At 64.8% G+C, this 57,025-nt stretch carries 49 protein-coding genes and 1 tRNA gene (1 of these 50 cut by a window edge); 32 read left to right on the top strand and 18 right to left on the bottom strand.

Annotated features, from left to right (window positions below):
- Positions 1-566: maleylacetoacetate isomerase (gene maiA, locus Cte04_RS17580; RefSeq protein WP_066481406.1), on the top strand; the 566-nt coding region annotated here is incomplete at its 5' end.
- 11 nt (positions 567-577) lie between these two features.
- Entirely contained in the window at positions 578-1,489 is a 912-nt protein-coding gene (locus tag Cte04_RS17585; protein WP_245633424.1) for a purine nucleoside phosphorylase YfiH/LACC1 family protein, read from the top strand.
- Here the strand turns inward: Cte04_RS17585 and Cte04_RS17590 are convergent.
- Positions 1,403-1,717, bottom strand: a complete 315-nt coding sequence (locus Cte04_RS17590) for a hypothetical protein (RefSeq protein ID WP_066481412.1) — start codon at positions 1,715-1,717, stop codon at positions 1,403-1,405. The two genes, Cte04_RS17585 and Cte04_RS17590, sit on opposite strands and share 87 nt — an antisense overlap.
- Positions 1,718-1,916: 199 nt before the next feature.
- On the opposite strand from Cte04_RS17590, the gene Cte04_RS17595 reads away from it, so the two are divergent.
- From Cte04_RS17595 to phbB, 3 genes are all read left to right on the top strand, one after another.
- Positions 1,917-3,809: a PHA/PHB synthase family protein gene (locus Cte04_RS17595; protein WP_066481413.1), complete on the top strand. Its 1,893-nt coding sequence runs from the start codon at positions 1,917-1,919 to the stop codon at positions 3,807-3,809.
- A gap of 139 nt (positions 3,810-3,948) precedes the next feature.
- On the top strand, positions 3,949-5,130 hold the full coding sequence (locus Cte04_RS17600; RefSeq protein ID WP_066481417.1) for an acetyl-CoA C-acetyltransferase: 1,182 nt from the start codon (positions 3,949-3,951) through the stop codon (positions 5,128-5,130).
- Positions 5,131-5,486: 356 nt separating this feature from the next.
- Positions 5,487-6,224 carry an acetoacetyl-CoA reductase gene (phbB, locus tag Cte04_RS17605; protein WP_066481420.1) on the top strand — a complete coding sequence of 246 codons (738 nt, stop codon included), beginning with the start codon at positions 5,487-5,489 and terminating at the stop codon, positions 6,222-6,224.
- A 414-nt stretch (positions 6,225-6,638) separates the two neighbouring features.
- Here the strand turns inward: phbB and Cte04_RS22175 are convergent, their stop codons facing one another.
- Together Cte04_RS22175 and abc-f are read right to left on the bottom strand one after the other, a co-directional pair.
- Positions 6,639-6,767 (bottom strand): hypothetical protein, encoded by a 129-nt coding sequence (locus Cte04_RS22175; RefSeq protein WP_281178786.1) that lies wholly within the window; start codon positions 6,765-6,767, stop codon positions 6,639-6,641.
- Positions 6,768-7,058: 291 nt separating this feature from the next.
- Complete coding sequence (gene abc-f, locus Cte04_RS17610) at positions 7,059-9,059, bottom strand: ribosomal protection-like ABC-F family protein (protein WP_066481421.1); 2,001 nt, start codon at positions 9,057-9,059, stop codon at positions 7,059-7,061.
- A 288-nt stretch (positions 9,060-9,347) separates the two neighbouring features.
- On the opposite strand from abc-f, the gene Cte04_RS17615 reads away from it, so the two are divergent.
- Positions 9,348-11,837 carry a YgiQ family radical SAM protein gene (locus Cte04_RS17615; protein WP_066481423.1) on the top strand — a complete coding sequence of 830 codons (2,490 nt, stop codon included), beginning with the start codon at positions 9,348-9,350 and terminating at the stop codon, positions 11,835-11,837.
- Positions 11,838-11,872: 35 nt separating this feature from the next.
- Here Cte04_RS17615 and Cte04_RS17620 read toward each other — a convergent pair whose 3' ends face one another.
- Together Cte04_RS17620 and Cte04_RS17625 are read right to left on the bottom strand one after the other, a co-directional pair.
- On the bottom strand, positions 11,873-14,245 hold the full coding sequence (locus Cte04_RS17620) for an EAL domain-containing protein (protein WP_245633425.1): 2,373 nt from the start codon (positions 14,243-14,245) through the stop codon (positions 11,873-11,875).
- 445 nt (positions 14,246-14,690) lie between these two features.
- Positions 14,691-15,626 (bottom strand): CoA transferase, encoded by a 936-nt coding sequence (locus Cte04_RS17625; RefSeq protein ID WP_066481436.1) that lies wholly within the window; start codon positions 15,624-15,626, stop codon positions 14,691-14,693.
- Between the two features lie 213 nt (positions 15,627-15,839).
- Between Cte04_RS17625 and ygiD the strand changes: the two genes are divergently transcribed.
- Entirely contained in the window at positions 15,840-16,712 is an 873-nt protein-coding gene (gene ygiD / locus Cte04_RS17630; RefSeq protein WP_245633426.1) for a 4,5-DOPA-extradiol-dioxygenase, read from the top strand.
- A gap of 195 nt (positions 16,713-16,907) precedes the next feature.
- Here the strand turns inward: ygiD and Cte04_RS17635 are convergent, their stop codons facing one another.
- Positions 16,908-18,104 (bottom strand): amino acid aminotransferase, encoded by a 1,197-nt coding sequence (locus Cte04_RS17635; protein WP_066481441.1) that lies wholly within the window; start codon positions 18,102-18,104, stop codon positions 16,908-16,910.
- Between the two features lie 126 nt (positions 18,105-18,230).
- Here Cte04_RS17635 and uvrB point away from each other — a divergent pair, with 126 nt between their 5' ends.
- The 13 genes from uvrB (at position 18,231) to Cte04_RS17700 (ending at position 30,985) form a co-directional block, all read left to right on the top strand.
- Positions 18,231-20,297 (top strand): excinuclease ABC subunit UvrB, encoded by a 2,067-nt coding sequence (uvrB, locus tag Cte04_RS17640; RefSeq protein ID WP_066481789.1) that lies wholly within the window; start codon positions 18,231-18,233, stop codon positions 20,295-20,297.
- A gap of 244 nt (positions 20,298-20,541) precedes the next feature.
- Positions 20,542-21,078 carry a Fe-S cluster assembly transcriptional regulator IscR gene (iscR, locus tag Cte04_RS17645; protein ID WP_066481443.1) on the top strand — a complete coding sequence of 179 codons (537 nt, stop codon included), beginning with the start codon at positions 20,542-20,544 and terminating at the stop codon, positions 21,076-21,078.
- A gap of 168 nt (positions 21,079-21,246) precedes the next feature.
- Complete coding sequence (locus Cte04_RS17650; protein ID WP_066481444.1) at positions 21,247-22,467, top strand: IscS subfamily cysteine desulfurase; 1,221 nt, start codon at positions 21,247-21,249, stop codon at positions 22,465-22,467.
- A 31-nt stretch (positions 22,468-22,498) separates the two neighbouring features.
- Positions 22,499-22,894, top strand: coding sequence for a Fe-S cluster assembly scaffold IscU (gene iscU, locus Cte04_RS17655; protein ID WP_066481445.1), 396 nt, complete (start codon positions 22,499-22,501; stop codon positions 22,892-22,894).
- Between the two features lie 3 nt (positions 22,895-22,897).
- Positions 22,898-23,221: an iron-sulfur cluster assembly protein IscA gene (gene iscA / locus Cte04_RS17660; RefSeq protein ID WP_066481446.1), complete on the top strand. Its 324-nt coding sequence runs from the start codon at positions 22,898-22,900 to the stop codon at positions 23,219-23,221.
- A 205-nt stretch (positions 23,222-23,426) separates the two neighbouring features.
- Positions 23,427-23,945: a Fe-S protein assembly co-chaperone HscB gene (gene hscB, locus Cte04_RS17665; RefSeq protein ID WP_066481448.1), complete on the top strand. Its 519-nt coding sequence runs from the start codon at positions 23,427-23,429 to the stop codon at positions 23,943-23,945.
- A 104-nt stretch (positions 23,946-24,049) separates the two neighbouring features.
- A complete protein-coding gene (hscA, locus tag Cte04_RS17670; RefSeq protein ID WP_066481451.1) occupies positions 24,050-25,915 on the top strand; it encodes a Fe-S protein assembly chaperone HscA in 1,866 nt (621 codons plus the stop codon).
- Between the two features lie 134 nt (positions 25,916-26,049).
- Positions 26,050-26,388, top strand: coding sequence for an ISC system 2Fe-2S type ferredoxin (fdx, locus tag Cte04_RS17675; protein WP_066481454.1), 339 nt, complete (start codon positions 26,050-26,052; stop codon positions 26,386-26,388).
- A 164-nt stretch (positions 26,389-26,552) separates the two neighbouring features.
- On the top strand, positions 26,553-27,281 hold the full coding sequence (gene dnaQ, locus Cte04_RS17680) for a DNA polymerase III subunit epsilon (RefSeq protein ID WP_066481462.1): 729 nt from the start codon (positions 26,553-26,555) through the stop codon (positions 27,279-27,281).
- 30 nt (positions 27,282-27,311) lie between these two features.
- Positions 27,312-27,386: transfer RNA gene (locus Cte04_RS17685), tRNA-Val, on the top strand.
- 199 nt (positions 27,387-27,585) lie between these two features.
- Positions 27,586-28,467 (top strand): SDR family oxidoreductase, encoded by an 882-nt coding sequence (locus tag Cte04_RS17690; RefSeq protein WP_066481470.1) that lies wholly within the window; start codon positions 27,586-27,588, stop codon positions 28,465-28,467.
- The gene (locus Cte04_RS17695; RefSeq protein ID WP_066481474.1) at positions 28,464-29,969 is read left to right on the top strand and encodes an AMP-binding protein; all 1,506 of its coding nucleotides are present in this window, start codon (positions 28,464-28,466) and stop codon (positions 29,967-29,969) included. The genes Cte04_RS17690 and Cte04_RS17695 overlap by 4 nt, the downstream gene beginning before the upstream one ends.
- A gap of 35 nt (positions 29,970-30,004) precedes the next feature.
- Complete coding sequence (locus tag Cte04_RS17700) at positions 30,005-30,985, top strand: Bug family tripartite tricarboxylate transporter substrate binding protein (protein ID WP_066481476.1); 981 nt, start codon at positions 30,005-30,007, stop codon at positions 30,983-30,985.
- Between the two features lie 13 nt (positions 30,986-30,998).
- Here Cte04_RS17700 and Cte04_RS17705 read toward each other — a convergent pair whose 3' ends face one another.
- Together Cte04_RS17705 and Cte04_RS17710 are read right to left on the bottom strand one after the other, a co-directional pair.
- Positions 30,999-31,892, bottom strand: coding sequence for a LysR family transcriptional regulator (locus Cte04_RS17705; RefSeq protein WP_066481479.1), 894 nt, complete (start codon positions 31,890-31,892; stop codon positions 30,999-31,001).
- A gap of 154 nt (positions 31,893-32,046) precedes the next feature.
- Positions 32,047-32,688 (bottom strand): acyloxyacyl hydrolase, encoded by a 642-nt coding sequence (locus Cte04_RS17710; RefSeq protein WP_245633427.1) that lies wholly within the window; start codon positions 32,686-32,688, stop codon positions 32,047-32,049.
- A 500-nt stretch (positions 32,689-33,188) separates the two neighbouring features.
- Between Cte04_RS17710 and Cte04_RS17715 the strand changes: the two genes are divergently transcribed.
- The 9 genes from Cte04_RS17715 to Cte04_RS17755 all read left to right on the top strand — a co-directional run bounded on the left by Cte04_RS17715 (position 33,189) and on the right by Cte04_RS17755 (position 41,578).
- Positions 33,189-35,996, top strand: coding sequence for a xanthine dehydrogenase family protein molybdopterin-binding subunit (locus tag Cte04_RS17715; RefSeq protein ID WP_066481488.1), 2,808 nt, complete (start codon positions 33,189-33,191; stop codon positions 35,994-35,996).
- A complete protein-coding gene (locus tag Cte04_RS17720) occupies positions 35,996-36,568 on the top strand; it encodes a (2Fe-2S)-binding protein (RefSeq protein WP_066481499.1) in 573 nt (190 codons plus the stop codon). The genes Cte04_RS17715 and Cte04_RS17720 overlap by 1 nt, the downstream gene beginning before the upstream one ends.
- Positions 36,561-37,853: a cytochrome c gene (locus tag Cte04_RS17725; protein ID WP_066481510.1), complete on the top strand. Its 1,293-nt coding sequence runs from the start codon at positions 36,561-36,563 to the stop codon at positions 37,851-37,853. Before Cte04_RS17720 ends, Cte04_RS17725 begins: the two co-directional genes overlap by 8 nt.
- A 106-nt stretch (positions 37,854-37,959) precedes the next feature.
- A complete protein-coding gene (locus tag Cte04_RS17730) occupies positions 37,960-38,496 on the top strand; it encodes a dihydrofolate reductase family protein (protein WP_066481515.1) in 537 nt (178 codons plus the stop codon).
- Positions 38,493-39,050 (top strand): TetR/AcrR family transcriptional regulator, encoded by a 558-nt coding sequence (locus Cte04_RS17735; RefSeq protein ID WP_066481531.1) that lies wholly within the window; start codon positions 38,493-38,495, stop codon positions 39,048-39,050. Before Cte04_RS17730 ends, Cte04_RS17735 begins: the two co-directional genes overlap by 4 nt.
- Before the next feature lie 73 nt (positions 39,051-39,123).
- Positions 39,124-40,227: an NAD(P)/FAD-dependent oxidoreductase gene (locus Cte04_RS17740; protein ID WP_066481535.1), complete on the top strand. Its 1,104-nt coding sequence runs from the start codon at positions 39,124-39,126 to the stop codon at positions 40,225-40,227.
- A 241-nt stretch (positions 40,228-40,468) separates the two neighbouring features.
- A complete protein-coding gene (locus Cte04_RS17745) occupies positions 40,469-40,780 on the top strand; it encodes a glycine zipper domain-containing protein (RefSeq protein ID WP_066481538.1) in 312 nt (103 codons plus the stop codon).
- Between the two features lie 40 nt (positions 40,781-40,820).
- Positions 40,821-41,216 (top strand): phage holin family protein, encoded by a 396-nt coding sequence (locus tag Cte04_RS17750; RefSeq protein ID WP_066481543.1) that lies wholly within the window; start codon positions 40,821-40,823, stop codon positions 41,214-41,216.
- A gap of 2 nt (positions 41,217-41,218) precedes the next feature.
- Positions 41,219-41,578 (top strand): hypothetical protein, encoded by a 360-nt coding sequence (locus Cte04_RS17755; protein WP_066481548.1) that lies wholly within the window; start codon positions 41,219-41,221, stop codon positions 41,576-41,578.
- Between the two features lie 79 nt (positions 41,579-41,657).
- On the opposite strand, the gene Cte04_RS17760 is transcribed toward Cte04_RS17755, so the two are convergent.
- The gene (locus Cte04_RS17760; RefSeq protein WP_066481551.1) at positions 41,658-42,704 is read right to left on the bottom strand and encodes a quinone-dependent dihydroorotate dehydrogenase; all 1,047 of its coding nucleotides are present in this window, start codon (positions 42,702-42,704) and stop codon (positions 41,658-41,660) included.
- 34 nt (positions 42,705-42,738) lie between these two features.
- On the opposite strand from Cte04_RS17760, the gene rpiA reads away from it, so the two are divergent.
- Complete coding sequence (gene rpiA, locus Cte04_RS17765) at positions 42,739-43,455, top strand: ribose-5-phosphate isomerase RpiA (protein ID WP_066481556.1); 717 nt, start codon at positions 42,739-42,741, stop codon at positions 43,453-43,455.
- A gap of 46 nt (positions 43,456-43,501) precedes the next feature.
- On the opposite strand, the gene Cte04_RS17770 is transcribed toward rpiA, so the two are convergent.
- From Cte04_RS17770 to Cte04_RS17785, 4 genes are all read right to left on the bottom strand, one after another.
- Positions 43,502-44,512: a Bug family tripartite tricarboxylate transporter substrate binding protein gene (locus tag Cte04_RS17770; RefSeq protein WP_066481559.1), complete on the bottom strand. Its 1,011-nt coding sequence runs from the start codon at positions 44,510-44,512 to the stop codon at positions 43,502-43,504.
- Positions 44,513-44,561: 49 nt separating this feature from the next.
- Entirely contained in the window at positions 44,562-45,800 is a 1,239-nt protein-coding gene (locus Cte04_RS17775; protein WP_066481561.1) for an acyl-CoA dehydrogenase family protein, read from the bottom strand.
- 1 nt (position 45,801) lies between these two features.
- Positions 45,802-47,382 (bottom strand): class I adenylate-forming enzyme family protein, encoded by a 1,581-nt coding sequence (locus Cte04_RS17780; protein WP_066481567.1) that lies wholly within the window; start codon positions 47,380-47,382, stop codon positions 45,802-45,804.
- Between the two features lie 265 nt (positions 47,383-47,647).
- Positions 47,648-48,667: a LysR family transcriptional regulator gene (locus Cte04_RS17785; RefSeq protein ID WP_066481571.1), complete on the bottom strand. Its 1,020-nt coding sequence runs from the start codon at positions 48,665-48,667 to the stop codon at positions 47,648-47,650.
- A gap of 176 nt (positions 48,668-48,843) precedes the next feature.
- Between Cte04_RS17785 and Cte04_RS17790 the strand changes: the two genes are divergently transcribed.
- A complete protein-coding gene (locus tag Cte04_RS17790) occupies positions 48,844-49,725 on the top strand; it encodes a ferritin-like domain-containing protein (protein WP_066481580.1) in 882 nt (293 codons plus the stop codon).
- Positions 49,726-49,887: 162 nt separating this feature from the next.
- Here the strand turns inward: Cte04_RS17790 and prmB are convergent, their stop codons facing one another.
- The 5 genes from prmB to dapC form a co-directional block, all read right to left on the bottom strand.
- A complete protein-coding gene (prmB, locus tag Cte04_RS17795) occupies positions 49,888-50,832 on the bottom strand; it encodes a 50S ribosomal protein L3 N(5)-glutamine methyltransferase (RefSeq protein WP_066481582.1) in 945 nt (314 codons plus the stop codon).
- A gap of 7 nt (positions 50,833-50,839) precedes the next feature.
- A complete protein-coding gene (gene dapE / locus Cte04_RS17800) occupies positions 50,840-52,057 on the bottom strand; it encodes a succinyl-diaminopimelate desuccinylase (protein WP_066481584.1) in 1,218 nt (405 codons plus the stop codon).
- Between the two features lie 82 nt (positions 52,058-52,139).
- Positions 52,140-53,303 (bottom strand): PilT/PilU family type 4a pilus ATPase, encoded by a 1,164-nt coding sequence (locus Cte04_RS17805; protein WP_066481587.1) that lies wholly within the window; start codon positions 53,301-53,303, stop codon positions 52,140-52,142.
- Between the two features lie 191 nt (positions 53,304-53,494).
- Positions 53,495-54,328, bottom strand: coding sequence for a 2,3,4,5-tetrahydropyridine-2,6-dicarboxylate N-succinyltransferase (gene dapD, locus Cte04_RS17810; protein ID WP_066481597.1), 834 nt, complete (start codon positions 54,326-54,328; stop codon positions 53,495-53,497).
- A gap of 61 nt (positions 54,329-54,389) precedes the next feature.
- A complete protein-coding gene (dapC, locus tag Cte04_RS17815) occupies positions 54,390-55,592 on the bottom strand; it encodes a succinyldiaminopimelate transaminase (protein ID WP_066481605.1) in 1,203 nt (400 codons plus the stop codon).
- A gap of 272 nt (positions 55,593-55,864) precedes the next feature.
- On the opposite strand from dapC, the gene Cte04_RS17820 reads away from it, so the two are divergent.
- On the top strand, positions 55,865-57,025 hold the 5' portion of the coding sequence (locus Cte04_RS17820) for a methyl-accepting chemotaxis protein (RefSeq protein ID WP_083526727.1). Its footprint extends 384 nt past the window's final position; only the first 1,161 of its 1,545 coding nucleotides appear in the window; its start codon is at positions 55,865-55,867; the stop codon falls past the right edge of the window.

Consider the following 57,025-nt stretch of genomic DNA (forward strand, 5'->3'; position numbering starts at 1 on the left):
TGCGCGGCGAGCACAAGGCCCCGGCCTATGCCTCGCATGTCGGCGACGCGCTGGTGCCCAGCCTGGAGACCGACGACGGCCACTGGCTTACCCAATCCATGGCCATCATGGAATACCTGGACGAAACGCATGCCGCCCATCCTCTGCTGCCGGCGGATGCCTTGGGGCGGGCCCATGTGCGGGCGCTGGCGCAGATGGTGGCTTGCGAGATCCACCCGCTCAACAATCTGCGTGTGCTCAAGTACCTGGTGCACGAACTCAAGGTGTCGGACGAGGCCAAGACCGGCTGGTATGCCCACTGGGCGCGTTCGGGCCTGGAAGCCTTCGAGCGCCAGCTGGCGCTGCTCGATGCGGAACGCAAGGCCGGCGGCCTGCCTCCGTCGGTTTTCTGCTGGGGCGACGTGCCCGGCATGGCCGAGTGCTGTCTGGTTCCCCAGGTTTTCAACGCCCAGCGCTTTGCCGTCAATCTCGACGGCCTGCCGCGGCTGATGGAGGTGGTGGAGCGCTGCAACGCCATGCCTGCGTTCCAAAGCGCCCATCCGTCGGCCTGTCCGGACGCGCAATGATGGCGCAGCGCATGGAGTTAAATGCCCCCTGGCTGGTCCCCGAGTGGCCGGTGCCCGAAGGCGTGCATGCCGCATGCACGCTGCGCGCGGGCGGTGTAAGCGAGGCGCCCTGGGGCAGCCTGAATCTGGGTGACCATGTAGGCGACGAGCCCGCCCATGTGCGCGAGAACCGGCGGCGGCTTTCGCAGTGGATTGCGGACTGCACGCCCGGTGCCTGCCAGGCCTTTCTGCAGCAGGTGCACGGCACCGACGTGCTGGACCTGGATGCCGGCAATGTGGGGACGGCCAACGGCGCATGCTACGACGCCTGCGTGACCAGCGATGCCGGCGTGGTCTGCACCATCATGGTGGCCGACTGCCTGCCGGTATTGCTCGCGCATCGCAGCGGCAAGGTGGTGGGTGCGGCGCATGCGGGCTGGCGCGGGCTGGCTGGCATGCCGCCCGGGCGCGATGCCGGCGCAGGGCCGCTGCCCCAGGGTGTGCTGGAGTCGCTGTTCGAGGCTTTTTGCCGCAAAGTGCAGGCGGTTGCTGCGCAGTCGGCTATCGATAAGGAAGCTTTGCCGCGGCTGTCCGCCGGTATCGCCGGCCAGACCATGGCATGGTTGGGGCCCTGCATAGGACCCGAGTCTTTCGAGGTGGGGGAGGAAGTCCGTGCAGCTTTCGTAGCCCATGACGCGGAAGCTGCGCAGTTTTTCGATGTGCTTTCCGGCGAAGGCAAACCACGCAAATATCTGGCCAATCTGCCGCAGCTGGCGCGCCAGCGCCTGCAGGCCATGGGAATCGCGTCTATCTACGGCAACGACGGCAGCGCGCCCTGGTGTACGGTGCGCAACGAGTCACGGTTTTTCTCGCACCGGCGCGATGCCGGGCGGCTCGGCAGCAGCGGCCGCCTGGCTGCCTGCATCTGGCGCGACGGGGACTGAGGCAGCTTCAGGCGCTGCACCACCATGCAGCGCCTGTGCCTGCCGGATCGCACGCAGTCTGCGCTTGCGTCCGGGCGTGCCCAGAATGTAGAGCACGATGGACAGCGGCAGCACGCCGTACAGTGCGAAGGTGAAGAAGGCGCCCAGCCAGCTGCCGCCGGGAGCGGCGGCCTCGGCCACCGCCATCATGACGGTGACATACAACCAGGCGATGGCTACAAGATACATGGCGTGTCAATCAAGATTTTGCCGTAGCCGCACCCCACAATATCTGGGTTAAAACAGCTTCACGAGTGATTTCGGCGACATTTTTTGTCAAAAGTTGCTGACTCCTGGGTGACAATGGCGTTGCGTCAGCCGTATTGCAGATTCCGCAAGCCCGCAAACCCCATCAAGAGGTTGGTTCTTGCTCCCACAGGATGTAAGCATGAATTTTGACCCATTCAAGGGCCAGACTGGCCAGTCTCTTCAGCAATTCTGGAGTGAACAGTGGAGCCGCAGCCTGCAGTCCCTGCAGCAAATCGGCACGACAGGGCTGTCCGCGATGCCGGGACTGACCGGCTTTCCCGGTGCGCCGGCGGCAGGCGTTCCGGATCCCTGGCAAGCGATGATCGCGGCTTTTGTCGAAGGCGCACAAAAGATCGCTCCAGCCGTACAGTTCGACCCCGAGAAGCTGCAAAGCCTGCAGGCTGACTATCTCGAGGACGTCCAGGCGCTGGGCGACACGGACAAGGTGCAAAAGCGCCTGTCCAAGGACAAGCGCTTCAATACGCCCGACTGGTCCGGCAACCCCGTGGCTGCCGCAACGGCAGCGACCTATCTGGTGAACAGCCGCATGCTCATGGGTCTTGCGGATGCCGTCCAGGGAGATGAAAAGACGCGCAACCGCGTGCGTTTTGCCATCGAGCAATGGGTGGCCGCCATGGCGCCGAGCAACTTCCTGGCGCTGAATGTGGATGTGCAGAAAAAGGCCATCGAAACCAAGGGCGAGAGCTTGGCCCAGGGCATAGCCAATCTGCTGGCCGACATGCGCCAGGGCCATGTCTCCATGACCGACGAGAGCCTGTTCACCGTCGGCAAGAACGTGGCCACCACCGAGGGCGCGGTCGTGTTCGAGAACGAGCTGTTCCAGCTCATCGAATACAAGCCGCTGACGGCCAAGGTGTATGAAAAACCTTTCCTCATGGTGCCGCCCTGCATCAACAAGTTCTACATCCTGGACCTGCAGCCGGCCAACTCGCTGATCCGCTATGCGGTGGAGCAGGGCAACCATACCTTTGTGGTGAGCTGGCGCAATCCGGACGAAAGCCTGGCCCACAAGACCTGGGACGACTACATCGAGGAGGGCGTGATCACCGCCATCCGCAAGGTCCAGGACATCTGCGATGCGCCGCAGATCAATGTGCTGGGCTTTTGCGTGGGAGGCACCATGCTGTCCACTGCCCTGGGCGTGCTGGCGGCCCGCCAGGAGCGCCTGCAGGGCGAGGCGCCGGCCGCCAAGCCCGGCACCAGAGGCAACGGCAGGACGGCGGTGGCCAAGGCTGCCGCCTCAGCAGCCCAGCCCGTCTTTCCCGTGGCCAGCCTCACGCTGCTGACCACTTTCATCGATTTCAGCGATACCGGCGTGCTCGACGTGTTCATCGACGAATCGGTGGTGCGCTTCCGCGAGATGCAGATGGGGCAGGGCGGCTTGATGAAGGGGCAGGACATGGCTTCCACCTTCAGCTTCCTGCGTCCCAACGACCTGGTCTGGAACTATGTGGTGGGCAATTATCTGAAGGGTGAAACCCCGCCGCCTTTCGATCTGTTGTACTGGAACAGCGATTCGACCAATCTGCCGGGCCCCTATTACGCGTGGTACCTGCGCAATCTGTACCTGGAAAACAAGCTGGTGCAGCCCGGGGCGCTGACCGTGTGCGGCGAAAAGATCGATATGCGCAAGGTCAGGGTGCCGGCCTATCTGTACGGGTCGCGCGACGACCACATCGTGCCCATCGGCGGGGCCTATGCGTCCGCCCAGGTGCTGGGCGGCGAACTGCGCTTTGTGATGGGCGCCTCGGGCCATATTGCCGGCGTGATCAACCCGCCGGTGCACAAGAAGCGCAGCCATTGGCTGCGCGAGGACGGCCAGTTCCCCGCAGCGTTGAGCGATTGGCTGGCCGGAGCCAGCGAGCAGCCGGGCAGTTGGTGGACGGACTGGAGCCACTGGCTGGCATCCCACGCCGGCAAGCAGGTTGCCGCGCCCAAGCGCTATGGCAAGCCCGGTGCATACGAAGCCATCGAGCCCGCACCGGGCCGCTATGTGCAGGTCAAGGCCTGAGCCCGCCAGGACTTGAAAAGGTTTGCAGCGGCCGTGACGATCATGGTCGCTCTGGGAGGGCGAAGCCCCTGCTCGCAGAGGCTGGCGCCCGGTTTTCAGTGAGTTGGTGAACTAGAGAGACCTAGGAAGGTTCGTGAGCATGGAAGACATTGTTATCGTTTCGGCCGTTCGAACGGCGGTAGGCAAATTTGGGGGCGCTCTCGCCAAGGTTCCTGCCACACAGCTAGGTGCCATCGTGATCAACGAAGCTTTGGCGCGAGCCAAAGTGGGCAAGGATCAGGTGGGTGAAGTCATCATGGGACAGGTGCTCACAGCTGCTTCCGGCCAGAATCCGGCCCGCCAGGCCATGATGGCCGCAGGCATTGCCAAGGAAACGCCGGCGTTGACCATCAATGCGGTATGCGGCTCCGGCCTCAAGGCCGTGATGCTGGCTGCCCAGGCCGTGGCCACGGGCGACAGCGAAATCGTGGTGGCCGGCGGTCAGGAGAACATGAGCCTTGCGCCGCATGCCCTGCCCAACTCGCGCGACGGCCAGCGCATGGGGGACTGGAAGCTGGTCGACACCATGATCGTCGACGGTCTCTGGGACGTCTACAACCAGTACCACATGGGCATCACTGCCGAGAATGTGGCCAAGGAAAAGAGCGTCAGCCGGGAGCAGCAGGACGCTCTGGCGCTGGCCAGCCAGCAAAAGGCCGCTGCGGCCCAGGATGCCGGCAAGTTCAAGGACGAAATCGTTCCCGTGAGCATCCCCCAGCGCAAGGGCGATCCCGTGGTCTTCGATACCGACGAATACATCAACCGCAAGACGAATGCCGACGCGCTGGCCGGCCTCAAGCCTGCTTTCGACAAGGCCGGCTCCGTGACCGCCGGCAACGCTTCGGGCCTGAACGACGGTGCTGCCGCCGTGGTGGTGATGAGCGCGGCCAAGGCCAAGGAGCTGGGCCTCAAGCCCCTGGCCAAGATCGTTTCCTACGCGACCAGCGGCCTGGACCCCAAGGTCATGGGCCTGGGCCCGGTGTATGCGGCGCGCAAGGCGCTGGACCGTGCCGGCTGGAAGGCGTCCGACGTGGACCTGTTCGAGCTCAACGAGGCTTTTGCCGCGCAGGCCTGCGCCGTGAACCAGGAGCTGGGCATCGATACCAAGAAGGTCAACGTCAATGGCGGCGCCATTGCCATCGGCCATCCCATCGGCGCATCCGGTTGCCGCATTCTGGTGACGCTGCTGCATGAAATGCAGCGCAGCGGCGCCAAGAAGGGCCTGGCCGGCCTTTGCATCGGCGGCGGCATGGGTGTCGCGCTGGCCGTAGAGGCTTGCTGATGACCGGTGGCGTCTTGGCTGGCGGCTGTGTTTAACGCATAGATCCGTCCGGCGAAGGCGCTGCGGATCATCGCTGTTTCTCCAGGGGTGGTCTGCACAAATCAAACGGCAAAAGGCAGGTGGCGATCTGGTCAGGCATGTCCAATCGTCCTCTGCTCAATGGCTGTGCATCCGGTTTCGCCGCATGGCGAAGCTGTGGATTCACGCGGCCGGATGGCTTGTGCCCGCTCCTAGGGAAGATCAGTAGGCACCAGCTGCCTGCTGGGATAGTTTCCCCGCATTACGCAATGCATACTGGATTCGTCAGTTGACACACATGTGATTGACGCCTTTGAAGAGTAGATGAGGAGAGCAAAATGGGACAGAAAGTAGCGTACGTCACAGGAGGCATGGGCGGCATTGGTACCGCCGTCTGCCAGCGCTTGCACAAGGATGGCTTCAAGGTGATCGCGGGTTGTGGCCCTTCGCGTGATTTCCAGAAGTGGCTGGACGAGCAAAAGGCGCTGGGCTTCACTTTTTATGCGTCAGTTGGCAACGTCGGCGACTGGGAATCCACTGTGGAGGCTTTCGAGAAAGCCAAGGCGGAGCACGGGAGCATCGATGTGCTGGTGAACAATGCCGGCATCACGCGCGACCGCATGTTCGTCAAGATGTCGCCCGAAGATTGGCGCGCGGTGATCGAGACCAATCTGAACTCCATGTTCAACGTCACCAAGCAGGTGGTGGCGGACATGGTCGAGAAGGGCTGGGGGCGCATCGTCAACATCAGCTCGGTCAATGGTGCCAAGGGACAGGCGGGCCAGACGAACTATTCGGCGGCCAAGGCCGGCATGCACGGTTTTACCATGGCTCTGGCCCAGGAGCTGGCCACCAAGGGTGTGACCGTGAATACCGTCAGCCCTGGCTACATCGGCACCGACATGGTCAAGGCCATTCGTCCCGACGTGCTGGAGAAGATCGTGGGCACCGTGCCCGTCAAGCGCCTGGGTGAGCCCAGCGAGATCGCTTCCATCATCTCGTGGCTGGCTTCGGAAGAGGGCGGCTATTCCACCGGAGCCGAATTCTCGGTCAATGGCGGCCTTCACATGCATTGATTGGTGGATGGCGCCATGCAAAAAGGGGCCTTGTGCCCCTTTTTGCCATCCGAAAGCGGTATGCCACAAAGCACAAAACCCGCCATGGGGCGGGTTTGTGGGTCTGGCCTGAATGCCGCCCTGGTCGGTGAGCCGGCGGCGCAGCAAGAAACTTCGGTTTGCAAAGCTGGCTGCTGCATCCAGTTTTGTCGTCCAGGGGCTGCCGTCAGGCAGCTTGGCCTCTCGCCAGGACACACCTGGCAAAGCGCTGCTCAGCGCTTGCGATCGCGTTCGTCTTCGGGCCAGATGGACATGATGATCGTGGTTTGCATGGGGAATCTCTCCTGTTTGCTCTGTATAACGAGGCAGCGGTTCAGCTCGTTGACAGCTTTTTAAAAAAATTTTGCTGTTCTTTTATCCAGTTTTTTGACTGGCTCAAGCGGTGGCACCGGTGTGCATCGGGGCGCGCTTGCGGTCGCGGTCATCCCACGGCCATACCATCTGCGCCTCCATAGCGGCTGCGGATTGCAGGGCTTTGGCGGTGTCAAAAACGGGCTTGGTCATAGCAGATCACTCCTTTGCGTGTTCAACGCGAAGCAGGGGTTCAGGGTTGACCCGCGCTCCACACCCAAAGGCAAGAAAATGCAAGCATTTGCCCTGCTGTTCGTCAGCTAGGCGTAAGAATAAGAAAAAAGCATAGCGGCAGGCGCTTTCTGAGCAAGCGTTGCAGCCATTTTTCTGGTTCAGGTCGATCTGTTACGCTTGCTTGCCCAGGCCCCTGCCGGGGGCGTCAACGAGGCAATGCCAAAGTGCGCCGGCTGGCGCAATGCCAGGCCGACGTCCCAGCCTTCATGTTCAGCCAGGGCTGCCCATGGCTTCGGCGATGGCATCGATCTGCTCGCTTAGTTCCAGCCAGCGCTCCTCGAGCTGGTCGATTTCGTCGTTGCAGCTCTTGAGGCGCTTGCCGGCCTCGGCGATCTCGGCCGGCGCCATGGGCTGGCTCAGCTTCTCTTCCAGTTCGCTGCGCTCGGCCTGCAGCTGGGGCAGGCGCCTGTCGATCTGCTCCAGCTCTTTCTTGAACGGCTTGGTCTTCTCGGCCAGCTGCTGGCGGGCCTGGGCGGCCAGGCGCCGGGCCTCGCGCGGATCGGCGGCTGCCGCTGGGGCCTGCGCCGGCACCGTTGGGGCCACCGCAGCTTGTTCGGCAGTGCTGCTGTTCTGGTCCGCCAGCTTGGCTTCCTCGCGCAGGCGGCGGGATTCCTCGAGCAGGTAGCGCTGGTAATCGTCCAGGTCGCCATCGAAGGGGCCGACCTGGCCGCGGCCCACGAGCCAGAAGTCCTCGCAGACGGCGCGCAGCAGGTGCCGGTCGTGGCTGACCAGCATGACGGTGCCGTCGAAGTCGTTGAGTGCCATGGCCAGGGCTTCGCGCGTCGCCAGGTCCAGGTGGTTGGTCGGCTCGTCGAGCAGCAGCAGGTTGGGGCGCTGCCAGACGATCATGGCCAGCACCAGGCGGGCTTTTTCACCGCCGCTCATGCTGCCCACGGCCTGCTTGACCATGTCGCCGCTGAAATTGAACGTGCCGAGGTAGTTGCGCAGATCCTGTTCGCGCGCCGAATTGCCTTCGGCGCCGGTGTCCCTGGCCAGGCGGACCATGTGCTCGAGCGGATTCTCGCCCGGGCGAAGCACGTCCAGCTCCTGCTGGGCAAAGTAGCCGATGTTCAGGCCCTTGCCCTCGGTGACCTTGCCGGCCAGGGCCTTCATTTCACGCGCAATGGTCTTGACCAGCGTGGACTTGCCCTGGCCGTTGGCGCCCAGGATGCCGATGCGCTGGCCGGCCAGCACCGAGCGGTTCACGCCGCGCAGGATGACGGTCTCATTGCCGGCATCGTCCACATAGCCGAAGGCGGCATCGGTGATGGCCAGCATGGGGTTGGGGAGGTTGGCCGGCTCCTTGAACTCGAAGGTGAAGTCGGCGCTGGCCAGGACGGGTGCCACTTTCTCCATGCGCTCGATCTGCTTGACGCGGCTTTGCGCCTGCTTGGCCTTGGTGGCCTTGGCCTTGAAGCGATCGATGAACTTCTGCAGGTGGGCGATCTTGTCCTGCTGACGCTCGTAGGCCGCCTGCTGCAGCACCATCTGCTGGGCGCGCAGCTCCTCGAACTTGCTGTAGTTGCCGCCGTAGCGCGTGAGCTGGGCGTTTTCTATATGCAGCGTGACGTTGGTGATGGCGTCCAGGAATTCGCGGTCATGGCTGATGACCAGCAGCGTGCCCGGATAGCGCTTGAGCCAGGCTTCCAGCCAGACCAGGGCATCCAGGTCCAGGTGGTTGGTGGGTTCGTCGAGCAGCAGCAGGTCCGAAGGGCACATCAGTGCGCGCGCCAGCTGCAGGCGCATGCGCCAGCCACCCGAGAAGCTGTTGACCGGGTGATCCAGCTCGCTGACCTTGAAGCCCAGGCCCAGGATCAGCGCCTGGGCGCGCGGCACGGCGTCATGGGCGCCGGCATCGGCCAGGTCCGCATGCGCCTGGGCAATGGCCATGCCGTCACCGGCCTTCTCGGCCGCAGCCAGCCTGGCCTGGAGTTCGGTCAGCCGGGTATCGCCTTCGAGCACGAACTGCGTGGCCGATTCCTCGGTCTCGGGCATGTGCTGGGCCACCTGGGCCATGCGCCACTGGGGCGGGACGAAGAATTCGCCGCCGTCCTCGCTGAGGCTGCCGTTGAGCAGGGCGAACAGCGTGGACTTGCCGGCGCCGTTGCGGCCCACGAGGCCGAGCTTTTCGCCGGGATTGATGGTGACGGAGGCACTGTCCAGCAGCACGCGCGTGCCGCGGCGCAGGGTGATGTTTTTAAGGCTGATCATGAATGGCCGCGATTATCCCAGCGAAAGCCCCGGTGGTCGGACTGCATGGAATTGAAGCCGCCATCGATCCATGCCCCGCATGGATTGCTATGCAAGCGGAAGCTGTCTACGCCTGACCCGCAATGGATTCAGGAATAAAGAGCTGGAAAATCGTTGGATGGCTGGCGCTGGATGCTATGAATTACGGAGTTGTGCAGCACGGTTTGCAAGACCTTGCCCGTGCAAGGCCGCAGCTTGAAAAGTACACTGTCAGGTTCTTTCCCGCACTGGCCGCAGAGCCCATTCCACATGAACGCCCCCGTCGACGTTTCCTTTTTCCACCGCGATGCCAAGCCTTTGACCAGCTACCGCCCGTACTGGGCCAAGCGCTTTGGCCCGGCGCCTTTCCTGCCGATGAGCCGCGCGGAAATGGAACAGCTTGGCTGGGACAGCTGCGACATCGTCTTGGTGACGGGCGATGCCTATGTGGACCACCCGAGCTTCGGCATGTCGGTGATCGGCCGCGTGCTGGAGGCCCAGGGCTTTCGCGTGGGCATCATCGCCCAGCCCGACTGGCAGAGCGCCGAGGCCTTCAAGGCCCTGGGCAGGCCCAACCTGTTCTGGGGGGTGACGGCGGGCAACATGGACTCGATGATCAACCGCTACACGGCCGACCGCAAGATCCGCTCGGACGACGCCTACACCCCCGGCGACGTGGGAGGCAAGCGGCCCGACCGCGCGGCCATAGTCTACAGCCAGCGCTGCCGCGAGGCCTACAAGGACGTGCCCATCGTGCTCGGCGGCATCGAGGGCAGCCTGCGCCGCATCGCCCACTACGACTACTGGAGCGACAAGGTGCGCCGCTCCATCGTGGTGGACAGCAAATGCGACATCCTGCTCTACGGCAATGCCGAGCGGGCCCTGGTCGAGGTGGCGCACCGCATCGCGGCGCGCGAGCCGGTGGAGCACATCACCGACGTGCGCGGCACGGCCTTCATCCGCCGCGCCTCGGAAGAGGGCTGGTTCGAGGTCGATTCGACCACGGTGGACGAGCCCGGCGTGGTCGAGCCCCACATCAACCCCTACATGACCACCAGCGAGCAGGCCGAGGCCCAGGGCCAGGTCTGCTCCAAGGAAGAAGGCCAGGAAAAGGGAATGTCGCCGCAGGGCGGCACTTCGGTGAGCGATGTGCAACCCATCCGGTTCGTGCCCAATCTGTCGCTGCGCGCCAAGGGCAAGCAGCCCCCGCGCGACCGGACCGTGATCCGCCTGCCCAGCTACGAGCAGGTCAAGAGTGATCCCATCCTGTACGCCCATGCCAACCGCGTGCTGCACCTGGAGACCAACCCCGGCAACGCCCGCGCGCTGGTGCAGGCGCACGGCGAGGGCTCAATAGCGCGCGACGTGTGGCTGAACCCGCCGCCCATCCCGCTGACCACGGCCGAGATGGACTGGGTCTTCGGCCTGCCTTATGCGCGCAGCCCGCACCCGAGCTACGCCGACGAGAACGGCAGCCATGACGGCGCGACCAAGATCCCGGCCTGGGAGATGATCCGCACCTCGGTCAACATCATGCGCGGCTGCTTCGGCGGCTGCACCTTCTGCTCCATCACCGAGCACGAGGGCCGCATCATCCAGAGCCGCTCCGAGGACTCGATCATCCAGGAGGTCGAGGACATCCGCGACAAGGTCAAGGGCTTCACCGGCACCATCTCCGACCTGGGCGGCCCCACGGCCAACATGTACCGCCTGGGCTGCAAGAGCCCAGAGATCGAGGCGGCCTGCCGCAAGCCCAGCTGCGTCTTCCCCGGCATCTGCCAGAACCTGCACACCGACCACGGCCCGCTGATCAAGATCTACCGCCGCGCGCGCAAGCTGCCCGGCATCAAGAAGATCCTGATCGGCTCGGGCCTGCGCTATGACCTGGCCGTGAAGTCGCCCGAGTACGTGAAGGAGCTGGTGCAGCACCACGTGGGCGGCTACCTGAAGATCGCGCCCGAGCACACCGAGGCCGGCCCGCTGTCCAAGATGATGAAGCCCGGCATCGGCAGCTACGACCGCTTCAAGCAGCTGTTCGAGAAGTTCAGCGAGGAGGCGGGCAAGAAGCAGTACCTGATCCCGTACTTCATCGCCGCCCACCCGGGCACCAGCGACGAGGACATGATGAACCTCGCCATCTGGCTCAAGAAGAACGGCTTCCGCGCCGACCAGGTGCAGACCTTCTACCCCAGCCCCATGGCCACCGCCACGGCCATGTACCACAGCGGGCGCAACACGCTCACCAAGGTGCGGCGCCAGATGCGCGATGCGGATGAGGAGTCGGTGGACATCGTGCGCGGCGAAAAGCGCCGCCGCCTGCACAAGGCCTTCCTGCGCTACCACGACCCGAATAACTGGCCCGTGCTGCGCGAGGCGCTCAAGGCCATGGGCCGGGCCGACCTGATCGGCAACGGCAAGCACCACCTGATTCCGACCTTCCAGCCCCTGGTGGACGGCAGCTACCAGAGTGCGCGCAAGAAGAACAGCACCTCGGCCAAGGGCGGTGCCGCAGGCGTGGGCTATACGGTCAACAAGGACGGCAAGGCCGTGGCGGTGCGCCGCCGTTCGCAGGACGAAGGCGGCCTGGAGCCCCAGGGAGACGTGCGTTTTCGCAGTACCCAGCCTCAGCCCGGCAAGCTGCTGACCCAGCATACGGGCCTGCCGCCGCGCGCCGGAATCAGGAGCGGCGCCAAGGGGGCCGGCAAGTCGGGTTTCAAGTCGGCCAAGCCCCAGGGGCCGTCCTCGCGCAAGCCGCGCTGACCTGCAGCCTGCTGGCCCTGTTGCAGAGGCCGGGTTCAGCTCATCGCCATTGCGCCGCACCATTGCGGCAGCCGGTTCTTGGCGGCGACCGTGAAGAACTCGTCATCCATCGGCACAGGGCGTGCAATCGCATAGCCCTGGCCGTAATCCACGCCTATGTCCCTGAGCGCGAGCGCAATCTCCCGGCTCTCCACGAACTCGGCCACGGTCTGCTTGCCCAGGATATGGGCGATGCGGTTGATCATCTCCACCATCGCATGGCTGCTGGGGTCCTTGAGCATGTCGTGCACGAATCCGCCGTCGATCTTCAGGTGATCTACGGGCAGCTGCTTGAGATAGGTCAGCGACGACATGCCGACGCCAAAGTCATCCAGGGCAAAACGGCAGCCCAGGGCGCGCATGGACTGGATCAGTCGCGTGGCGTTGGAGAGATTGGCAATGGCGCTGGTTTCGGTGATCTCGAAGCACAGCATCTGGGGCGCAATGCCATATAGGCGTATCTGGGTCTGCAGGAATTCCTGCAGATCCTCGTCGTCCAGGCTGGGGCCGGACAGATTGATGGCACAGGTGTCCACGGCGCACGAATGCGCAGGGCGCCGGGCCAGGGTCTGGAAAGTCCTGGTGATGACCCAGCGGTCCAGCTTGGGCATGATGCCGTAGCGTTCCGCCGCAGGGATGAAGGCGCCTGGGCCGATGAGCTGGCCCTGTTCGTCACGCAGACGCAGCAGGACCTCGAAGTGCATGCCGGTTGCGTGGCCGCTTTGCAGCGGAGCGATGCTCTGTGCATAGAGGCAGAAGCGATCGGCATCGATCGCCTCGTGGATGCGCGTCACCCACTCCATTTCGCTGACATGGCGGCTGTAGGCATGGTCTTCCGGGGAGTAGGCGTAGATCCTGTTGCGCCCGCGTTCCTTGGCCTTGTAGCAGGTCACATCGGCCATGCGCAGCAGATCGGCCGCACTGCGGGCTTCGCTCGTGATATGCACCATGCCGATGCTGAAGCCGGTGCGCAGCACCTTGTCGCCCCATTGCACCTGCAGGGCCTGCGCGGCCAGGCGCAGCTTTTCCGCAATGGCCTGCGCCACATGGGGAGGGCAGTTGATCAGCAGCACGCCGAACTCATCGCCTCCCAGGCGCGCGAGTTCATCGGAGCCGCGCACATTGTGCTGCAGCAGCCGCGCGACGGCACTGAGTATCTCGTCGCCGGCGGCATGGCTGCAGGTTTCATTGACCAGCTTGAACTGGTCCAGGTCGATATAGAGCAGGGTGCAGGCCTTGAGCTGATGCAGGCCCTGGTTCAGCAGCTGCTGCAAGTGGCGTTCGAATTCCCCACGGTTCTCCAGTCCGGTCAGCGTGTCATGGCGGGAATTCCACGACAGCTGTTCCATGTATTTCTGTTCGCGCGAGACATCGTGGAGCACGATGACCGCACCGGTCACTTCGCCCTCATGCACGATGCTGGAACCCATGACCTTGACCGGCTGCATGTCATGGTTGCCGCGGCGCAGCCAGCGGGTCTGCCCATCGCGCATGGTGGTCTCGCCTTTTTGCAGCAGCTTGAGCAGATGCTCGCTCTTGAAGCCTTCATCGAGCGTATGGAACTGCAGCGCCTGCGGGAGGGGGCGGCCGAGAATGTCGGCCTTGTCCACGCCCAGCAGGCCCATGGCCACGGGGTTGAGGTAGTTGATCCGGCCATTGCCGTCGATGGTGATCACGGCATCGGCCAGCGCCGCCAGGGTCACTTCGGCCCGGTCCTGCTCTGCCTGCAGCACCCACTGGACCTGCTGCTTCTGGCGCATCAGGCGCAGCGTGTTCCAGCACCACAGGCCGATCAGCGTCGCAGCCAGCAGGCCGTTGAGGCACAGCAGCAGCAGCACCAGGGAGCGCGAACTCCGGCCCAGGGACTCGCTGAATGCCCTGGAGGCAGGCGTGACGCCCTGGTCTATGGATTCGATCTCCTGCTTCCAGGCCTTGATGCTCTCGGGTCTGGCAGGTCCCAGTTCATGGCTGGCCTGGATCTCCTGGGCCAGTGCATCGAGCTGCTCCAGGTATTGGTCGCCCAATCTCCAGTAGCTGACCGGTTTTTGCACCAGGTCGAAGTGCTGGAAGCTGCGCAGCAGCCAGATCAGGGCATTGATATCGTCCGGATGGTTCTGGCCCATCAGCAGGCCCTGGCGCGCTATCTCCAATTGCTCCGGCCGGCTTTCCAGTGCAATGCGGGCCATGGTATCGCCCTGCGGTACGCGCATGGCTGCGCGATATTCGTTCCAGTCGTCAGGATCGGCGCTGTCGATATAGCGGGACAAATGGTAGATCGCGTCCTTTTGGGCCTTGGACCACAGGCTCTCGCCCACCGCGAATGCACGAACGGTGGAGAGCAGATAAATGCTGGTGCTGGTCGATAGCATGAGCACCACCACAAGCAATGCAAGCGGCCATATTCGCTGCAAAACATGCAGTGAGATGCGGTGGCTGCTTGTCGTGGCATGCATATGTTCAGAAGAGCGTCATTTCCCGGGAGCAGCACAAGGCTGCGAGCGGAGCACTGAACAGTTAAGCGGTTTTGGGTGTAAAGAAATGTACTCGAATTGCGGAGCAAGTCTTGTAGGCGCATACACCCAAAATGTTATGTGCAGACGGAAAATATGTTTTGAAAACGAGGGAGATATCAGCCATTGGCAAAGTCCATGGGCTTGAGGCAGTTATCCCTTCCATAATCGTCCGTGGCCTTGCCGTATTTCCCAATGCTTTCTTGCACTGCGGCAAAAAATATTATTGGTTGGTATGCGAATTAATCAGTGGTGCCTGTCTTATTCGATTATTCAATCGAATCCGCGCGATGGATTCCACATTTCATTGGGCAAGAGGGTGCATCGGTATGTCGTGTTGTTCAGCCAGGGCCTGCAATTGCTGGCAGCTATGGATGCGCATGAAGCCTGCGATGGCTTCATGGGTCGCGGGGCTGCGCATGTCGACGGCCGCTTCGCCCATCCCCGCCGCTGCGCAAAGGCGCTGGGCAAAATGGGGCTCCAGCGCGGCCACCGCGATGATGCCGTCCGCGCAGGGATAGATGCGATAGCCCGCATGGGCTCCACCCACGTCTCCGTGCGGCTGTGTCAGCCCCCATTGCCACGGCAGGGCCAGCCAGTGGGCCGCCTGGGCCAGGCCCACCTCATGCAGGAGGCCATGCCCGCTGCGGCGGCTGGCCAGCACGCATTGCAGCACGGCCTCGCTGGCCATGAGGGCGCCGGCCATGTCGGCAAACAGGCTGGGCGGCATCTGCAGCGACTGCACCAGCCCCGCTTCGGCCTGGTAGGTCAGGTCGTGGCCGGGTATATCGGCATCGGGGCCTGTGCTGCCCAGTATGCGCACCATGGAAAGGTGTGGATGCAACGCCTGCAGCCGCTCCCAGGCCAGGCCCAGCTTGGCCAGTGCGCCAGGGCGAAACGAGGTCAGCAGGACATCGGTTCCAGCCAGCACTTCATGGAGCTGCTGCTGTCCTGTTTCGCTTTTAAGATCCATTTGCAGCACGTCGATACCATGATGCATGGCGTCATAAGCCTGGGCGCTGTAGCGTTCCATGGGATCGGCCGTACGCTCCGGAAGGCCATCGTGCCTGTCGGCTGCCCGGGGCTCGATCTTGCGGCACTGGGCGCCCATGCCGGCGCAGCGCCACAGGGCCGCAGGTCCCGGCAGGTTGAGGGCCAGACTGAGAATGCGCACGCCCTCCAGCGGCTGAAGAGAGGAGTAGGGAGGCAGGGTTGAGGCGGGCCGGTCGTACTGGGTCATGGTCGAGGAAGCGGGAGATTGCCGAAGAAGGCTGCTGGAGGAACTTTACCGCCGGCCAGGCTGTCCATCGAGTGGTTCCCTCTCAATCTGGCAGTGCCGCGGTTCTTGCAGTTCGGCCGAAAATATTCATCCACCCATACTATGCGCCGACGTGTTGTGCTTGCGGGGGCGGCCGGCGTGCTGGCCGCTTCCGGGGCTTTATTGGCTTATTCCATGACTTCAGCTTCTTCCTCTCCTTTGCCGCACTCCCTGCTGGAGCGCCTGCAGCCCTCGCCGCGCATGCCCGTGCTGTTCCTGGGCCATGGCAGTCCTATGAATGCGATTGAAGACAATGCCTGGCGCGACAGCTGGCAGGCGCTGGGGCGGGAGCTGCTGGCCAAGGGAATGCGTCCGCAGCTGATTCTGTGCATTTCGGCGCACTGGCTCACGGAATCCGACTGGACGCTGACGGGCATGGCCCGGCCGCGCACCATCCATGATTTCGGCGGTTTTCCGCAGGAGCTGTTTGCCCAGCAATATCCGGCGCCGGGCGCGCCGGCCGTGGCGAAGGCGTTGGCGGCCGAGCTGCATGCACCGGCGGACGGCAGCACGCTGCGGCTGGACGAGCATTGGGGGCTGGACCACGGCAGCTGGTCGGTGCTCAAGCCCATGTTCCCCGAGGCCGACATTCCCGTGATCCAGCTGAGCATGCCTTATGCACTGGCGCCGCGGCGGCATTTCGAGCTGGGCCGGCAATTGCGGGCATTGCGCGAGCGCGGCGTGCTGATTGTCGGCAGCGGCAACGTGGTGCACAACCTGCGTGCGATCCGCCGCGACCTGGAGTCCAGCCACCAGGCCTACGACTGGGCGCAGCAGTTCGACGCCGAGGTGCAGCAGCGCTGGGACGGCGGCAATCTGGCGGATCTGGCCAACTTCCTGGACTGGGGCCCGCAGGCACGCCTGTCCCATCCCACGCATGACCACTACCTGCCGCTGCTGTATGCGGCTGGCGCAGTGCACGAGGATGAGGCGCCGCGTGTGTTCAACCATGGGTTCCAGTACGGCTCGCTTTCCATGCGCTCTGCCGCCTGGGGCATGTCGGGCTGACGGTTTGCTTTGGTTTCGATAGCTGTTTGCGCGCCCCATTCAAGTAATTTGAAATGGTTTATTGTCGAAATCTATTGAAAACGGGCGCAGGCAGCTATCAATAGAGAAGCGCAGATAAAAAAAGACCAACGGACTTTCAATCCGTTGGTCTTTTTGCAGGGACATGGTGCAAGGCCCATGTCCATGGATCTCGCCTCAGATGACCTTGGCGATGGACTGGCAGACGTAGTCGATGTTCTTGCTGTTGAGCGCGGCCACGCACATGCGGCCGGTGTCGGTGCCGTACACGCCGAACTCGGTGCGCAGGCGCACCATCTGGTCCTTGGACAGGCCGGAGTAGCTGAACATGCCGATCTGGCTGGTGATGAAGCTCATGTCCTGCTTCACGCCGGCGGCCTTCAGGCCGTCCACCAGCTTCTGGCGCATTTCCTTGATGCGCACGCGCATCTCGCCCAGTTCCTTTTCCCACAGGGCGCGCAGCTCGGGGTTGCCCAGCACGGCGGCCACCACGGCGCCACCATGGGTGGGCGGGTTGGAGTAGTTGGTGCGGATGACGATCTTGAGCTGGCTCAGCACGCGCGCCGCTTCTTCCTTGTCGTTGCAGACCACGGACAGGGCGCCCACGCGCTCGCCGTACAGGCTGAAGCTCTTGGAGAACGAGGTCGACACGAAGATGTTCATGCCCGAAGCCACGAACTTGCCGATGGCCACGCCGTCCTCGGCGATGCCGTGGCCGAAGCCCTGATAGGCCATGTCCAGGAAGGGGATCAGGTTCCTCGCCTTGACCACTGCAACCACCTGGTCCCACTGGGCGGGAGTGATGTCGTAGCCGGTGGGATTGTGGCAGCAGGCGTGCAGCACCACGACGGTGCCGGCAGCGGCCGCGTTCAGGTCGGCCAGCATGCCCTCGAAGTTGACCGAGCGCGTGGCGGCGTCGTAGTAGCGGTAGGAGCCGACTTCAAAACCCGCGTTGGTGAAGATGGCGCGGTGGTTTTCCCAGCTGGGGTCGGAGATCAGCACCTTGGCGCTGGGGTTGAGCTTCTTGATGAAGTCGGCGCCGATCTTCAGGCCGCCCGTGCCGCCGATGGCCTGTACCGTGGCCACGCGGCCGGACTGGACCACGTCGGATTCCGCGCCGAACACCAGGGCCTTGACGCCGTTGTCATAGGCGGCAATGCCGTCGATGGGCAGGTAGCCGCGGGCCGTGGGCTTGTCCATCATGGCTTTTTCTGCGGCTTGCACGCATTGCAGCAGAGGCAGCTTGCCGTTGTCGTCGAAGTACACGCCCACGCCCAGGTTGACTTTGTTGGGGTTGGTATCGGCAGCGAATTGCTCGTTCAGACCCAGGATGGGGTCGCGGGGGGCCATTTCGACGGCGGTAAACAGAGACATGAAAAATCCTTGAGGGATGGAAATAAGTCAGGTCACCCCCAACTACTGCGCCAGTGACTGAGTTAGGCTTGAGGGTTGGTCTGCCATTCTACTCCGCGCCAACCTATGCGCCATGGACATGACATCATGCAAGAACAAGATATGACTGCTGCGCCGCAAGGCCGCTTCGTGCAATTTCCGGATTCGCCTTTCGAGCTGTTCCAGCCTTATCCGCCGGCCGGCGACCAGCCCGCAGCCATCGCGCAATTGGTGGAAGGCATAGAGGATGGAGAGTCATTCCAGACGCTTCTGGGCGTGACGGGCTCGGGCAAGACCTTCACCATGGCCAACGTGATCGCCCGACTGGGGCGGCCGGCCATCGTGTTCGCGCCGAACAAGACCCTGGCCGCACAGCTGTACTCGGAGTTCAGGGAGTTTTTCCCGAAAAACGCGGTCGAGTACTTCGTCAGCTACTACGACTATTACCAGCCCGAAGCCTATGTGCCCCAGCGCGACCTGTTCATCGAGAAGGACAGCGCCATCAACGAGCACATCGAGCAGATGCGCCTGTCGTGCACCAAGAGCCTGATGGAGCGGCGCGATGTGGTCATCGTGGCCACGGTCTCGGCCATCTACGGCATCGGCGAGCCCGAGAGCTACCACCGCATGATCATGACGCTGCGCGCGGGCGACCGTCTGAACCAGCGCGACGTGATCGCGCAGCTGATCCGCATGCAATACCAGCGCAACGATACGGATTTCGGGCGCGGCACCTTCCGCGTGCGCGGCGACACCATCGACGTGTTCCCTGCCGAGCACTCGGAACTGGCCGTGCGCATCGAGCTGTTCGACGACGAGGTGGAGAGCCTGCAGCTGTTCGATCCGCTCACGGGCCGGGTGCGTCAGAACATTCCGCGCTTCACCGTCTACCCGAGCAGCCACTATGTGACGCCGCGCGACAAGGTGCTGGCCGCCGTGGAAACCATCAAGCTCGAACTCGACGAACGGCTCAAGCAGCTGGTGGGCATGGGCAAGCTGGTGGAGGCACAGCGCCTGGAACAGCGCACACGCTTCGATCTGGAAATGCTGACCGAAGTCGGGCACTGCAAGGGCATCGAGAACTACACGCGCCATCTCTCGGGCTCGGCGCCCGGCGAGCCGCCGAGCACGCTGACGGACTACCTGCCGCGCGATGCCATCATGTTCCTGGACGAGAGCCACCAGATGATCGGCCAGCTCAACGCCATGTACAGCGGCGACCGCTCGCGCAAGACCACGCTGGTCGAATATGGCTTTCGCCTGCCTTCGGCGCTGGACAACCGGCCGCTGAAGTTCGAGGAATTCGAGCAGCGCATGCGCCAGGTGATCTTTGTGTCGGCCACGCCGGCGGACTACGAGAAGACGCATTCGGGCAAGGTGGTCGACCAGGTGGTGCGGCCCACGGGTCTGGTGGACCCCGAGATCGAAGTGCGGCCTGCCATCCACCAGGTCGACGACGTGCTGCAGGAAATCCGCCAGCGCGTGGAAAAGGAAGAACGCGTGCTCATCACCACGCTGACCAAGCGCATGGCCGAGCAGCTGACCGAGTACCTGACCGACAACGGCGTCAAGGTGCGCTATCTGCACTCCGACGTGGACACGGTGGAGCGCGTGGAAATCATCCGCGACCTGCGCCTGGGCGCTTTCGACGTGCTGGTGGGCATCAACCTGCTGCGCGAAGGCCTGGATATTCCGGAAGTGTCGCTGGTGGCCATCCTCGACGCCGACAAGGAAGGCTTTCTGCGCGCCGAGCGCAGCCTGATCCAGACCATAGGCCGCGCGGCGCGCAATATCAACGGCAAGGCCATTCTCTATGCGGACCGCATCACGGACTCGATGAAGAAGGCCATCGGGGAGACCGAGCGGCGGCGTGCCAAGCAGGTGGCGTTCAACGAAGCCAACGGCATTGTTCCCAAGCAGATTGTCAAGAAGGTGAAAGACCTGATTGATGGGGTCTACAGCGAGAAAAGCAGCAAGGAGGCCGAGCGCATCGAGGCCCAGGCCCTGCAGCGTGCCCGCGTGGAAGACATGTCGGAAAAGGATGTGGCCCGGGAAATCAAGCGCCTGGAAAAGCAGATGCTGGAGCATGCGCGCGCGCTGGAGTTCGAGCAGGCGGCGCGTATCCGCGATCAGCTGGCGCACCTCAAGGAGCAGCTGTTCGGCGCGGCCCCCTGATCGTGGGCCTGTGCAGGCAGGGTCCAGCTCGCATAGTGACTCTTTTTTAAAAGTTGCGAACGGTTACCCGACCAAATTAATGGGGAATGTGCTATACTCCTGCTAAACACTCAACAAAAAGAACCCCTCACGAAGGGCTCTGAACCTAATTACAGGACGGAGTAAGGGCGGAGACTGTGCTCGACTTGGAAACAGTAGCCAAGCAAGCGTTTCTGTAACGAACAATCCTGACAAGGAGCTCGTAATGCGTCTCACAACCAAAGGCCGTTTTGCGGTCACCGCCATGATTGACTTGGCCCTGCGCCAGAACAATGGCCCTGTCACGCTGGCCGCAATCAGCCAGCGTCAGCAAATTTCGCTGTCCTATCTGGAACAGCTGTTCGGCAAGCTGCGTCGCCATGAGCTGGTGGAATCCACCCGTGGCCCCGGTGGCGGCTACACCCTGGCGCGCAAGGCGGCCGACATCACCGTGGCAGACATCATCGTCTCCGTGGACGAGCCCATCGACGCCACGCAGTGCGGCGGCAAGGAAAACTGCCTGGGCGAGGCCGGCCGCTGCATGACGCACGAGCTGTGGGCCGCGCTGAACCAGCGCATGGTCGAGTTTCTGGACTCCGTGACCCTGCAGAAGCTGGTGGACGAGCAACTGGCCAAGGGCATCCAGATCGAGGACAAGCCCGTGGTGCGTCGCGCGATTTCCACGGCGCCCGTGGTCAAGCCCATCCGCGTGAACGCACCGAACTCGGTGTTTGCGCTGGGCAACGCGTTCGCCAAGTCCTGATCCGGGGCCGGCCCGAGCCATGGGCTCGCGGCTGCCTCTGAAGGCAGCCTTTCCAACAAGTACAGGACAGCGCGATATGCATGGCTGTGCGGCATATCGTCCTGCCCGGATGGGCAACAGCCCGTCGATCCTCACGATTTGTCAGCCGAAAACTAGATTGAGCCAGTCATGGACATGACCCCGCACTTCCCCATTTATCTCGACTATGGCGCCACGACGCCCGTGGACCCTCGTGTGGTCGACGCCATGATTCCGTGGCTGCGCGAGCACTTCGGGAATGCGGCCTCGCGCAGCCATGCCTGGGGCTGGGAAGCAGAGGAGGCGATCGAGAAGGCGCGCCAGCAGGTGGCCGACCTGATCGGCGCCGATCCGCGCGAAATCGTCTGGACCAGCGGTGCCACCGAATCCGACAACCTCGCCATCAAGGGGGCAGCCCATTTCTACCAGGGCAAGGGCAAGCACCTGATCACCGTGAAGACCGAGCACAAGGCCGTGCTGGACACCATGCGCGAGCTGGAGCGCCAGGGCTTCGAGGTGACCTATCTCGACGTCAAGGAAGACGGCCTGCTGGATCTGGACATCTTCAAGGCCGCGATCCGCCCCGACACCATTCTGGTGAGCGTGATGGCCGTGAACAACGAGATCGGCGTCATCCAGGACCTCAACACCATCGGCTCCATCTGCCGCGAAAAAGGCATCATCTTCCATGTGGATGCAGCCCAGGCCACGGGCAAGATGCCGCTGGACATGCAGACCATGCCCATCGACCTGATGAGCCTGGCCTCGCACAAGACCTATGGCCCCAAGGGTATCGGTGCCCTGTATGTGCGCCGCAAGCCCCGCGTGCGCCTGGAAGCACAGATGCACGGCGGCGGCCATGAGCGCGGCATGCGTTCGGGCACGCTGCCCACGCACCAAATCGTGGGCATGGGCGAGGCCTACCGCATCGCCAAGGAAGAAATGGCCAAGGACCTGGAGCATGCAGCGCGCCTGCAAAAGCGCCTGCTCGACGGCCTCAAGGACATGGAGCAGGTCTTCGTCAACGGCGACCTGGAGCACCGCGTGCCCCACAACCTGAACATGAGCTTCAACTTCGTGGAAGGCGAGTCGCTGATCATGGGCATCAAGGGCCTGGCCGTTTCCTCGGGTTCGGCCTGCACCTCGGCCAGCCTGGAGCCCAGCTATGTGCTGCGTGCCCTGGGACGCAGCGACGAACTGGCCCACAGCAGCCTGCGCATGACCATCGGCCGCTTCACCACCGAAGAAGAAATCGACACCGCGATCGCAGCCATCCGCACCAACGTGGCGAAGCTGCGTGAACTGAGCCCCCTGTGGGAGATGTACAAAGACGGCATCGACCTCAGCACTATTCAATGGGCTGCACACTAAGTACAGATCAGAAAGTTAAGAGGTAGACACCATGGCTTACTCCGACAAAGTTGTTGACCACTATGAAAACCCCCGCAACGTGGGCTCGTTCGACAAGAACGACGAGTCCGTGGGCACGGGCATGGTGGGCGCGCCGGCCTGCGGCGACGTGATGAAGCTGCAGATCAAGGTCAACCCGGCAACCGGCGTGATCGAGGATGCGCGCTTCAAGACCTATGGCTGCGGTTCGGCCATTGCTTCTTCCTCGCTCGTGACCGAGTGGGTCAAGGGCAAGACCCTGGACGAGGCCGCAGCCCTGAAGAACAGCCAGATCGCCGAAGAGCTGGCCCTGCCGCCCGTGAAGGTGCACTGCTCCATCCTGGCCGAAGACGCCATCAAGGCTGCAGTGAACGATTACCGTGCCAAGCGCACACCTGCGGAAGCGTAAGCAATGGCCATCTCGATGACTGAGGCGGCTGCCCGTCATGTGAGCCGCTATCTGTCGCGCCGCGGCAAGGGCATAGGCGTGCGCCTGGGGGTCAAGACCACGGGCTGCTCGGGCCTTGCCTACAAGCTGGAGTATGTGGACGAGGCCCAGCCCGACGATGTGGTGTTCGAGGAGCACGGCATCAAGGTGCTGGTGGATCCCAAGAGCCTGGCCTATATCGACGGCACGGAGCTGGACTTCGTGCGCGAAGGCCTGAACGAAGGCTTCAAGTTCCACAACCCCAACGAGCGCGACCGCTGCGGCTGCGGCGAAAGCTTCAGGATTTAGTTCGCTGAGCCGCCGCAGGGCGGCTCTTGCTCGGCGTCTCTGACGTGCATCGCGCCCTCCGTGCCGATGCCTGGCAACCATCACCGCCGCAGCCCTGCTGCAGGCGGTTTTTTATCGCCGGGCCGCCCCAAGATGAAAAACACCCCCTCTCGAAGGGGCAGCGACCACGCGCAGCGGGAAGCGTGGGGAGCCACTTTTTAATGCCATGAATCTGCAATCCGACGACTTTGAATTGTTCGCGCTGCCGCGCCAGTTTGCCCAGGAGCGCAGCCAGATCGATGCCCGATGGAAAGAGCTGCAGCGGGAGGCGCATCCCGACCGCTTTGCGGCCCAGGGCGCCGCAGCGCAGCGTGTGGCCATGCAATGGTCGGTACGTATCAACGAGGCCTACCAGCGCCTCAAGGACCCGCTCAAGCGCGCGGCCTATCTGTGCGAATTGAACGGCGCACCGGTGAGGGCCGAGGACAACACGGCCATGCCCGCCAGCTTTCTGATGCAGCAGATGGAATGGCGCGAGGCGCTGGAAGAGGCGAGCACGCAAAAGGAGCTGGATGCGCTGGACGACGCCATGCTGCAGGCAAAGCAGGGCATGCTGGCCGAGTGCGGCCGCTTGCTGGACGAGGCGCACGATGCCGCCGCTGCCGTGCAGCAGGTGAGAGCCCTCATGTTTGTTGCGCGATTTGCGCAGGACATAGAGCGCCGCCGCGATCAGCTGGGACAATAAGCCTCGGCAGCGCCTCCATGCCAGTGCATCGAGGTGCCTTGATCCTGAACTGATTCTGAAAGGGCCAGCCCCGCCGGCCCGTCTCTTCCAAAAAAAGAATTTCCATGGCGCTTTTGCAGATTTCCGAGCCCGGCCAATCCCCCGATCCGCACCAGCGGCGCATTGCGGTGGGCATCGACCTGGGCACGACCCATTCCCTGGTGGCCGCCGTGCGCAACGGCGTGGCCGAATGCCTGCCCGATGACGAAGGCCGCGTGCTGCTGCCTTCCGTGGTGCGCTATCTGCCGGGCGGCCGCCGCCAGATCGGCTTCGAAGCCAGGCTCAACCAGGCCGGCGATGCGGCCAACACCATCAGCTCGGCCAAGCGCTTCATGGGCCGCAGCCTGTCCGATATCGAGGCGCCGCAAAAACTCTCCTACCAGTTTGCGGCAGACAGCCAGGCCCGCGGCGTGGTCGCCATCGAAACCGTGGACGGCGTGAAGACGCCGGTGGAAGTCAGCGCGGAAATCCTGGCCACCTTGCGCTTTCGCGCCGAGGACACTTTCGATGACGAGCTGTACGGCGCCGTCATCACCGTGCCCGCCTATTTCGACGATGCCCAGCGCCAAGCCACCAAGGACGCGGCCAAGCTGGCCGGCATCAATCTGCTGCGCCTGATCAACGAGCCCACGGCGGCGGCCATTGCCTACGGCTTGGACAATGCCTCCGAAGGCGTCTATGCCGTGTACGACCTGGGCGGCGGCACTTTCGACATCTCCGTGCTGCGCCTGTCCCAGGGCGTGTTCGAAGTCATTGCCACGGGCGGCGATTCGGCCCTGGGGGGCGACGACTACGACGATGCGCTGGGCCAGTGGGTGGCCGAGCAGCTGGGCATAGAGCCGCAGACCGCCGCGGACAAGGCGGTCTGGCGCCTTGCGGCACGCAGCTGCAAGCAGGCGCTGACCGATTCGGAAATCGTAGCATTCACCGCAGATCTATCCACGGGTTCGGTATCCTTTGATGTCAAACGTGAGGATTTCAGCGCGGCTACTGCTCACTTAACCGATAAAAGCCTGGCCGCCGTGCGCCGTGCATTGAAAGATGCCGGACTGGCCCGCGACGAGGTCAAGGGCGTGGTCATGGTGGGGGGCTCCACGCGCATGCCCCAGGTGCGCCAGGCGGTGGCCGATTTCTTCGGCCGCGAGCCGCTGACCAATCTCAACCCCGACGAGGTGGTGGCGCTGGGCGCCGCCATCCAGGCCAACCAGCTGGCCGGCAACAATGCGGCCGGCGATTTGCTGCTGCTGGACGTGATTCCGCTGTCGCTGGGCGTGGAGACCATGGGCGGCCTGGCGGAGCGCATCATCTCTCGCAACGAGACCATCCCCACGGCACGGGCGCAGGATTTCACCACCTACAAGGACGGCCAGACGGCGCTGGCCATCCACGTGGTGCAGGGCGAGCGCGACCTGGTGCAGGACTGCCGCAGTCTGGCGCGCTTCGAGCTGCGCGGCATTCCGCCCATGGCGGCCGGTGCCGCGCGCATCCGCGTGACCTTCACCGTCGATGCCGACGGCCTGCTGTCGGTCAGCGCCAAGGAACAGACCAGCGGCGTGGAAGCGCACATCAACGTCAAGCCATCCTACGGCCTGTCGGACGACGAGATCGCCCGCATGCTGCAGGACGGCTTTGCCACGGCCCAGGAAGACATGCGCGCCCGTGCCCTGGTCGAGGCGCGCGTGGAGGCCGACCGCATGCTGCTGGCCACCCGGAGCGCGCTGGAAGCCGACGGCGACGTGCTGAGTGCCGAACAGCGCCAGGCCATCGACGACTTGATGGACGCCTTGCGCGCCATCCAGACGAGCGACGATGCCACCGCCATCGACAATGCCACGCAGGCCCTGGCCAAGGGAACGGAGGCCTTTGCGGCGGAACGCATGAACCGCGGCATCCAGCGGGCCCTGGCCGGCAAGAACGTGCAGTCCATATGACCGCGAAGCTGCGCGTCCTGCCCCGCGCGGGACGGCGGCCCTTGCCGGCCACTGCGCACATTGCGCAGTGCCGGTTTCGGAGTGCGAACGGTGCCCTCAGCCCTGGTTAACTGATACAAATCGAGTAGCAAGCAATGCCCATCATCAAAATTCTTCCCCACGCTGAATACTGTCCCAATGGTGCCGAGATCGAAGCCCCAGCCGGCACCTCGGTCTGCGAAGCCCTGCTGGACAATGGCATCAACATCGAGCACGCCTGCGACATGAGCTGTGCCTGCACGACCTGCCATGTGATCGTCAAGGAAGGCTTCAACTCGCTCAACGAAGCCGAGGAGGAAGAAGAGGATCTGCTCGACCGTGCCTGGGGCCTGCAGCCCCAGTCGCGCCTGTCATGCCAGGCCATTCTTGCGCGGGAAAATCTGACGGTGGAGATCCCCAAGTACTCCATCAATCACGCGAAAGAGAATCATTGACACCCCCTGAGCGGCTGCGCCGCTTCCCCCTCTCTCGATGCGTTGCATCGGGAGGGGGACACTGCCATCGCTGCGGGGCGGCCCTTGCTTGGCAGTTCTGAGACGGGCCAGTGCCAGTTTTGGGCAAATTTGGCTTAGCGCCGTAGGTAATGGAGAAAAATTGAATGTCGCGCCAAATCGTTCTGGATACGGAAACCACGGGCCTGTCGGCGGCCGACGGCGATCGCCTGATCGAGCTGGGCTGTGTGGAACTGGTCAACCGCAAGCTCACCGGCAACAATCTGCACCTGTACTTCAACGCAGGCCGCGACAGCCATCCTGACGCCTTGCGGGTGCACGGCATCACCACCGAGTTCCTGAAGGACAAGCCGCGCTTCGAGGAGAAGATCGACGAGATCTGGGCCTATCTGCAAGGTGCGGAACTCATCATCCACAATGCGCCGTTCGACCTGGGCTTTCTGAACAACGAGCTCAAGCTGGCCCGGCGCCCGCCGCTCAAGGAATGCGTGTCCGGCGTGATCGACACCCTGGTCATGGCCAAGGAGCTGTATCCGGGCAAGCGCAATTCGCTCGATTCGCTGTGCGACCGCCTGGGGGTGGACAATTCCGGCCGTACCCTGCACGGCGCCTTGCTGGATGCCGAGCTGCTGGCCGATGTCTACATCAACCTCACGCGCGGCCAGGATGCCTTGCTCATGGTCGATGAGCCGGCCGAAAGCGATGCGGGCGGGCCTGTCGTGCCGGTGGTGGACTTGAGTAGCTTCAAACTGCAGATCGTGCGCGCCAATGCGCAGGAGCTGGAAGCCCATGAAGATGTGCTCGTGCAAATGGACAAATCCAGCGGCGGCAAAACCGCATGGCGCAAGTTCGAAGGCGAAGCTGCCAATCTGTGACATAATCGCGGTCTTGTCGCCAAGACATGCGGGTGATTAGCTCAGCGGTAGAGCACTGCCTTCACACGGCAGGGGTCACATGTTCGATCCATGTATCACCCACCAGATACCAAGCCCTCTTGAATCCTTGATTCAAGAGGGCTTTTGTTTTGCCCGTGCCAAGCAGATTCCATGTCTGTAAGCACGAGACAGCGACCCTGGCTAGTGCTTTGTAGCCATGGAGGAAACAAGCTGCGTCCAAGACGTGGCTTTCTGAGAAACAGTTCGGTCTTTACAGTGTGCCTGTACCAACAAGGAGACAGGCATGTTCCAACCGGACTTGTATGCCGGCCAGCGCATTCTCATCACGGGCGGAGGCACCGGCCTCGGGCTGGCCATGGCGCGAAAGCTGGCCTCGCTGGGCGCGGAAATCCATCTGTGCGGCCGCCGGCTCGACGTGGTCGAAGCCGCGGCCGCGCAGCTGAAGGCCGATTTCGGCGCGGCCGCGTTCGCGCATGCGCTGGACATCCGCTCGCCCGAGGCCGTGCAGCAAACCATTGAAGATCTCTGGCAGAACCACGGCCCGCTGACGGCCCTGGTCAACAATGCGGCGGGCAACTTCGTCAGCCGCACCGAGGACCTCAGCGTCAACGGCTTCCATGCCATCTCCGACATCGTGTTCCGCGGCACGTTCTATGTCACGCAGGCCGTGGGCAGGCAGTGGATCGCGCAGCGGCTGCCGGGCGCGGTGCTGTCCATCGTGGTGACCTGGGTGGACACGGGCGCGCCCTTCGTCGTGCCCTCGGCCATGTCCAAGGCCGGGCTGGACGCGATGACCAAGTCCCTGGCCGTGGAATGGGGCCCCAAGGGCATCCGCTGCAATGCGATTGCGCCGGGCGTCATTCCCACCCAGGGCGCGAGCAGCCGGCTGCGGCCCGGCATCCAGGGCAACGAGGATTCGGCCGCGCGGCGCCAGGCCGACAACCCCATGCGGCGCCTGGGCACGGGCGAGGATATCGGCAACCTGGCCGCCTTCATCCTGGCGCCGGGCAACGGCTGGCTGAACGGGCAGACCATCACGCTTGATGGCGGCGATGCGCTGGCCAACGGCGCTTACTTCACCGAATACCAGCGCTGGGGCGACGAGGACTGGGCCCGGGCCAAGCAGCAGGCCATCAGCGCCAACCAGCCGGGGAGGGCGGCATGATGCAGGCGCCGCAACCCCTTTCCGCCCTGCTATTCCAGGGCACCGAGACCAACGCGCGGCAGCAGCACAGCCGCGGCAGCCGCCTGGCCCAGGGCCTGCGCGCCATGGGCCTGCAGGCCGGCGATGTGGTGGCCGTGCACCTGCGCAACGGCCTCGAATATGCCGACGTGGTGCATGCCTGCCGCATAGGCGGCATGAGCTACTGTCCCTTGAACTGGCACTTCACCGCGCCCGAGATCAATTTCATCCTCCGCGACAGCGGCGCCAAGGCGCTGATCACCAGCCAGTCCCTGCTGGACGGACTGCAGCAGCCGCTGGACGCAACCATTCCGCGTCTGGTCGTCGGTGCCGGCAGCGAGGAGCTGGATTACGAGCGCTGGCTGGCACGGCAGCAGCCCTATGACGGCCCGTTCGTGTCGCCGCGCGGGCACATGGCCTATACCTCGGGCACCACGGGGCGGCCCAAGGGAGTGGTGCGCTTCGCGGTGCCGGTCGAGGAGCTGCCGGCCCGCCAGGCCCTGAACCGCCAGCTGGTGGAAACCGCCTACGGCCTGCGCGAAGGCGCGCGCACGCTGCTGGCCGCGCCCATCTACCACAGCGCGCCCAGCCTGTATTTCCAGAACGCGCTGATGCTGTCTGAGCTGGTGGTGCTGGAGCAGCGCTTCGACCCGGAAGCCTTTCTGCGGCTGGTGCAGGAACACCGCATAGACACGGCCTATATGGTGCCGATCATGTACGTGCGCCTGCTGCGTCTGCCCCGCGAGGTGCGCGAGCGGTACGACCTGTCGTCGCTGCGCTTCATCGCCTCCACGGGCTCGCCCTGCGCGCCCGACATCAAGAAGGCCATGATCGAATGGCTAGGGCCGGTCATCAACGAGACCTATGCCTCCAGCGAAGCCGGCCTGGTCACCTTCATCGATGCGCACGATGCCCTGGCGCATCCCGGCAGCGCGGGCCGGCCGCTGCTCGACGCCCAGGTGCGCATCCTCGACAGGGAGGGGGCGCCGCTGCCGGCCGGCGAAGTCGGGCTGATCTATGTGCGCCAGCCGGCTTATGCCGACTTCAGCTACCAGGGCAACGAGGAGGCGCGGCGCAAGATAGACCGGGACGGCCTGGTGACGCTGGGCGACATGGGCTACCTCGACGACGAGGGCTTCCTCTATGTCTGCGACCGGGACTCCGACCTGGTCATTTCGGGCGGGGTCAACATCTACCCGGCCGAGATCGAGAACGAGCTGCTCAAGCATCCCTCGGTCTCGGACTGCGCGGTGCTGGGGGTTCCCGACGCGGAGTACGGAGAAAGCCTGCTCGCCCTGGTCGAATCGCCCGATGCCGGCCCCGCGCTGGCCGGCGAGCTCAAGGCCTGGCTCCGGCAGCGGCTTGCCGCCTACAAGGTGCCCAGGAGCATGGAGTTCCGCACCCTGCCGCGCGACGACAACGGCAAGATCGCCAAGCGCAGGCTGCGCGACCAGTTCTGGGGCGCGCAGCAGCGCAAGGTGTAGCCAGCCCGACAAGAAACCCAAGGAGACAACACCTCATGAAGAAAACCCTGTTCTGCCTGGCCCTGGCCGGCCTGGTATCCCTGGCGAATGCCCAGACCCCCGCCCAGGCCGACTATCCCAGCAAGCCGCTGAAGCTGGTGGCCCCGTATGCGCCGGGCGGCTCGGCCGACCTGCTGGCGCGCACGCTGGCCACCCACCTGTCGGCGGAGATCAAGCAGCCGGTGGTGGTCGAGAACAAGCCGGGCGCCAATACCATGATCGCGGCTTCGGCCGTGGCCCGCGCACCGGCGGACGGCTACACGCTGCTGCTGGCCAGCAATGCCAGCATGGTGCTGAATCCGCTGCTGTACAAAAAGCTCAGCTACGAGCCGGCCAAGGACCTGACGCTGACCAACATCCTGGCCGAGGCGCCGCTGGTGCTGGTCACCAACAGCCAGACCGGCATCAGGAATGTGGCCGAGCTCAAGGCCTATGCCCAGGCCCATGCCGGACGTCTCAACTACAGCTCCATAGGCCTGGGCAATCCGCTGCAACTGACCACGGAGCTCATCAAGAGCCGTCTGGGCGTGGAGGCCACGCACATCCCCTTCAACGGCAGCGCGCCGGCGCTGACGGCCTTGATGTCCAACGACACCCAGCTCATGGTCGATGTGGTGGGCACCTCGCTGCCGCAGATCAAGGCGGGCAAGCTCGTGCCCATCGCCACGACCGCTCCGGTGCGCTCGAGCTTCCTGCCCGATACGCCGACCATCGCCGAATCGGGGTTCCCGGGCTTCAAGGCAGCCACCTGGTTCGGCGTGGCGGTTCCCTCGGGCACACCCGCTGTGGCCAGCGCCCGGCTCAAGGCAGCCGTCGATGCGGTCGTTCAGAAGCCCGAGTTCATCGCGGCGCTCAACGCCCAGTACCTGGCGGGCAGGAAGCCCCAGACCCAGCAGGAGCTGGACGCCTTCCTGAAGGAAGACAGCGCCATGTGGCGCAAGGTGATTGCCGACAACCGGATCGCGCTGGAGCAGTGAGCCGGCGGCCGGCTCACTCCACGAACCTGCGCAGCCGCGCCTGCAGGAACTCCGTCATGACCTTGACCGCATGCGGCGGGCGGCGATTGGCCAGCGTGATGATGTAGAGCCTGTCGCCCAGCCCGGACACGCGCCAGTCCGGGCACACTCGCTGCACCGTGCCCGCGCGCAGCTCGTCGATGACCATGTAGCGGGGCAGTGCGGCCACGCCGCAGCCCGCCATCATCGAATGCTTGAGGAAGGGGAAATGCTCGCTGGTGACATAGGGCTCGCAGTGGAGCTGGATGTCCTGCGAATGGTTGCTGACGGTGATGGTGTAGGTCTTGCCATCGCCCGGTGGCGTCAGCAGCACGCCATGGGGAATGTCGGCGGGCTGCCTGAACCGATGCGCACGCGCGAAATCGCGGCTCGCATACAGCGCGGTCTCGACCGCTCCCAGATCCCGGGCCACCAGCTGCTCGTTCACCGCACTCGCCACCCGCACCGCGATGTCGATCTCGGCGCCCATCAGGTCGCTCACCCGGTTGGAGAAGAGCACGCGGATGCGCACCTGCGGATGGAGCTTGCGGAACTCGAGCAGCATCTCGGCCAGGTACAGCTCGCCCAGTCCGGTGGGGATGCTCAGCCGCACGGTTCCCGTCACCTCGTGCTGCAGTGCGTCGATCGAGCCCCGGGCGGCCTCGACCTGCTCGATGATGTTGCGGCCATGCTGGTACAGGACCTCGCCGGCCTCGGTCAGCGCAATGCTGCGGGTCGAGCGGTGCAGCAGCCGGGTGCCGAGCGAGGCCTCGAGCGCCTTCAGTTCCTTGCTGACCTTGGAGCGGGTCACATCACGGCGCCGCGCCGCCTCGCTGAGGCTGCAGGCATCCACCACCTCGACGAAATTTCTGATGAGATTGATATCCATGTTCAGAGAGGCGTGCCTGTGTTCGGGAACTGAAACATCCGTTCATTCTCGCTCGGACTGCCCCGGCAGTGGTCAGGTGGGCCGGCCTGCCGGAATTCCCGCCCCAGCCATTGCAGATGCGAAAAAGGCCATGCAATGAAACGGACGCCTGGTATCAGAAACGGTAGGCGTAACGCAGGCGTACAAAGTTTTCGCCGGGGTTGGGCTCCTTGATGCCGGCATTGGAAAAATGCTGCAGCCGCAGCGACAGCTCGTGCTCCCGCTGTGCGCCGAAGCTGTAGCCCAGGCCCAGCACCTCGGTGAACTGGAAGGCGGTGCTGAAATCGTGCGTGCTGGTGTGGTACACGCGATGCATCATCGTGCCGCCAAGGCCGGCTTCGGCGAACCAGGGGGAACTGCTTGCGCCGAAGCGGTAGCGGAAAGTCGCGATGCCTCCGATCTGCGCATAGTTGCGGCGTCCACCGGTTTGCAGGGGGGCATTCCAATCGCTGGCATACAGATCCCAGTGGAAGGACCAGGGGCCATTGCGCAATGCTTCGACGGGCGCCCAGGGAACCAGAACGCCTAGCGCCAAGGAATAGGTGTCGCCCTGGCCATGCGGAGCAATGCCGCCCTCTGCATAGAGTCCCAGGGAACGATCGGAGTCTGCATGTGCTGCAGTTGCGGCCAGCAGCAGAGCGGCGGCAGCAAGGCGACGAAGGTGCGGGGATGTGGTGGCGACCATGAGATTTTCTTTGTTTGTATTGACGGGATTGGAGCTGCTCGCTTGTTCAGGCAAACCATGGCGGTTTTCCATGAACCATGTGAAGCCGCTGCGTCCGGATTCTTTCGGACGATGGCAGGACCGTGGGAATGTAGATGCCGGGCCGCTGCATGAATAGGGGCGCGCGCTGAAATACAGCGTTCCAAACTCGGCAACAGTGGTGCTCCGCCATGCTTTGCCCAGGGCGGTTCCTTGGGGCTGAAGTGGCGGCTCGATGTGTGGATGCCTCAATGCGCCGGGAAAATCATTGATGCAGGACAAGTTTCCGAGTATTTAACTTGTATTTATGCAGCGCTCACCCGAGATCCGAGCACTGTTTCTATACTCCGCGCCTCTTAGTCTTTTAAAAGACCAAAGCGTGGCGGACGGTTGAGGTTGTGGAAATGCGGGCACATGCCTACAGTGACAGCAGCCGTTATCACCTGCTTTTTGACTCTCGGGGCCTGAAGGCTCGGGAATACACAGTCATCTAGCGATGTGCCCACGCCAGTCCTTGCTGTTGCATGTGCGCATTGCAGCAAGGAGTTGGAACCGTGTCCAAACTGGACTTGAATCGGCGCAGTTTTCTGAAAGCTGCCGCCGCCATGGGCGTGATTGCAAGCGTGCGCCCGGTCAAAGACGCGCTCGCGGAATTGATCACGCCCGCCGGGGGCCAGGAAACCCACTGGATCAGCGGCAACACGCTCAATTACCGCCGCGACGGTCTGGCCAAGGTCACCGGGCAGAAGGTCTTTGCCATCGACCTGCGCGCCCGGGACATGCAGGGCTGGCCCGACAAGCAGTCGCATGCGCTGACCATCCACATCCCGCGCGCCGACCGCATCTACGAAGGCCTGGACCTGTCGGTGCTGGGCAGCGACTACCAGCCCGATGTGCTGATCGACGCAGAGTCCATCGCCGCCGACGGACTGCGCATGCCCGATCCCGGCTTTTACGGCGAGTTCTTCGTCAAGAAGGGCCAGCTTTCCCCCATGCTGGGCCACCCGGTGGCCGTGGCCATTTGGCACGACTACGAGAAGTTCCGCGTGGCCAACCAGCGCCTGCGCTTCAACGATGCCATCTTCCGCTTCGGCGCCGAGGCCGCCCAGCCGCCGCGCGCGCCCTACGTGGCCGCGCGCTATGTGCGCGTGCAGGGCGAGGACGCCTATGGCGAGGACAAGTTCTCGCCGATGAAGAACACCGTCATCTGGCCGCAGCTCGACGAAAAGGGCGTGCACTGGCCCGACCAGAACCACCCGGCTTTCGGCGCGCTGATGCGCGAGTCGGCCCGCATCCAGGCCGAGATGAAGCAGCCCAGGGAAGGCCTGCGCACCTTCGCCCGCAAGTACTACAGCCAGTCCATCGAGCACGTGGCCATGGAGATGGAGAACGGCTTGGCTTGGTACGAGCAGGGCAGCGGCACGCTGCACATGGTGGCGGCGAGTCAGGCGCCCTACGGCACGGCCGAGCATGTGATGCACATGCTCAAGGACAGCAGGCTGCCCTTGAACCAGCTGGACTACATCAGCGCCTACACCGTGGGCTACGGCCAGAAGGAGCACCATCCCTTCCCGTTCTACGTGGCGCTGGCGTCGCTGTATGCCCAGGGCCGCCCGGTGCGGCTGGCGCTGGACCGCTGGAAGCATTTCCAGTTCGCGCTCAAGCGCCATCCCTTCGACGTGGAGACCGCGATCTCGGTGGACCAGGACGGCAAGTTCCACGCGCTGACCTGCCACATGGTGGGCGACGGCGGCGGCGTGGCCAACTTCAGCCCCTCGGTGGGCACGGTGGCGGTGACGGCGGCGCAGTCCATCTACTACTTCCCCGAGAGCGACCTGTCGACCGAGGTGCATCCCTCCATCGGCGTGACGGCCGGCTCCATGCGCGGCTACGGCACGGTGCAGTCCATGGCCTACACCGAGATGCTGGTCGACGAGATCGCCCAGGAGATCGGCCTGGACGCCATCGAACTGCGCCAGCGCAACGTGCTCAAGAGCAGCATGAAGAACACCCAGGGCGCGTCGCCCTCGGGCCACCTGCGCATCGGCGAGATCCTCGAGATGGCCGCCAAGGACCCGATGTGGACCGAGCGCGCCAAGCGCAAGGCCGACTTCGAGGCGGCCAACCCCGGCCTGCTCTACGGCATAGGCTTCGGCGCGGTGCAGAAGGACTTCGGCACGGGCGCGGAAGCCTCGATCGCACAGCTCGAGATCACGCCCGAGGGCCGCATCAGGATGCGCCACATCGCCACCGAGATCGGCACCGGCAGCACCACGGCGCAGCTGGTGGCGGTCGAGCCCTTCCTGGGCCGCCCGGCGGACGACGTGGACTTTGCGGTGAATCAGTGGGACAACCTGCCGCTGCACACCAAGGACGAGCCCTACACCACGCCCCAGGCCAAGGAAGACGAGCTGGCCAGGGACCCGACCTGGACGCCGCGCCTGGTCTCGCCGGTGTCGGCCTCGAACTCGGCCTACTACTTCCGCCACGCCACGCAGCAGGCCGCGCAGCTGCTGCTCAAGCTCTGCCTGTGGCCCGCGGCCCAGTCCATCTGGTCCAGCAAGGAAGGCGGCGGCCAGCTGCTGCCCAGCACCGTCACCGAAGACATGCTGGAGTGGCGCGACCGCATGCTCGTGGCCGAAGGCCTGGAGCCGCTCAGCCTGGAGCGCCTGGCCGCCCGCGCGCACGAGCTGGGCATCGTGACCGGCGTGTGCGTGCATGCCTTCAACCGCTGGGCCTGGGCCAAGGCCGACTTCACGGTCGATGGCCGCAAGTTCCAGGCCATGGTCGACGCGCTGTCCGTACAGTACGGCAAGGGTGCGAGCGATGCCAAGAAGGCCTCCATGAAGCATGGCGGCTACGCCTTCATCGCGCGCGACAAGGTCTACTACCCTCCGGTGCAGCGCACCAACGCGGGCACGGTGTACTACGCGCCTTGCGCGACCATGGTGGAGCTGTCCGTGGCTCCGGGTACGGGCAAAGTGAACATCCTCTCGCACAAGACCTGGCTGGAATGCGGCACGCAGATCGTGCCCGAGCTGGTCTCGGGCCAGATCCAGGGCGGCGTGGCCATGGGCATAGGCCACGCGCTGTACGAAGACTTGCCGCGCCACGAGACCGGCCCCGGCAACGGCCAGTGGAGCTTGAACCGCTACCACGTGCCGCGTGCCAGCGAAGTGGCCGTGTGGAAGGCCGAGGGCGTGGTGCTGCCGCCGCTGTCGCGCACCGACCCGCCCAAGGGCATGGCCGAGGTGGTGATGATTCCGGTGGTCGCCGCCTGCGTCAACGCCATCGCCCACGCCACCGGCAAGCGCTTCCATGCCACCCCCGTGACCCCCGACAAGATCAAAGAGGCCCTGTGATGTCCTCCGACCGCATCCAATTCTCTGCCACCATCAACCGCAAAAAAGTAGGCCCCGTCGACGTTCCCAAGGACTTGATGATGATCGAGTTCCTGCAGGAATACGCGGGCATGAACGGCACCCGCCTGGGCTGCGGCCAGGGCGTGTGCCGCGCCTGCACCATCATCGTGGACGACCCGGAGAAGGGCTCCATCACCGTGCCCGCCTGCGTGACCGGCGTGACCTGGCTCAATGGCAAGACCATCCGCACCGTCGAGGGCATCGCCTCGGTGGACGACAAGGGCGTGGTCCATCCGTCGCCGGTGCAGAAGGCCTTCCTGGAGCACTACTCCTTCCAGTGCGGCTACTGCACGCCGGGCTTCGTGAACTCGGCCACCGTGCTGGTGGAAAAGCTCGAGAAGCATCCCGTGCCCGCCGACGACGTGGAAAAGGCCATCGAGCAGCAGCTCGAGCCCCACATCTGCCGCTGCACCGGCTACGTGCGCTATTACAACGCCGTGCGCGACGTGATCCTGAAGACGCCGGGCCTGACCACGGGCAAGCGCACCAAGGAGGTGGTGAACAATGGCTAAACGCAGCTGGATCAAGGGCCTGGGCCTGGCCGTGGTGGCCGGCGTGCTGGTGGCAGGCGGCATGTACTGGTGGGGCAGCTCCAGCAGCGTGCCGCCGGCGACGGTGGACTTTGCCAAGCTGGATGCCAAGGAGTTCGATGCGCTGTACAAGCGCGGCGAGCAGGTGTTCCGCGCCGGCGACTGCGCGGCCTGCCATAGCTCGCCGACCACAGGCGCGGAGCTCGCGGGCGGCGTGCCCATGGTCACGCCCATGGGCACGCTCTACGGCACCAACATCTCGCCGTCCAAGGAGCACGGCATCGGCAACTGGACGGCCGACGACCTGTACCGCGCGGTGGCAGCCGGCATCGCCCCCGGCCGCAAGAATCTGTATCCGGCCATGCCGTATGCCAGCTACCACCAGGTCACGCGCGCCGACGTCGATGCGCTGTGGGTGTGGCTGATGAAGCAGCCCGCGGTCGAAGTGGCCAACAAGCCCAGCGAGATGCATTTCCCGTTCAGCATCCGTCCGGCCGTGGCCATGTGGAATGCGCTCAACCGCCCCGCAGCCAGGGAATTCGACATGTCCGTGGATGAACTGGTGCGCGGCAAATATCTGGTGGATGTGCTGGGCCATTGTGCCGAGTGCCACAGCCCGCGCACGGCCACGTTTGCCATGGACGCCTCGCGCTACCTGGAAGGCAATACCATCGAAGGCTCGTACGCTCCGGCCATCACGCCAGATGCCCTGAGCCAGCGCGGCTGGACCAAGGACGATCTGGTCAGGTTCTTCCGCACCGGCGTGTCGCCGCAGGGCGTGATGACCTTCCGCATGGCTTCGGTGCTGGACCATTCGACCTCGCGCATGGCCGAGGCGGACGTGCGCGCCATGGCCGCCTACCTGACGCAGAACCGCGAGATGCCCGGCCCCAACGCGCAGCTTGCCGCCGTGCCCGAAGGCCAGGTCAACGTCAAGGGCGAGCACCTGTACCTGGGCTTGTGTGCGGGCTGCCACGGCGCGCAGGGCGCGGGCCAGCCGCACTCGTCCGTGCCCATGAGCACCAACACCACGGCCATGTTCCCCACGCCGATCAACCTGATCCGGGTGATCCGCGAGGGCGTGCATGAGCGCGACCTGGCCCACGGCGAGCGCATGCAGGCCATGCCCGGCTTTGCTGACAGGCTGAGCGACGAGGAGATGGCCGACCTGGTCAACTACATGCGCCAGACCTGGGGCGGCCGCCCCGGCGACGTGACGGCAGCGCAGGTGGCCGAGCATGTGAAGACCATCGACAGCAGCCACTGAGCGGCTTTCTCGCCCAGGCTCAAAAGGCCACGGACGCCCGGCGTCCGTGGCCTTTTTCATGGGTCTCTTCTTTAAAATATACAATGTATAAATAAAGGAGTATTCCATGGTCACTGCCCATGTTTTCATCGCCACCAGCCTCGACGGCTTCATCGCCCGCCCCGACGGCGACATCGCCTGGCTGCTGCGGCGCGACGATCCCGCCGAGGACCACGGCTACCACGACTTCATCGCCGACAAGGATCTGATCGTGATGGGCCGCGGCACCTACGAGGCCGTGGCCGGCTTTGACCCCTGGCCCTACGACCGCCCGGTCGTCGTGCTGTCGCGCCAGCTGGCCGGCACGGTCGTGCCCGAGGCGCTGCGCGGCAAGGTGCGGTTCGCCGCGCAAACGCCCCGGCAGCTGCTGGAGGAGCTGGCGCAGCAGAACGTGCGCCGCATCTACGTGGACGGCGGGCAGCTGATCCAGTCCTTCCTGCGCGAGGGCCTGGTCAGCGACATGGTCATCACCACGGTGCCTGTGCTGCTGGGCGCGGGCCGCCCGCTGTTCGGCGCCGTGCCGCACGACATCGACTGGACGCTGGTGGCCAGCCGAAGCTTTGCCTCGGGCCTGGTGCAGTCCACCTATCGGCGGGCACCATGAGCCGCCCGCGTGGCCGCCCGGCCCAGGGAGCGGGCGTGAACCGGGAGAGCATTCTGGCCGCGGCGCTGGAGCTGCTGGAAGAGGGCGGCGGCAAGGGACTGAGCATGCGCGCCCTGGCTGCGCGGCTGGGCGTCACGCCCATGAGTCTTTATCACCATGTGCAGGACCATGCCGCACTGTTGCGGGCACTCTCGGACCGCATCTATGGCGAAGTGATGGACGGACAGGAAGAGGGCGTAGCCCCGCTGGAGGTCATCCGAGGGCTGCTGTGCCGCTATCACGATGCGGTGGGCAGGCACCCCCAGCTGACGCTGGCCATCTTTTCCGAACCCGCTGCTTTTGCCGGGGTCAGCCGGCAGATCACCGATCACCTGACGGCGCAGTTGGCCGCTATCACGTCCGAGCCCGTGCTGTGGCGCGACATACTGATCGATCATGCGCATGGCAGCGGCTTGGCGCTGGCGTCGGCACGGGGCAGGCCTGGAGAAGCCCCAATGCTGAGCGAACGGTACCGGCAGGCGCTGGACCGGTTGCTGGCGAGGCTTGCCCCATGACTAGCCGCTTCTGGTCCGCACCCCGCCTGTGGCATATTTCTCGCGAAGTGAAATTGCATGAATGGCTGTAGATATGGTGGATCGTGTCGATTGTGTGGTGGTGGGTGCGGGCGTGGTCGGCCTCGCGGTGGCCCGGGCTCTGGCATTGGCGGGCCGGGAAATCATGGTTCTGGAAGCCGAAGATGCCATCGGCACCGGAACCAGTTCGCGCAACAGCGAGGTCATCCATGCCGGAATCTACTATCCCCAGGATTCGCTCAAGGCCATGCTGTGCGTGCGCGGCAAGGAGCTGCTCTACCGATATTGCGAGACACGCGGAGTGGAGCATCGGCGCTGCGGCAAGCTGATCGTGGCGACCAGCGCAGAGCAGGTGCAGCAATTGCATGGCATCCAGGCCAAGGCTGCGGCCAATGGCGTGGCCGACCTGCAATGGCTGCAAGCCGCAGAGGCCAAGGCGCTGGAGCCGGCGTTGCATTGCAAGGCCGCCCTGCTGTCGCCCAGCACCGGGATCGTGGACAGCCATGGGCTGATGCTGAGCCTGCAGGGCGATCTCGAGAACGCGGGCGGCATGGTGGTGCTGCATGCGGCGCTGCAGGCAGCCCGGATACTGAGCGACGGCATTCTGTTGACCATGGTCGACGGTATGCAGCTGCATGCGGCCACGGTGGTCAATGCGGCGGGATTGAATGCTCCGGCCCTGGCGCGCCGTTTTGAGGGCTTCGCGCAGCAGCATGTGCCCGAGGCTTTTTTTGCCAAGGGCAACTATTTCACATTGACGGGCAGGGCGCCGTTTCGCCATCTGGTCTATCCGGTTCCGGAAGCGGCGGGACTGGGCGTGCACCTGACGCTGGATCTGGGCGGCCAGGCCAAGTTCGGCCCGGACGTGCAATGGGTGGACAGCGCCCGGGACCTGCAGGTGGATGGCCGGCGCGCGGATACCTTCTATGCCGAAATACGCCGCTACTGGCCTGCACTGAAGGACGGATCGCTGGTCAGCGGCTATGCAGGCATCCGCCCGAAGATCAGCGGACCTGGTGCGCCTGCTGCGGATTTCTGGATCCAGGGCCCTGGCCAGCACGGCGTGCCGGGCGTGGTGCAGCTGTTCGGCATAGAGTCGCCGGGACTGACCAGCAGCCTGGCCATCGGCGAATACGTGGCGGCAATGCTGGCCCGCTGATCCGGTTTCTGCAGCGGCCTGGTCGTCTGCCCCGGCAAGGCAAGCAGGATAGTACCGAAGATGTCCGACATGGCGGTCAGTCCTCGAAAGCTTGGAGTGCGCTACGAATTCTGTAAGATCGATACAAGCTGTGCCTTGCGATGCGCGCCTGTCGGCAGACTTGGCGGGCGGCAAGTGCCGATGGCTTAGTCTGCGGGTTTGGCAGGCCCGCATCCCATAATTTCTTCAAGAAAGGTCGCATATGTCCCGCTCTGTTTCCGACACTGTTTCCACAGCCCAAGAAGATCTGGAAAAGCTGGTCAACGATCTGCGCGGCCTGCTTGCCGCCAAGGAACTGGACAAGGTACCGGATATCCATCTGCTGCGTCAGCGCATCGACGACGGCATGAGCAATGTGCGCGAGTCGGCCGTGCGTGCAGCCCAGGAGGCCGCGCGCCAGGCGCGGGATGCGGTCGATGCCGCCGACCGCTATGCGCGCGATGAACCCTGGCGCGTCGCCGGCGCCGCCCTGGCCGTGGGAGCCCTGCTGGGCTTCATGCTGGGCCGCCGTTGATCGCGCAGCCGGCTTCAGACACCAAAGCGGATACAGACCAGTGAATTGGGTTTCACTTCTGGGACTGGATGCCTGGGCGGCCCGTTGCCGTGCCGCCCTGATCGAGACTGCGCTGGCTGCCGAAGACCGGGCCGACCTGGCACGTCTCGAGTGGCAGCAGCACAGGCGCAGCCTGCAGACGCTGCTGATTGTGGGCCTGGTGCTTGGCGGATTGACGGTGGTCGTGCTGCTGGCATTGACCATGGCCGTGATGGTGCAGTTCTGGGATACGGAGCATCGCATCACGGCCGGCTGGCTGCTGGCCCTTGGATGGCTGGTGGTCTGGGCCTTGGCCTTGTGGCGCTTGATTGCCGCTGCGCGCCAGCTGTCGCAGCCGTTCGAGCTTACCCGCCATGAGCTGATGACGGACTGGAGAGCATTGAAGGAGAAGCTGTAGCCATGGCCGATTCCAAATCGACTTCCTCCGCAGGCATTCCTGTAGGCGTTGACTTGGCGCTCTGGGAGCGCGCGACGCCGGCACAGCAGGAAGTGCTGCGGCGCATTGCGGTGCAGCGTGAACGGCTGAGGGCGCGGGCCGCCGCGCATGCGCAGGCCCGTGCACTGGCAAGCACGCAGGAAACGCGGGTACGCCCGGATGCCCCGCTGGTGGAGCGTATTGTCAGCTTCACGCGGCTGCATCCCATCGCCGTTGCTGCCGCAGGCGCTGCGGCGGTGGTGGTCGGGCCGCGCAAGCTCTTTCGGCTCGGCAGCGTCTTGCTGCCCTGGATTCTCAAGCTGCAGCAGAAGAGCCGCTCCTGAGGCGCGGCATTCCAAAAAACAGCCTGTTTCCACAGGCTGTTTTTTTATGGCGAGCCGAGGCGGAAGACGGCTTTGGCCATCAACGCATCTGGGCGATGGCACGCGCGGCTTCGGGCACCAGATCGGGGCCGCGATAGATCAGGCCGCTGTAGATCTGTACCACATCGGCGCCTGCGCGGATCTTGCTGACCGCATCGGCGCCGCTGAGGATGCCGCCCACGCCGATGATGGGAAAGTGGCTGCCCAGGGCCGAGCGCAGCTGGCGTATCACCTGGTTGCTGGCCTCGAGCACGGGCGCGCCTGACAGGCCGCCGGTTTCCTGGGCATGCGGCAGGCCCTGCACGGCCTGGCGGCTGATGGTGGTGTTGGTGGCGATCACGCCATCCATGCCGTGGCGCTGCAGGGTGGCGGCGATCACGCCAATCTGCTCCTCCACCAGATCGGGAGCGATTTTCACGAATACGGGAACGCGCTTCGCATGCTGCGCGGCCAGTTGCTCGCGGCGCCCGGCGATGGCGCCCAGCAGGCTGTCCAGCGCCTCGTCGCTTTGCAGGGCGCGCAGGTTCTTGGTGTTGGGGGAGCTGATGTTGACCGTCACATAGTCGGCATGCGGGTACACGCCGTCGAGCGCCTTGAGGTAGTCGCCGGTGGCTTCCTCGATGGGCGTGGTGGCGTTCTTGCCGATATTGAGGCCCAGCAGCATGGGCTTGCCGCTGGCACGGACCCGGGAGCGGCGCACATTGGCCAGAAAGGCATCCAGGCCCTCGTTGTTGAAGCCCAGGCGGTTGATCAGCGCCTTTTTCTCGGGGATGCGGAACATGCGCGGCTTGGGGTTGCCGGGCTGGGGGCGCGGCGTGACGGTGCCGACCTCCACGAAGCCGAAGCCCATGGCAGCCAGCGCATCGATGCAGCGTGCGTTCTTGTCCAGGCCTGCGGCCATGCCCACGCGGTTCGGGAATCGGAGGCCGGCCAGCTCGATGGGATCGTCGACCATGGGGCGCGACCAGGCGCATTGCAGCGGCGTGTTCTGGCCCCTGGCCATGAGATTCATGGTGAAGTCGTGGGCGGCTTCGGGATCCATGCCGAACAGGATAGGGCGTGTCAGGGAGTAAGGAATAAAGGACATAGGGATAATCGCGGGATTACCTGGATTTTCACTCATGACGACAGCTGCTGCTTCCTCTGCCTCCCAATATTCCCAAGACGAACTCAAAACCCTGGTGGGCCAGGCGGCCCTGAAATACGTGGCCCCCGGCGAGATCGTGGGCGTGGGCACAGGCTCCACGGTCAACAAGTTCATTGACGCACTGGCCACGGTCAAGGACAGCATTCCCGGCGCCGTCTCCAGCTCCGTGGCCAGCACCGAGCGCCTGAAGGCCCTGGGCATCAAGGTGCTCGATGCCAACGAGGTGCAGCGCCTGGCGGTCTATATCGACGGCGCCGACGAGATCGACGGCAAGGGCTACATGGTCAAGGGCGGCGGCGCGGCCCTGACGCGCGAGAAGATCGTGGCCGCGCTGGCGGACCGTTTTGTCTGCATCGCCGACGAATCCAAGCGCGTGGACGTGCTGGGCGCCTTCCCGCTGCCCGTGGAAGTGATCCCCATGGCCGCGGGGCAGATTGCCCGCCGTTTCGAGGCCCTGGGCGGGCAATCGGGGATCCACGCGCAGATCCGCATGAAGGACGGCGCACCGCTGGTGACCGACAACGGCCAGCACATTCTCGACGTGCGCGGCCTGAAGATTGCCGATCCCCTGGCGTTCGAGTCGGAGGTCAACCAGTGGCCCGGTGTGGTCACCGTCGGCGTCTTTGCCCACCAGAAGGCTGCCGTGTGCCTGCTGGGCACGGCCCGGGGCGTCCAGACGCTGGAATACTGAATACCGAGGCGGCGCCCGGTGTCAATCCGCCGGGCCATGAACCCCGTCAGATGGGCTGCAGCCCCACTTTCTTCATCATGGCCTCGGTCAGCTGCATTTCCTGGCGGATGTTCTGGACGAAGGAAGCCGAATCCCTCACATCGACGAGGCCGCCGTTTTCCTGCAACGCGGCAATCACCGCAGGTTGCCTGAGCGCTTCGGAAAACGCCTTGTAGATCGCGTTCACCACGGCGTCGGGCGTGCCTGCCGGCACCGACAGGCCGCCCCAGGAAGTCAGCTCCACGCCCGGTACGCCAAGCTCGGTCAGCGTCGGCACCTGGGGTGCGACGGGATTGCGCCTGGGGCCGGCAATGGCCAGGGCGCGCAGCTTGCCGGCCTTGATCATGGGATGGGCCGCCGCAAAGATGGGCATGCCAAAGACGACCTGGTGGCCCAGGATGGCGTTGACCAGTTCGGAGGCTCCCTTGTAGGGCACATGCATGGCCTTTGTTCTGGTGGCGCTCAGGAACTGCTCCATGCCCAGGTGCGAGGGCGTGCCTATGCCGCCCGAGGCATAGTCGACCTGGCCGGGATTGGCCTTGAGCCTGGCCAGCAGGTCGTCCAGCGTGCGGATGTCGGAATCCGCATGGACCACCAGACCGACGTCCGAACTGCTCAGGCGCATGATGTGGCGGAAATCCTTGAGCGCGTCGTAGCCCGGATTCTTGTAGATGTGCATGTTGGCGGCCAGCGGCGTGCCGGTGTAGAGCAGGGTGTATCCGTCGGCGGGGGACTTGGCGGCCACGCGGGTGCCGATATTGCCTGCGGCGCCGGCACGGTTCTCGATGACGATGGGCTGTCCGAGGAGGGGGCCTACGGCCTCGGCCAGAATGCGCGCGGCGATATCCGGTCCCGTGGCAGCCAGATAGGGCACCAGCCATTTGACGGGCCGGCTGGGATAGGGCGCCTGGGCCAGGGCCGGTCTTGCAGCGAGCGCGCCGGCCATGGGAAGAAAGGACGGAAGCAGCGCCGCGCCCATGGCGCGGGCCAGAAGCTGTCGGCGTGAGAGGGTGTTCATTCTTGTCTCCTTTTGTCTATGCCGCTGCGGTCTTGGCGCGGCCTATGCGTCAGCCAATCTGGCTGCCGGGCGCCGCGAGCAGTTCCTTGGCAATGGTGTTGCGCTGGATCTCGCTGGTGCCCGTCAGCACGCGGTACATGCGCAGCATGCGGAACAGGAATTCCACGCGCCGGCCCTGGACGATGCCTTCGCCGCCATGGATCTGCACCGCTCGGTCGGCAATCGCAAAGGCTTTTTCGGAGCAGAACAGCTTGCTCATCGATGCCTGGGCGCGCGCGTCGATGCCCGCATCGATGGCGCGCGCGGTCTGGATCATCAGGGCCCGCGCGGCCGTCCACTCCGTGGCCATGTCGGCCAGCATGTGCTGTATGGACTGGAACTGGGCAATGCTGCGGCCGAACTGCTGGCGTGCCAGCGCATAGTCACGCGCGTCGCGCAGGGCGCATTGGGCCAGGCCCAGCATGGCAGGGCAGTGCAGCAGGCGGTTGACCGTGATGCGGCCCAGCGCCAGGGCCAGGCCGCGGCCCGGCTCGCCGATCATGTGAGCGGCTGGTACACGCACCTTGTCCAGCAGGATGTCGCCCGTGTGGGACTGGCCGGCCATGGTCTTGTAGCCGCTGACGACTTCGACGCCCTCGGCCGTGAGGTCCACGAAGAAGGCGCTGATCTCGCGCTGCTCCGAGCCCTGGGGCGCGGTGGACGCCATGAGAACGGCAAAGTCTGCAAACGGCGAGCCCGAGATGAAGCGCTTTCTGCCGCTGAGCACATAGCTGTCGCCGTCCAGCTCGGCACGGGTTTCCAGCGCACCGGCATCGGAGCCGGCGCCAGCTTCGGTCAGCGCAAAGCAGATGGATTTTTCGGCGCGTGCCACGGGCAGGATGAATTTTTCCATCTGCTCGGGCGTGGCCTTGCGCACCAGGGCACCGACGCGCGGCGGGCCGCTGAGCTCGCCCAGCACATGGGGGGCAAACGGCGAGCCGCTGGCGTAGATGGCTTCCTTGATCAGCACCTGGTCGAGCACGGTCAGCCCTTCGCCGCCCATGGCCTGGGGCAGGGTCATGCCGTAAAAGCCCAGCGCGTGGGAGCGCTTCCAGACCTTGCGCAGCAGCTCCTTGCCGGGGCTGTGCTCGTGGTCTATGCCATGTTCGCGGGCCAGCTCTGCCAGCTCGCCGTGGAGAAAGTCATTGAGCTTGGCGATCAGCTCGGCTGCACGCGGCGAGCCTTCGAAGGGCATCTCGATCAGGTCGCCTGGGCGCTGGGAAGCAGCTTGCATGTCTTTGGCATTCATTTCAGTTCACCTTGCGGCTGAGGTTGCTCCAGTACGGGGCCTGCACGGCTTTGCGCATGACCTTGCCGTTGGGATTCTTGGGCAGCTGCTGCACGAATTCGATATGGCGCGGGCGCTTGAATCCGCCCAGGCGTTCGGCGCAGAAGCGGTCTATGGCCGCGCTGTCGGGCTGCTGGCCGGGCTTGAGCACGATGTGCGCGGCCACGGCCTCCCCCCATTTGTCGTCGGGAATGGCGAACACGCAGGCATCGGCCACATGGGCATGCTCGTAGAGCACGGCCTCGACTTCGGACGGATAGACATTGAAGCCGCCGCTGATGACCATGTCCTTCTTGCGGTCCACGATGTAAACAAAGCCCTCGTCGTCCACGCGCGCCAGGTCGCCCGTGTGGTAGCGGCCGTTTTTCAGCACCTCGGCCGTCAGCTCGGGTGCGCGCCAGTAGCCGGCAAACACGTCGGCGCCGCTGACCACGATCTCGCCCACCTCGCCCCGGGCCACCGGGTGGCCGTCATCGTCCACGACTTCGACCCGGGACTCCAGGAACGGCCGGCCGCAGGATGCCAGCAGCTCGGGCCTGGCCGCACGCGCATACAGATGGTCCTGCACGGTGAGTGCGCAGACGCCCGATGTGGTTTCACCGGCGCCGTAGCCTTGCGAGAGCACGGGGCCGAAAACGTCCATGGCCTGCATGATGCGAGCGGGCGCCATGGGAGCGGCGCCATAGCCCAGGCGCAGCAGGTCGGGCAGGGGCCGGTACCGGCCCTGGGTCTCGGCCAGCAGCATGTTGATCATGGTCGGAACCATGAAGGTGTGGGTGACGCGGCGCTGCTGCATCTCCGCCATGAAGCGCGCAGGCTCGAAGCCCGAGAACAGATGGATGGTGGCGCCCGTGCACAGGGCCGGCATCATCTGCATGCCAGAGGCATGGGTCACGGGACCGACCAGGCCCAGGATGTGGCCGGCATGCATGCCTTCGCCGCGCATCAGGAACTTGCGCAGCTGGGCCAGCCGGTTGCCGAAGGTCTGCATGGCGGCCTTGAGCACGCCCGAGGAGCCCGAGGTGTAGTGCAGCACGGCCACTTCGTGCTCGTGCACGGCCACGGGCTCGAACCGGTCGCTGGCGGCCGCCAGAGCGGCTTCGTAGTTGTCGCCGGCCGGGCCGTCGAGCAGCAGCAACTGGACGGCGGGGTTCTGCAGATGGGGCCGGAAGGCTTCGGCCCGCTCGGCGGTGGTCACGATCAGTGCCGCATCGCTGTTGGCGGCAATCTCGCCGACCTCGCGCGGCGACAGGCGGGCATTGAACGGTGCCTTGATCAGGCCGGCCTTGTAGCAGGCCAGCTCCAGCTCCACGATTTCCACGCAGTTGGCCAGATAGATGCCGACGCGGTCGCCGCGTGCCAGCCCCTTGGCCTGCAGCGCATTGGCCAGCTGGTTGGAGCGCTTTTCGAGCTGGCCGTAGGTCACGCTTTTGGCGGCGCTGGTCACGGCAGGATGCGATGCATAGAGCTGGCAGCTGCGGGCGACCAGTTCGCCGACATTGGGAATCGGTGCGCCGGGCTGGGGCAGGTCCTTGGAAATCATGACAGTCCTTGTCTCTGTGGAGCCGCCGGTGTTGGCATGCTCCGGTCTGGTGTTGGGAAAGGCTCAGGTGGGCCGTCGCGGCCATGGATGCACTGTCCCAAAATCTGCGGTGATCAAGGAAATACTGTTTGCTGATTCAGCTCCATCAAATAATTTGATGGCTGTTGAAATCCAATGCCTGCGGAGGTTTGACGATGGCGGAACTTGCCGGAGCCGGTCCGGCCTAGGGTTTGTCAGTAGGCACCGGACCCCAGACGCCTGCCGTTCAAGGCCGGGCTTCGTGGAGCCACCGGGCCTGCCAGATGCCGCTGTCGATCAGGCTGCGCGCATGCTGCACCACGGCATGGCGCACGACCTGCACGGCGGCATCGCCGGCTTTGCCCGGATGCTGGGCCAGGTGGTAGTGGCGCTGCAGCGACGGATTGACGACCTGGGCCACGATCCACTGCGGGTCGGTGGCAGCACGCGGGGCCTGGGGTCGCCAGGGCAGGGCCTCGGCCAGCGAGCAGGCCGGCGTGAAGGTGAAGCCGGCGCCGCAATGGTAGAGCGAGCGGATCACGCGGGCCGAATCATGCTCGTGCACGATGTTCAGGCGTGCCTGGCGCTGCGCGGCGGCATTTTCCACGGCCTGGCGGATCGCGAAGCGGCGCGACTGCAGCACCAGTGGCTGCGCCGCGGCATCGGCAAAGTCTATGCAGGGATAGGAAGACGCCGCGGCAGTGCCGGCAGCGGTCTGTGATGGCTGCAGCACCGGCGCAACGGACCCGTTGGCATCGCGGCCGCAAAAGAAGATGGCTTCGCTGGCCAGGGGGGTGAGCTGCAGCTCCTGCAGGCTCGGCGTGTCCACGAGAATGCCCAGATCCGCGCGGCGGTCCAGCATGGCCTTTTGCACCATGAGGCTCAGATCGTCGAGCACGAACACGTGGATGCGCGGGTGCGTCTCGCGCAGGCCGGCAATCACCGGCCCCATGAGCAGGCTGGTGAGCAGGAACGGCATGGCGATGGTGACCGAGCCCTCGGGCCCCTGGGGCAGGCGCTGCAGGCGCTCGCACATGGCATCGGCATCCGACAGCAGGCGGCGCGCATCCTCGTACAGCTGGTTGCCGGCGGGCGTGGGCGTGACGCCCGCATGGCTGCGCTCCAGCAACTGGGTGCCCAGTTCGGCTTCCAGCTTCTTGATCTGTGCCGTGAGCGCGGGCTGGGCCACATACAGCGAATGCGCGGCACGCGAGAGGGAACCGGCTTCCAGCACGGTGATGAAGTAGCGCAGGGCACGTAAATCCATGGAAGGGCAGCGAAAAATTGTGTTTCAGGACTTGTCGGAGCCTAGCAGTGTCGGCATAGGCTGACACGGAATGGCCGCGCATTGTCATCAAGATGGCATGTCGCCATTGCTTGCAACGCCGCAGCCTGCCGCCTGGAAGCACCGGGCACTGCAGGTACCGGCTCATTCTTGATTCGATGCCATCCATCCAACGCCATTCCCTCCATGCACAGGCCTCGCCAGTTGCGGGCGAAACCCACCGCGCGGCGGGTTCCGCGCACTGGCGCGTCGAGGATCTCGATTTCTCGCGCATCGACCGCCAGGCCATAGAGCACAGCGAGGACATGTTCTTCCTGCTGATGAGCGCCTCGTTCATCGAAACAGGCTCGGATACCTATGCGACCAATCTGGCCGAGCACTATGCGGCCTATCCCGAAATCAGCGCCTGGCTCAAGGACCACTGGGAGGCCGAGGAGCTGCAGCACGGACGGGCGCTGCGCGCCTATGTCGAAGCCGTATGGCCGCGCTTTCCGTGGCAGCAGGCCTATGACAGCTTCTTCGGCGAATACTCCAAGCTCTGCACGGTGGAGGAGCTCTACCCCGACCAGCGCCTGGAAATGGTGGCGCGCTGCGTGGTGGAAACTGGCACCACCGCCTACTACCACACGCTGCGTGAGCTCAGCGACGAGCCGGTGCTGACCGAACTGCTGGGCCATATCCGCAACGACGAGGTCAGCCACTACAAGCACTTCCTCAAATACTTCAAGGAGCTGCAGCAGGAGGCGCCCGTGGGACGCGCGCGCATCGCCGGCGCGCTGTACGGCCGGCTCAAGGAGCTGCGCGAAAGCGATTCCGACGTGGCGCTGCGCCATGTGTGGGCGCACAAGGGCGATTATTTCGCGGACAGCGCCACGCGGTTCGAGGACATGGCCCAGCGCATCTACGAGCTGGTCAGCCGCCGCCTGCCCGCGGATCTGGCCGTGCGCATGCTGCTCAAGCCCATGTTGCTGCCGCCGCGCGTGGAGGGCCTGGTGCGCACGCCGATTTCCAGGCTGGCTACCCGCGTGATGTCGTATTGAGGGATCGGCCCGCGCAGCGATCGCTGCGCGGGATGCTATCGGTCCGGGAGCTGCTGGCGCAGGATGGCTGCGAAATCCAAGGATAAAGCCATCGAAAATCTAGGTGAGTCAAGCGCCAGCCGCTACGTTATGGAGAGCGGCGCAGCCTGCATGCCAGGAGGGTCAGGCCGCTGGCGCTGCCTGCGCCCAGTGGCGCAGCGCTTCCTCGGTGATCAGCAGCACCTGCTCGTCGCCCGAGCTGGTATCCAGCCAGAACACGGGCAGATCGGGAAAGGCGGCTTCGAAGAACGGTTTTTCGTTGCCGATCTCCAGCACCACCACGGCCTGCTTGTTCAGGCGCGCGGGCAGGTCCCTGAGCAGCTGGCGGATGAAGTCCATGCCGTCCTCGCCGCCGGCCAGCGCCAGTTCGGGCTCGGCGCGGTATTCGGCGGGCAGGCGGGCCATGCTGCCGGCGTTCACATAGGGCGGATTGCACAGCACCAGGTCCCATGGGCCGGGCACGGCGGCCAGACCGTCGCTTTGCACCAGGTGCACGCGCTGCTGCAGCCCGTGCTTGTCCACATTGATGCGGGCCACGGCCAGCGCATCGGGCGAGATGTCGGCGCCGGTCACCTGCACATCGGGGTAGGCCATGGCTGCCAGGCAGGCCAGGCTGCCGTTGCCGGTGCACAGGTCCAGCACGGCCTGGGTCCTGTCGGAGAGCCAGTCGTCGATGCTGCTGTCGGCCAGCAGCTCGGCGATGAAGCTGCGCGGCACGATGGAGCGCTCGTCGATGTAAAAGGGCACGCCTTGCAGCCAGGCTTCGCGCGTCAGATAGGCGGCAGGCTTGCGTGTGCGGATGCGTTCTTCAAAAAGCGTAGCTACCAGCACTTGCTGTTCCTGGGTTACAGCTTGATCTGCTATGGATTCGGGGGCGCCGGGCGTGAGTTCGCTGTCCAGCGGCAGGCCCAGCTTCCACAGCGTGAGCCAGGCGGCCTCGTCTTCGGCCGTGGCCGTGCCGTGCCCGAAGGCCACGCCGGCTGCTGTCAGGGCGCGGGCGCCGGAGGCCACCAGGGCCGCCACGGTGTCGCCCTGGATGGCGGGAGGGTTTGCGTTGGCTAAAGTCATTGGGTGTTCAGGCCGCATGCAGCACCGGGGCGGCGCTGCGGCCGGCCTGGGCCTGCTGCAGCTGTTCCAGCGTCTTGCGGTAGATGTTCTTGAGCGGCTCGATATCGGCCACGGCAATGTATTCGTCGATCTTGTGGATGCTGGCGTTGGGCGGTCCCAGCTCGATGACCTGGGGACAGATCTGGGCGATGAAGCGCCCGTCGCTGGTGCCGCCCGTGGTGGACAGCTCCGTGTCCAGCCCGGTTTCGTCCTTGATGGCGGCCTGCACGGCATGCACCAGCGTGCCGGGCTCGGTCAGGAAGGGCTGGCCGCCGACGGTCCAGACCAGCGAGTATTCGATGCCGTGGCGGTCCAGCACCTCGTGCACCCGCCGCTGCAGCGACTCGGCCGTGGATTCGGTCGAGAAGCGGAAGTTGAAGTCGATCACCACGTGGCCGGGAATGACGTTGCTCGCGCCAGTGCCGCCGTGGATGTTGCTGATCTGCCAGCTGGTCGGGGGAAAGAAGGCATTGCCCCGGTCCCAGACGGTGGCGGCCAGCTCGGCCAGGGCCGGCAGGGCCTCGTGGATGGGGTTGCGGGCCAGCTGTGGGTAGGCGATATGGCCCTGGATGCCGTTGACCGTGAGCTTGCCGCTCATGGTGCCGCGGCGGCCGTTCTTGATCATGTCGCCGGTCTGGTTGACCGAGGTGGGCTCGCCCACGATGCACCAGTCCAGGCGCTCGCCGCGCTGCCTGAGCGCCTCGACCACGACCTTGGTGCCGTCCACGGACGGGCCTTCCTCGTCGCTGGTCAGCAACAGGGCAATGTCGAAGGCCGGTTCGGGCGTGGCCTGCAGGAATTCCTCCAGCGCCACGACAAAGGCCGCGATGGAAGTTTTCATGTCGCTGGCGCCGCGGCCGTAGAGGCGGCCGTTGCGGTGCATGGGCACGAAGGGCGGGCTGCTCCACTGGTTGAGCGGGCCCGGCGGCACCACGTCGGTATGGCCGGCGAAGACCAGCACGGGCTTGTCCGATCCGATGGCACTCTGCGCCTCAAGGACCGGGCCTGTGCGGTGTTTTGCCCATAGGTTGCGGACGCGGAAATCCTCCGGGCCGCTGTCCAGCCGCTCGCATTCAAAGCCCAGGGGAATCAGGGCATCGGCCAGCAGCTCGAGGCAGCCGGCATCTTCGGGGGTGACGGAAGGCAGGCTGATGAGCTGCTCGGTCAGTTGCAGGGTGCGGGACATGGGAGAAACCAAACCATAAAAAAAGCCGGAAGGCCGGCAGACGCCGGCGTTTCCGACATTGTGCGTGAGACGGCGGGCCGCGTCAGAGCGGTTTTACGTCCAAAGTGATTTCCGTGAATGATGGCATATCGTCGTCGTCGGGATGTGTCGCCTCGGTTGCCTGGGCCGCGGCCTGGGCCACGCGCGCAAGGTCATTGTCCATGCGCCACATCAGATTGGTCGGCGAATCGGCATTGGCCAGCGCTTCGTCGCGTGTGATTGTGCCATCACCCACCAGCCTGGCCAGGGCCTGCTCGAAGGTCTGAGAGCCTTCGGCCATGGATTTTTCCATGGCTTCCTTCACGCCGGTGAAGTCGCCGCGCTGGATCAGGTCCGAGATCAGCTTGGTGTTGAGCATGACTTCCACGGCCGGGACCCGGCTTTTGGCGACCGTGCGCACCAGCCGCTGGGAGATCACCGCCCTGAGCGCCGAGGCCAGCTCGCCCAGCATGGTCGGGCGGATTTCCTCGGGATAGAAGGACAGGATGCGGTTGAGCGCGTGGTAGCTGTTGTTGGCGTGCAGCGTGGCCAGGCACAGGTGGCCGGACTGCGCATAGCCCATGGCGGCCGACATGGTGTCGCGGTCGCGGATCTCGCCGATCAGGATCACGTCGGGCGCCTGGCGCAGCGCATTCTTGAGCGCGACCTGCAGGGATTCGGTATCGGTGCCCACCTCGCGCTGGTTGATGATGGAGCGCTTGCTGCGGAACTGGTATTCGATCGGGTCCTCGACGGTCAGGATGTGGCCCGAGAGCTTTTCGTTGCGCTCTTCGATCATCGATGCCAGCGTGGTGCTCTTGCCCGAGCCCGTGGCGCCCACGACCAGCACCAGGCCGCGCTTTTGCATGATGAGTTCGCTGAGCACCGGCGGCAGGTTCAGCGATTCGCGCGAGGGAATCTTCTGGGAGATGAAGCGCACCACCACGGCATAGGTGCCGCGCTGGCGCATGGCGCTGATACGGAAGCGCCCCACGCCCGGCTGGGAGACTGCGATGTTGAGTTCGCCCGTGGACTGCAGCTGCGCTATCGCCTCGGGGGCGACGACCTCGGCCAGCAGGGCCAGCGGCGCCTCGGGCGGCAGGGACTGGTTGTTGATGGGCACGCACTCGCCGTTGATCTTGATCAGCGCCGGCGCGCGGGCCGAAAGATAGACGTCCGAAGCCCGTTTGTCGGACATCAGGCGCAGGATTTTCTCCATGGTGCTCATCGCTCCCTCCGGTTGACTGTTTGACGACTCGTCTGTGTTTGGCCGCCTTTATACCCCGCCGCCGGACCGCTTTGGCGGGATCGGCAAGGCAAATGCACCGGTTGCGGTCCGGACAAAACAAAGGCCTGCCGCTTTTCAGCAGCAGGCCCGGGGCTGGGAGCGCACCGGCGCTCTCAGAACACTTGCCGTGTTCAGTCGCGCAGCAGGTCGTTCAGGCTGGTGGTGGAGCGGGTCTTGGCGTCCACGGTCTTGACGATGATGGCGGCGTACATGGAGTATTCCTTGCCATCCTTGGTCTTCTTGGGCAGGTTGCCCGACACCACGACGGAGCCGGCAGGCACGCGGCCGAAGGTGGTTTCGCCGGTCTCGCGGTTGAAGATGGGGGTGGACTGGCCGATGTACACGCCCATGGAGATCACGGAGTTCTCTTCCACGATCACGCCTTCCACGACTTCGGAGCGGGCGCCGATGAAGCAGTTGTCCTCGATGATGGTGGGATTGGCCTGCAGGGGCTCGAGCACGCCGCCCAGGCCCACGCCGCCCGACAGGTGCACGTTCTTGCCCACCTGGGCGCAGGAGCCCACGGTGGCCCAGGTGTCGACCATGGTGCCTTCGTCCACGTAGGCGCCGATGTTCACATAGGAGGGCATCAGGATCGCGCCCTTGGCGATGAAGCTGCCGCGGCGGGCCACGGCCGGAGGCACCACGCGCACGCCGGTGGCGGCGATCTGCGCTTCGCTCAGGCCCTGGTACTTGGTGGGCACCTTGTCGAAGAACTGCAGGCTGCCGCCTTGCATCAGGGCATTGTCCTTGAGGCGGAAGGACAGCAGCACGGCCTTCTTGAGCCACTGGTGCACGGTCCACTGGCCCACGCCCTCGCGGGTGGCCACGCGCAGGCGGCCGGCGTCCAGCTCGGCGATCGCATGCTCCACGGCATCCACCACTTCCTTGGGGGCAGCAGAGGGCGAGAGAGAGGCACGGTTGTCCCAGGCGTTTTCGATGATGGATTGCAGTTGTTGCGTCATGGTGGTTTGAAGGTTCGGGTCGATAAACCAGAGGTTGGGGAAAAAGTGAAGGCAGGCCGGGTCAGCGGCGGGCAGCGATGAAGGCGGCGATGCGCTGCGCGGCTTCCTGGCATTCGGCGGTTTCGGCCACCAGGGCCATGCGCACGCGGTTGGCACCGGGGTTCGATCCCTGGGCCTCGCGCGCCAGATAGCTGCCGGGCAAAACGGTGACGCCTGTTGTTTTATACAGCTCTTTGGCGAATTGTGCATCATCCATGCCCAGTTCCGCAGGAATGCCGGCCCAGAGGTAGAAGCTGGCATCGGGCAGCTTCACGTCCATGACCTCGGCCAGCACGGGCGTGACCTGAGCGAATTTCTCGCGGTACAGGCGGCGGTTCTCCTGCACATGGGCCTCGTCGCCCCAGGCGGCGATGGAGGCCGTCTGCACCACGGGGCTCATGGCGCCGCCATGGTAGGTGCGGTAGAGCAGAAAGGCCTTGAGCAGCTCGGCATCGCCGGCCACGAAGCCGCTGCGCAGGCCGGGCACATTGCTGCGCTTGGAGAGGCTGGTGAACATCACCAGGTTCCGGAAGTCCGTGCGGCCCAGGCGCGCGGCGGCTTCCAGGCCGCCCAGCGGCGCTTCGTCGTTGAAGTAGATCTCGCTGTAGCACTCGTCGCTGGCGATCACGAAGCCGTAGCGTTCCGACAGCGCGAACAGCTTTTCCCACTCGGACAGCGGCATGACGGCGCCTGTGGGGTTGCCCGGAGAGCAGACGAAGGTCAGCTGCGTGTCGCGCCAGACTTCCTCGGGCACGGCATCCCAGTTGACGGCGAAGTTGCGTGCCGGGTCGCTGGCCGCGTAATAGGGCGTGGCGCCAGCCAGCAGCGTGGCGCCTTCGTAGATCTGATAGAAGGGATTGGGGCAGATGACGCGCGCGCCCGGGCGGCTGGCGTCCACCACGACCTGGGTGAAGGCGAACAGCGCCTCGCGCGAGCCGTTGACCGGCAGCACCTGGGTTGCGGCGTCCAGCGCGATGCCGTAGCGCTGGCCGGCCCAGGCCGCGCAGGCCTGGCGCAGCGCCGGCATGCCGGCGGTGGCCGGGTAGACCGACAGACCCTGCAGCTCGCTGCTCAGCGCCTTTTCGATGAACGCCGGCGTGGCATGGCGCGGCTCGCCAATGCCCAGGCTGATGGGACGCAGGCCGGCCGGCGGCTCGATGCCGGCGAAGAGTTGGCGCAGACGTTCAAAAGGATAGGGCTGGAGGCGGGAGAGCAAGGGGTTCATGGTTGTATTTTATGAGCTGATGCCGTTTACGCATAAACAACGGTGGCTGCTTTAGGGTTAGCCGGGTGCTTTGTATTGCAAATTGTTACGTATGCTGTGCCGCACCATCGTCAACCAGCGATTTGCGCAGGGCAAACCTTGTCGGCGAGGTTTTACCAACGTTCCGGATGAAGGGTGTGTTGACCTGGCGCATGGGGCGGATGGCGGTTTGCAGCGAAATTGCACGGGCAGTGGATGGGCCAAGTGGCTGAATGCGAGCGGGAGAGGATGCAATGAAAGTCAGCGGGGGGCAGGTTGGAGCATCGGGGCATGGCCGGACCGGACTTGCCGGCGCGGCATGGCAGGCATGGGGCCGGTATCTGGGCTTTGCCTGGCTGCTGGCCGGGCCTTTGCCGTTTCTGCTGGCGCCAAGTCTGACACAAGTTCCGTACTCCAACGGGAAATGGGCCTGGTTTGCGGCCTGGGCCGTGGTTGCCGCGCTGTGGCTGCGCTTGCGCAGCCGTGAGGGCCAAGCGCAGTGGCAGGGCCTGCAGCAGGCAATGCACCAAGTGGCGCAGGGCGACCTGCGCCATGGCCCCGCGCTGGCAGGGATTGCGGGCCGTGGGGACGGGAACGCGGCCGGTGCGCTGCTGGCGGAAATGGTGAATGCGCTGTCGGCCATGGTGGCCGATGTGCGCAGCAATGCCGCACTGGTGGCCCAGGCGGGCCAGCAGCTGGTGAGCGAGCACGAGGCCCTGGCCGCTCGCACCGAGCAGCAGGCCGGCAATCTGGCACAGACCGTGGTCAGCGTGGAGCAGATCAGCGGCACGGTGCAGCACAACGCGGAAGTCGCCCATGCGGCGCATGCCAAGGCCAGCACGGTGCGCTCGGCGGCCGACGAGGGCCTGCAGGCCATGCAGCATGCCGTGGCCTCGGTGGAGGCCATCGAGCGCCAGGCCCAGCGCATGCGCGAAATCATCGGCGTCATCGACGGCATCGCCTTCCAGACCAATATTTTGGCGCTCAATGCCGCGGTGGAGGCCGCGCGTGCCGGCGAGCAGGGGCGCGGCTTTGCCGTGGTGGCTGCCGAAGTGCGCAATCTGGCCCAGCGCGCCGGCGAGGCTGCACGGGAGATCCGCCAGCTCATCGGCGAGACCGTGCAGCAGGTGAGCCAGAGCACCACCCTGATCCGCTCGGCCGGCGAGGGCATAGGGCGCGTGACCCAGGGCATACGCGACGTGGCCCAGCACATGGGCGAGCTGTCCGAATCGACCAGCAGCCAGGGCACGGCGCTGGTGGAAATCTCGAACGCGGTGCGCGAGATCGACCAGATCACCCAGCACAACGCCCAGATGGTGAGCCATGCGCTGCACCATGCGCAGGCGCTGGAGCAAAGGGCCCAGGTGCTGTCGGGCGCGGTGTCGCGCTTTCGCCTGCAGCAGGGCACGGCCGAG

The sequence above is a fragment of the Comamonas terrae genome (assembly GCF_001544075.1).
In the GTDB taxonomy this organism is placed as follows: Bacteria; Pseudomonadota; Gammaproteobacteria; order Burkholderiales; family Burkholderiaceae_C; genus Comamonas; species Comamonas terrae.

Excerpts from the sequence above, each read along its gene's own strand:
- Cte04_RS17635 (WP_066481441.1), bottom strand. The coding sequence starts at position 18,104 with ATGTCTCTGTTTACCGCCGTCGAAATGGCCCCCCGCGACCCCATCCTG.
- prmB (WP_066481582.1), bottom strand. The coding sequence starts at position 50,832 with ATGACTTTAGCCAACGCAAACCCTCCCGCCATCCAGGGCGACACCGTG.
- ygiD (WP_245633426.1), top strand. The coding sequence starts at position 15,840 with ATGACTTCAGCTTCTTCCTCTCCTTTGCCGCACTCCCTGCTGGAGCGC.
- Cte04_RS17745 (WP_066481538.1), top strand. The coding sequence starts at position 40,469 with ATGTCCCGCTCTGTTTCCGACACTGTTTCCACAGCCCAAGAAGATCTG.
- Cte04_RS17705 (WP_066481479.1), bottom strand. The coding sequence starts at position 31,892 with ATGGATATCAATCTCATCAGAAATTTCGTCGAGGTGGTGGATGCCTGC.
- abc-f (WP_066481421.1), bottom strand. The coding sequence starts at position 9,059 with ATGATCAGCCTTAAAAACATCACCCTGCGCCGCGGCACGCGCGTGCTG.
- dnaQ (WP_066481462.1), top strand. The coding sequence starts at position 26,553 with ATGTCGCGCCAAATCGTTCTGGATACGGAAACCACGGGCCTGTCGGCG.
- Cte04_RS17785 (WP_066481571.1), bottom strand. The coding sequence starts at position 48,667 with ATGGATTTACGTGCCCTGCGCTACTTCATCACCGTGCTGGAAGCCGGT.
- Cte04_RS17695 (WP_066481474.1), top strand. The coding sequence starts at position 28,464 with ATGATGCAGGCGCCGCAACCCCTTTCCGCCCTGCTATTCCAGGGCACC.
- Cte04_RS17735 (WP_066481531.1), top strand. The coding sequence starts at position 38,493 with ATGAGCCGCCCGCGTGGCCGCCCGGCCCAGGGAGCGGGCGTGAACCGG.
- Cte04_RS17620 (WP_245633425.1), bottom strand. The coding sequence starts at position 14,245 with ATGCTATCGACCAGCACCAGCATTTATCTGCTCTCCACCGTTCGTGCA.
- fdx (WP_066481454.1), top strand. The coding sequence starts at position 26,050 with ATGCCCATCATCAAAATTCTTCCCCACGCTGAATACTGTCCCAATGGT.
- Cte04_RS17775 (WP_066481561.1), bottom strand. The coding sequence starts at position 45,800 with ATGAATGCCAAAGACATGCAAGCTGCTTCCCAGCGCCCAGGCGACCTG.
- iscA (WP_066481446.1), top strand. The coding sequence starts at position 22,898 with ATGGCCATCTCGATGACTGAGGCGGCTGCCCGTCATGTGAGCCGCTAT.
- hscA (WP_066481451.1), top strand. The coding sequence starts at position 24,050 with ATGGCGCTTTTGCAGATTTCCGAGCCCGGCCAATCCCCCGATCCGCAC.
- phbB (WP_066481420.1), top strand. The coding sequence starts at position 5,487 with ATGGGACAGAAAGTAGCGTACGTCACAGGAGGCATGGGCGGCATTGGT.
- Cte04_RS17615 (WP_066481423.1), top strand. The coding sequence starts at position 9,348 with ATGAACGCCCCCGTCGACGTTTCCTTTTTCCACCGCGATGCCAAGCCT.
- Cte04_RS17650 (WP_066481444.1), top strand. The coding sequence starts at position 21,247 with ATGGACATGACCCCGCACTTCCCCATTTATCTCGACTATGGCGCCACG.
- Cte04_RS17790 (WP_066481580.1), top strand. The coding sequence starts at position 48,844 with ATGCCATCCATCCAACGCCATTCCCTCCATGCACAGGCCTCGCCAGTT.
- rpiA (WP_066481556.1), top strand. The coding sequence starts at position 42,739 with ATGACGACAGCTGCTGCTTCCTCTGCCTCCCAATATTCCCAAGACGAA.
- Cte04_RS17690 (WP_066481470.1), top strand. The coding sequence starts at position 27,586 with ATGTTCCAACCGGACTTGTATGCCGGCCAGCGCATTCTCATCACGGGC.
- Cte04_RS17595 (WP_066481413.1), top strand. The coding sequence starts at position 1,917 with ATGAATTTTGACCCATTCAAGGGCCAGACTGGCCAGTCTCTTCAGCAA.
- Cte04_RS17770 (WP_066481559.1), bottom strand. The coding sequence starts at position 44,512 with ATGAACACCCTCTCACGCCGACAGCTTCTGGCCCGCGCCATGGGCGCG.
- Cte04_RS17600 (WP_066481417.1), top strand. The coding sequence starts at position 3,949 with ATGGAAGACATTGTTATCGTTTCGGCCGTTCGAACGGCGGTAGGCAAA.
- dapC (WP_066481605.1), bottom strand. The coding sequence starts at position 55,592 with ATGAACCCCTTGCTCTCCCGCCTCCAGCCCTATCCTTTTGAACGTCTG.
- Cte04_RS22175 (WP_281178786.1), bottom strand. The coding sequence starts at position 6,767 with ATGACCAAGCCCGTTTTTGACACCGCCAAAGCCCTGCAATCCGCAGCC.
- iscR (WP_066481443.1), top strand. The coding sequence starts at position 20,542 with ATGCGTCTCACAACCAAAGGCCGTTTTGCGGTCACCGCCATGATTGAC.
- Cte04_RS17740 (WP_066481535.1), top strand. The coding sequence starts at position 39,124 with ATGGTGGATCGTGTCGATTGTGTGGTGGTGGGTGCGGGCGTGGTCGGC.
- Cte04_RS17585 (WP_245633424.1), top strand. The coding sequence starts at position 578 with ATGGAGTTAAATGCCCCCTGGCTGGTCCCCGAGTGGCCGGTGCCCGAA.
- Cte04_RS17725 (WP_066481510.1), top strand. The coding sequence starts at position 36,561 with ATGGCTAAACGCAGCTGGATCAAGGGCCTGGGCCTGGCCGTGGTGGCC.
- dapD (WP_066481597.1), bottom strand. The coding sequence starts at position 54,328 with ATGACGCAACAACTGCAATCCATCATCGAAAACGCCTGGGACAACCGT.
- Cte04_RS17805 (WP_066481587.1), bottom strand. The coding sequence starts at position 53,303 with ATGAGCACCATGGAGAAAATCCTGCGCCTGATGTCCGACAAACGGGCT.
- iscU (WP_066481445.1), top strand. The coding sequence starts at position 22,499 with ATGGCTTACTCCGACAAAGTTGTTGACCACTATGAAAACCCCCGCAAC.
- Cte04_RS17780 (WP_066481567.1), bottom strand. The coding sequence starts at position 47,382 with ATGATTTCCAAGGACCTGCCCCAGCCCGGCGCACCGATTCCCAATGTC.
- Cte04_RS17700 (WP_066481476.1), top strand. The coding sequence starts at position 30,005 with ATGAAGAAAACCCTGTTCTGCCTGGCCCTGGCCGGCCTGGTATCCCTG.
- Cte04_RS17710 (WP_245633427.1), bottom strand. The coding sequence starts at position 32,688 with ATGGAAAACCGCCATGGTTTGCCTGAACAAGCGAGCAGCTCCAATCCC.
- Cte04_RS17625 (WP_066481436.1), bottom strand. The coding sequence starts at position 15,626 with ATGACCCAGTACGACCGGCCCGCCTCAACCCTGCCTCCCTACTCCTCT.
- hscB (WP_066481448.1), top strand. The coding sequence starts at position 23,427 with ATGAATCTGCAATCCGACGACTTTGAATTGTTCGCGCTGCCGCGCCAG.
- uvrB (WP_066481789.1), top strand. The coding sequence starts at position 18,231 with ATGCAAGAACAAGATATGACTGCTGCGCCGCAAGGCCGCTTCGTGCAA.
- Cte04_RS17755 (WP_066481548.1), top strand. The coding sequence starts at position 41,219 with ATGGCCGATTCCAAATCGACTTCCTCCGCAGGCATTCCTGTAGGCGTT.
- Cte04_RS17590 (WP_066481412.1), bottom strand. The coding sequence starts at position 1,717 with ATGTATCTTGTAGCCATCGCCTGGTTGTATGTCACCGTCATGATGGCG.
- dapE (WP_066481584.1), bottom strand. The coding sequence starts at position 52,057 with ATGTCCCGCACCCTGCAACTGACCGAGCAGCTCATCAGCCTGCCTTCC.
- Cte04_RS17720 (WP_066481499.1), top strand. The coding sequence starts at position 35,996 with ATGTCCTCCGACCGCATCCAATTCTCTGCCACCATCAACCGCAAAAAA.
- Cte04_RS17760 (WP_066481551.1), bottom strand. The coding sequence starts at position 42,704 with ATGTCCTTTATTCCTTACTCCCTGACACGCCCTATCCTGTTCGGCATG.
- Cte04_RS17730 (WP_066481515.1), top strand. The coding sequence starts at position 37,960 with ATGGTCACTGCCCATGTTTTCATCGCCACCAGCCTCGACGGCTTCATC.